Raw genomic sequence first — 41,305 nt, forward strand, 5'->3', positions numbered from 1 at the left:
TTTTCTTGCGTAAACTGTTATTCATAAAATAAGTCTTATTGGTGTAAACTTATTTTAGGACGGGACATTCTTATAAAAAAAAGCAAGAACTTAAAGCGCAAGAGGTTAAAGATAAAGCAATAGAAGAAGCTATTGAAGACATAGAAAATCCAAATTTACCAGAACGATTAAAAAAGCACCCTAATTTTTTTATGAGATGTTTAGGTTGGATTTTATATTCTGTTTGGATGGTAGTTAGTTTAATAGGAGCTTTTTTAGCCTGGTGTATTGCAATGATTGCTGCAGGATGAGAAAATTAACTATATTTTTACTTGTATTTTTTACAGTTGGTTTATCTATTTATACTGCCCAGTTAGTACATATGGTATTGCCTACTGTAGTGAATAATTATGTTAACGACTTTATTATATTACCAATAGTTTTATCATTAGGCTTAATAGCTATTAGAAAATTACGGAATGATGATACTATCACCATCCCGTTATCTTTAATAGTAGCCTTAGCAACAGGTTATGCTATTTATTTTGAATATTTTTTACCAACTTTTTATCCAAGATATACAGCAGATATTATAGATGTATTATTGTATTATGTGAGTGGTATTCTTTTTTTCTTCATACAGAAGAAATTTTAACAGCATCCACCACCAGGAGTACATGTGTTTCCGGATACTTGAATTTCAGATAGTTTTAACTTTGGTTTAGCTACAGGCTCTATACCACATTTATCTTTTGCTAAGCAATCTGTTAATGTAGTAGTAAGTATAAAGTTAGTTCCGTTAAAATCTAAGCCATACTTACCAATTGTATTGCCTTGGTATTCTACCTCAATTTCTAAGTTATCATCCAGTTTTAAAGTTTTTTCAGATAATTCAATAATGTTTACCAGTTTTCCTGGATGTAACCTGTGGTTATAATCATCTGCATTCCAAAGTTGAAAGTTTATAACTTCTTCTTTTCTTACAGTACCACCACAGTCTATAAAATGTTTAGATACTTTTCCTACTTCAGTAACATGAAAATGCTCAGGAACAAGAGATCCGTCTGGTAATTCAAAAGCTATTGTTTTTAAATTTTGTAAATGTTTTTTTATGTCAGATAGTTTCATGGTTTATAAAATTTTAGTTATTATATATTTCATTTCTGTAGCAATTTGAATACTTCTTTCTAAGTATTTCTCTGCTTCTAATTGTGTATTGTCATATAGTTTAGGATCTTCATATGTAATAGCAAATCTTTTATCGCAGCCAGCAACAAAAGGGCAACCTTCATCTGCTTGAGAGCATGTCATGATAGCTATAAAGTTTGAAGACGGATTAAAACAGTGTTCATATCTTTTTGAAAAACCAATAATTGGTAAGCTATTTATATGATTTTTTATGGCAAATACTGTATTGTTTTCGTTTGATAATGCAGTAACCTGAAAACCTTGTTTTTGTAAAAGATCAACTATGGGTTTTGCCATAGCAGTAGCTTCTGTTCCACCAGAATAGGTTCGTATGTTCTTAATATTGAAAAAATCTGCCATGGTTTGCATCCATATTTGACCTAAGTGACTGCGTCTTGAATTATGGGTGCAAATAAAATTCATGTTAATAATCTCTTCTTTAGGTTTTGTTTTCAGGTATTCAATTACATAATTCAATACTTGTTTTCTTTCTTCAGAGATAGTATTGATATCTAGTTGTTTTATAAATTCTTTTAGTTGTGTATTCATATCATCGTAATATTGCGATTAATAATAGTAAATTTTTTTTAACAACAATTTTGGTTTTTATAATTACCGTTAAATAAGTTATTTAATTTCTGTTGAAAATTATTCCATACTTCTACATTGATACAATAACAAACACTAGTGCCTTCTATGGTGCCCTGAATAATTCCAATGTTTTTTAGTTCTTTTAAATGTTGAGAAATGGTAGGCTGTGCCAACCCAATTTCGTTAACTAAATCACCACAAACACAAGTGTTTCTTTTTTGTAATTCTTGTAAAATAGCTATTCTTGCAGGGTGTCCTAAAACTTTTGCAATCATGGCAAGTTCATTTTGCTCCGTACTAAATATTTCTTTTTTTGTTAACCCCATATTTGTTTATTGCAATATTACGATAAATAATTCAAAAAAGGTTTACAATTAATCAGTTTAACAATAAATTAATCGTCATTGTTAATTTCTTTTTGTTCGTTAACCTTTTTAATAATAGCTTTTAAACGTGCTTTGTGTTGCATTTTTTCTTCTCTAAGCTTGTTTTTTTTCTGCTGCATCAACTTAGAGTGTTTTGCTTTATTAACAGTGTTTTTTGCTTTTCCTTTTTTAGGCATTCGTTAATGTTATATGTTTAATTAAATTTTTACTTTTCAAATAGCTTTCTAAATATTTCTATTTGTTTAATAGCTTGTTCATCTAATTTATCAGATGTAAAAAAGGCATGTGTATCACCTAAATATTCCATGCCTAAATATTTAGCACTTTCCATAAAAGGCATTTCAAATCCAGTTCTTCTATCATTTTCAGCAGAATTACTAATCATAGCCATCTTTTTTCCTCTTAATTCTCGTCCTAAGTTTTTATGAATTCTAATTAAGTCAGATAATCGATCAAAAAAGACTTTTAAAATTCCACTCATAGTATACCAATACACAGGTGTTGCAAAGATAATAGTATCATATTTATTAACAATCTCTTCCATTAGTGGTATAAAATCATCTTGGGCATTTTTATATTCATAACTATAATGACCAATCTTTTTGGTGGCTAAATCAATAACATCATAGTTATGATGTTTATTTAATTCGTTAACTACTTTTTGAGTGTTTCCTTTACTTCTTGAACTAGCTTGAATAATAACTGTAGTGTTCATCTGTTTATTTTTGGGTAAAGTTGAAAAGATATTTCAGTTTACGTTATTAAAATTGATTGTTAAAATTGATAAGTCACAAGTAAAAAACAATCAAAAAAAGTATATTTTTTATACATTTATATTATAAATAGAAAAATGACGATGGACATAGAAAAGTACAAGGTTACTCAACCTATAAAACTACAACAAATTCCCACCAAAGAAGTTGTAGAAGATGCGGACAAAAAACTTAAAAAGCTCAGAAAAAAAATTAGTAAACTACAAGATACTATGTATGCAGAAGGTAAGTATGGTATGCTTATTTGTTTACAAGGTATGGATACTGCTGGTAAAGATAGTTTAATTAGAGAGGTTTTTAAAGATGTTAACGCAAGAGGTGTAGTAGTTCATAGTTTTAAAGTGCCAACTGAACTAGAATTAAAGCATGATTTTATGTGGCGTCATTATATTGCACTTCCTGCCAAGGGTAAAATAGGAGTGTTTAATAGAACACATTATGAAAACGTGTTGGTAACTAGAGTACATCCGTCATATATTTTTTCAGAAAATATTCCGTCAGTAACAAGTTTGGATGATTTAGATGATGCTTTTTATCATGATAGAATGGAGCGTATAAATGATTTTGAAAAGCATTGGTCTGCAAACGGAACCATTATTTTAAAGTTCTTTTTAAACATATCTAAAGATGAACAAAAAAACAGATTGTTAAGAAGATTAAACTTACCAGAAAAAAACTGGAAATTTTCTGCTAGCGATTTAAAAGAAAGAAAGTTGTGGGATAAATATCAAGAATGTTATGAAGATTTGTTAAATAGAACATCTACATCTCACGCACCTTGGTACACAATTCCTTCTGATGATAAAGACACTGCTCGGTACATAGTAGCTAAAACAATTTTAGAAACTATGGAACAATATAATTTTAAAGAACCAACTTTAGAAGATGATTTACAAGATCAGTTGCATCAGTTTATAAAAGAGTTGAACAACGAATAAAACAAAAACCAACCCCCAATTTTAGAAACATGGAATTAAACCTAACTAAACCAATCGTATTTTTCGATTTAGAAACTACTGGAATCAACATAGCAACCGATAGAATTGTAGAAATATCTATATTAAAAGTTTTTCCTAACGGCAATAAAGAAAGTAAAACTTGGTTAGTAAATCCAGAGATGCCTATTCCGCCACAAGTAACAGCAGTTCATGGTATTACTGATGACAAAGTAGCCAATGAACCTACTTTTAAAGAATTAGCTCCCAAAGTTAATGAGATGATTAAAGATGCTGATTTGGCAGGCTTTAACTCTAATAGGTTTGATATTCCGTTATTAGCAGAAGAGTTGTTAAGAGCTGGGATTGATTTTGATATGAAACAAAGAAAAGCTGTAGATGTACAGGTAATTTTTCATAAAAAAGAACAAAGAACTTTAAGTGCAGGCTATAAGTTTTACTGCGGAAAGGAATTAGAAGGAGCTCACTCTGCAGAAGCAGATACCATGGCAACCTATGAAATTTTAAAAGCGCAGTTAGACAAATATGATGATATTGAAAATTCAGTAGAAGCATTAAGTCAGTATTCAGCACACACTAAAAGAGCAGATTTTGCAGGTTTTATTTTATTTAATGACAAGCAACAAGAAATTTTTTCGTTTGGTAAATACAAAGGACGAACAGTAGAAGAGGTGCTAACAGAAAATCCAGGATATAATTCATGGATTCAGCAAGCAGATTTTCCGTTGTATACCAAAAAGGTGTTGCGTTTAATTAAAGAAAGAATGTCTGCGCCCAAAGAAGATAATAGAACAGATGAAGAAAAGCTAAAAGCTTTACAACAAAAATTTAATTTACGTTAATGTTTACAGAATATAAAAATTTACCAGATAACTCAAGAGTATGGGTGTATCAAGCAAATAGAGAGCTTACACAAGAAGAAATAGAATATATTAGTGCTAAAGCATTATTATTTATTGATAATTGGACACGTCATGGTGATGATTTAAAAGGATCATTTACTATAAAGTACAACCAATTTTTAGTGTTAGCTGTCGATGAAAGTTTTAATAATGTTTCAGGTTGCTCAATAGATGCTTCCGTACATTTTGTCCAACAATTAGAAAAAGAATTGACGTTGGATTTTACAGATAAAATGAATATTACTTTTAAAGATGGTGATATTATTAATTTAGTAAAATTAGCTGATTTTCAAACGTATGCTCAAGCCAAAAAAATTACAGGAGAAACTATAGTTTTTAATAATATGGTAAATACCAAAGCAGCTTTTGAAAAAGAGTGGGAGGTTCCAGCTAAAAACAGTTGGCACCAACGTTTCTTGGCCTAATAGTTGATTTATTAAAAAAAAATAGAAGAGAGAGAATGCTGAAAAGAATTTTAATCACCATTTTATTATTATTCCCCATTATTAACTCGGCACAAAGTTTAGATCCGTTAAGAGCTAAAGACGCCGAAGCTCAAGAAAAATGGGTGAATTCAATATTAGATTCATTAACTATTGATCAAAAAATAGGTCAGTTGTTTATGATTCAAGCATATTCTAATAAAGATTTTAAACATGAGCAGTACATAGCTGAAATGATTCAGAAGTACCATGTAGGAAATTTAATTTTTATGCAAGGATCACCTTTAGAACAGGTGATGTTAACAAATAAATATCAATCTTTAACACCAAAAGTGCCTTTGTTAATTGGTTTTGATGGTGAATGGGGCTTAGACATGCGTTTAAAGGATTCGTATCGTTTTCCTTGGAATATGACTTTAGGTGCTATTCAAGATGAGGATTTATTAGAAGAGGTTGGTAATAGAATAGGTGAGCATTGTAAACGTGTAGGAATTCACGTGAATTTTGCTCCTGTTGTAGATATTAATACCAATCCTAATAACCCAATTATAGGAAATAGATCTTTTGGGGAGTCTAAAGAAAATGTAGCTCTAAAATCTGTAGCATTTACAAAAGGAATGCAAAAGGCAGGTGTATTAGCCAATGCAAAACATTTTCCTGGGCATGGAGATACAGCAACAGATTCACATCATACATTACCAACTATTAATTTTTCTGAAGAAAGAATAGATACCTTAGAGTTATATCCTTTTAGAAAACAGTTTGATGCTGGTGTTGCTAGTGTTATGACAGCGCATTTAAGTATTCCGAGTTTAGAAAGTAATGATAGATTACCATCTTCTTTATCAAAAAATGTTGTTACCACACTTTTACAAGAAAAATTGGGCTTTTTAGGCCTTGTGTTTACAGATGGTTTAAATATGAAAGGTGCAGCTAATTATTCTTCTCCAGCAGAAATTAACTTGGCAGCTATCATGGCCGGAAATGACGTGTTGCTTATACCTCAAGAAGTTCCGTCAACCATAAAATTAATAAAAGAAGCTTTAGATAAAGGCATTATAACAGAATCGCGAATAAATCATTCTGTAAAAAAAATATTAAAGGCAAAGTATTTGGTTGGATTACATGATTATTTACCCATTGATGAATATCAAGTTATGACTGATATTAATGGAACAAAAGATGAGGTTTTACATAGAAAACTTATTAAAAACTCACTAACTGTTTTAAAAAATACCATTGGTACTTTACCCTTAAGAAATTTAGGTACAAAAAAGATAGCTTACGTAGCTTTGGGAGATGATAAAGGTACTCACTTTGTCAATATGATGAAAAATTACACCGATGTTGATATAGTTTCTGATAAGAATTTATCTGGTTTGCTTAAAAAGTTAAGTAAATATAACATTGTAGTAGTAGGATATCATAAATCGAACAAAAACCCATGGAAATCTTTCAAGTTTTCTAATAAAGATTTGGTTTGGCTTCATGAAATTTCAAGAAATAATAATGTTATTTTAAATGTAATGGCGAGTCCGTATAGTTTGTTACAATTAAAAACATTTAAGAATATAGAAACTTTAATGGTTTCTTATCAGAATAGTAAGTTAGCACAAGAGTTAAGTGCGCAAGCTATTTTTGGTGCATTTCCTATGCAAGGAAAACTTCCAGTTTCTATACAAGACGAATTTGAAGTTGGTGCAGGAATGAAAATTGACGGATTAAAACGTTTACAATATACCATTCCAGAAGAAGTGGGAATGTCTTCAGAAAAAATGAAAGATATAGACCGTTATATCGATACTATTTTAACCAAAAAAATGGCTCCTGGCGGACAAATTTTAGTAGCTAGAAACGGTCACGTGGTTTACAATAAAAGTTTTGGGTATCATACTAATTTAAAAAGAAGAAAAGTTAAGAATTCTGATATTTATGACTTAGCATCTTTAACTAAAATATTAGCATCACTACCTATGGTAATGAAAGCGGAAGAAGATAAAAAGATTTCTATTTACTCAAGTTTACGTGAAATTTTACCTTCATATAAAGACAGTAATAAAGATACTTTAGAAGTTCGTGAAATATTATCTCATTACGCTCGATTAAAATCATGGATTCCTTTTTATAAAAGAACTAAAGATGAAACAACAGGAAAAAACTCTAAAGAATTTTACAGTGCTATAAAAACAAGTAAGTTTAATATTAAGGTAGCTAAAAACTTATATTTAAATGAGATTTATAAAGATTCAATTCATCATTTAGTTAAAGATTCAGAACAGAGTGAACGAATAGGTTATAAATACAGTGATTTAGGATATTATATTATGAAAGAAGTTTTAGAGTATAAATATCATAAACCGTTAAATAAATTGGTAGATGAAACCTTTTATCAATCTTTAGGGTTAAACAGAACCAGTTATTTACCATTAGAAAAATTTAAAAAATATGAAATAGTGCCTACAGAAAAAGATAGTTATTTCAGAAACCAATTAGTACATGGTTATGTTCATGATATGGGTGCTGCAATGTTAGGCGGAGTTGGTGGTCATGCCGGATTGTTTGCTAACGCTAATGATGTAGCTAAAATAATGCAGATGTATCTTCAAGAGGGAACTTATGGAGGTGTTCAATATTTTAAACCAGAAACTGTTCAGAAGTTTAATAAAAGATATTACGCAAATAAAAGAAACCGAAGGGGTTTAGGTTTTGATAAACCTCAAATTAACCCCAGAGAAAAACCAACCTGTGGTTGTGTATCTGATAATAGTTTTGGACATAGCGGTTTTACAGGTACTTATACGTGGGCAGATCCTGATAGTGGAATTGTATATGTTTTTTTATCAAATAGAGTGTATCCAACAATGGATAATAAAGGTTTGGTAAGACAAAATATTAGAACAAAAATTCAAAAAGTTATTCAAGAATCTATCCAGGTTTGGTAGCAGAAAATTTAGTGAAAGTTGCTACTAGAAGTAACGAAATTGAAAAATATAGGTAGGCTGCATTTAAATTAAAAATGTAGCCTATAATAATTGAAACAACTAAGTAGTTCACAAAAACGAACACTAGGTTTACGCTAAACCTAAAAGTATCTAAAAATTCCACTTCATTAATTTTTTTTCGAATTACTTCCCAAAGTATGTATGGGAATAAAGTGTTTATTATAATTAAAAGCTTTAAAAAGCCTAGGCTGTATTGTTTTTTTGGGTTGACTTTGAAAGAACTTTTGGCTATTTGTTGATTAACTTCAGTTACTTTGGTAAAATCAACATTATTTCTAATTAAAGTATTCTCAATTGTTGAATAATTTTCATTGTTAGGAATATGAACAGATAACTTTTGCAAAGCCAAAGAAACTTCCTGTTTAATTTCATTGGCAGACTGATTTGTGTTTTCAGTATTGTAAAATTTATTAGCTAAAATAGGTTTTCCAAAGTTAACAGATGCCGAACTAGGGTAAACAGCGGGGTTTTGATAGGTAATTCCTACAGGAACAATATAAATTTTATGTTGAGGATATTTATCTAAAAAACTAAATACAAAACGCGTAAACCCTTTACTTAAAGGCCTAATGGTTCTTTTTCTTTGATGACTGCCTTCTGGAAAAATCAAAATAGATTTTTTGTAAAGAAATAACTCTTCACAAGCTAAAAATATTTGTTTATTTCTGTCTAATTTACCAATACCATCTCGAATTCGGTAGATAGGCATCATACCTAGTTTTTGAAATATTTTTTTGCTTATCGTGTTAGAAAAAACTGCAGCCTGTACTAAAAAGTAGGTTCTTCTTTTAATATTAGCAGCTATCAATAGAGGGTCTAATAAACCATTTGGGTGATTTGCTGCAAATAAAACAGCCTCATTTTCTGGTATATTTTCTGTACCGTTAACGGTAATCTTTTTAGAATAAAAAAAGAGTCCGCATTTAACAATAACCTTAAACGTATAGTATAAATTAAATTTCATTATTTTGCTGCTTTCTACCCCAAAAAGTTGCTAATAGTATTCCAGAAAAAATATCCCAAACGCCCCAAAAAGCAGCTAATAAAGCCATGCCGCCAAGTCCGTTGAAAAAGTCAAAAATTAATAACAATCCTAAGCCGCTATTTTGGATACCAGTTTCTATAGTTATTGTTTTTCTATCTTGTTTTGTAAGTTTAAAAATACTACTGGTTGTATAGCCAATTACATATGCAAATACATTGTGAAAAATAACTAATAAATAAACAAGGTGAATATAATTTTTAAAAACGCTTATATTGTCATATAAAGCAATTACAATTAAAATTAAAAAGAAGAAAACAGAAAAGGGTCTCAACACTTTATTAATTTTAGTAGCCATTTCTTCATGGTTATGCTTTACAAACATTCCTAAAGCTAAGGGAACTCCTAAAATTAATAATACTAATTTAAACATAGCAAACGGACTCAATGAAACCGTTTTTAAAATTTCATTTGTGGGTTCATATAAACTTCCCCAAAATTGTAAGTTAAACGGGGTTAGAAAAAGGCTTAATAAGGTGGCTAAAGCAGTTAAACTTACGGATAAAGCAGCATTTCCATTAGCCATTTTGCTAAAAAAGTTAGAAACATTACCGCCAGGACAAGCAGCAACCATCATCATACCTAATGCAAAACTAGGATGAGGTTTTATTAGGTAAATAGCGATAAATGTTAAAAATGGAAGAAAAATAAATTGTGATAAAACTCCAACCAATACTATTTTAGGGTTTTTAGCTAATCGTTTAAAATCATCAATTTTTATATCCAAAGCAACACCAAACATAATTATTGCTAAAGCAATGTTTAACATCCATAAAGATTCAGTGTCAAAATTTATTTTAATAGTATCTATATCAATGTTTAAAAGCATATTCAATAATATTAGATCCCATTTTTAGTGCTTTTTCTCTTATTTCTTTAGGGTTATTATGAACTGCTTGATCTTCCCAACCATCATTTAAATCACTTTCATAATCATAAAAAAGAACGAGTCTATTTTCATAAAATATACCAAATCCTTGTGGTGGTTTTTTATCATGTTCATGAATTTTAGGTAACCCGTTTGGAAATTTAAAAGTTTGATTGTAAATAGGATGATTTGCAGGAATTTCTTTTAGTTCTAACGTAGGAAACACTTTTTTTAACTCACGTCTAAAGTAATTATCCATACCATAGTTGTCAGAAACATGTAAAAAACCACCAGATTTAAGATAATTTCTAAGATTTTCAGCTGCATCGTCATCAAAATATACATTACCATGCCCCGTCATAAAAACAATAGGATAGTTAAACAAATCTTCATCGTTAGGTTTAACTGATGGTATAGTATTATCTATTTTTGTGCGAGTATTACTATTGGTAAAAGCTACTAAATTTTTAAGCGCAGTAGGGTTGGCATACCAATCACCACCGCCACCGTAATGTAATACTGCAATTTGTTGTGCACAAAATGAATGTATACAAAACAATATTAGTAGAATGCTTAACTTTTTCATTGGTTAATTGTATAAGATAACAAGCAAGATACTAAATGTAAAATAGGTCAGCAAATAAACTATCTTTACTCATTTACAAAAGAAACACTGTGGGTTGCTACCAATGCAGCAGTCTCTGTTCTTAACCTACTTTTACCTAAGGTTATTGGTATAAAGTTTTTTTGAATACTTTTTTTAATTTCTTCGGAAGAAAAATCACCTTCTGGACCAATTAAAATTACTAAGTTTTTATGTGAAGAAGCAACCTTTTTTAGTGATAGTTTTTCTTCATTTTCACAATGTGCAATACAAGTTGTAGCACCATCAAAATCTTGAAGAATAAAATCAGAAAATTTCACAGCATCATTAAGTTTAGGTAATGTAAACTTTAGTGATTGCTTCATAGCAGATTGAATAATTTTTTCTAACCTGTCTTTTTTTACAACCTTTCTTTCAGAATTCTGACAAATTATAGGTGTAATTTCATCAATACCTATTTCGGTAGCTTTTTCTAAAAACCATTCTAACCGATCATTGCTTTTAGTAGGAGCAATGGCAATATGTAAATGATAATTCCATTCTTTTGCCTTGTAAGTAGCATTGGTTATAACGGCTACACATTTTTTGTCATTAGGTATGCTAATTTCAGCAGTAAATAAATAACCAACACCGTTGGTGATGTGCAATATATCACCTTCTTTTTTTCTTAATACTCTAACAATATGTCTACTTTCATCTTTATCAAAAAGTATTTGTTGTGTATCGGTGTTAATATTTGGGTTGTAAAATAACTGCATACTAAATATCTAACTTATATGTTTTTCTTCTTTTAATAGTTTCAGAACCAAAATTTTTCCAAATTTTTCTAATAGCATCATTATTTGCTAGTTCTGGAGTTCTTATACAATCTTGAATATTTTTATCTTTCAACGTATTAAAAAACAAATCAAAAATAATGGCAGTAACCCCTTTGTTTTGATAGTCAGGATGTACCCCAATTAAGTAAAAGGTTACATTTTTTGGTTTTTTTCGTGCTTTTAATAAATGAAAAATTCCGAAAGGAAACAATTTACCTTTTGCTTTTTGCATTGCTTCCGAAAAGGAAGGCATTATAATGGCAAAGGCAATTATTTTATGATTTTCATCAACAACAAATTTTATAAATTCTGGATTGATAAAATTGATGTATTTCTTTTTAAAATAAGCAACTTGTGCGTCAGAAATAGGAACGAACGTAGATAGTTTGGCATATGATTGACTAAATAATTCAAACATTTCATCAACATAAGGCATAATATCTTTAGACTTGGTAAAGTTTAAAGGTGTTAGGTTGTAACGTTTTTGTATTAAGTTACTCGCCTTGATGTATTTTTCCATATTTTTTCTAGGAAACGGAAATTTACTTTCTACGTATTCTTTTTCTTGAATAAAGCCTAATTGCTCTAAATGATCTTTGTAGTACGGATGATTATACCATGTTATCATGGTACCAATATGGTCAAAGCCTTCGGTTAAAACTCCTGTTTTATCTAAATTACTAAAACCAACGGGACCTTCTACATAACTTAGGTTATGTTCTTTACCAATCTCAATTACTTTATCAATTAATGCTTTGGTAACCTCTACATCATCAATAACATCAAACCAGCCAAATCGCATTTTTTTTATGCCTTGTTTTTCGGTTTCGTATTTATTAATAATTGCAGCAACTCTACCAACTATTTTATTATTTTTTTTGGCTACAAAAAAACGAGCAATGGCATGCTCAAAAACTGGGTTTTTAGTTTTATCAAAACTTTCCATTTCATCTACAATGATTGGGGGTACCCAATAAGGATTGTTTTTATATAATGAAAAAGGAAATGTAACAAACTGTTTCATTTCCTTTTTAGTGTGTATTTCTTGTAACTGTATCATACAGCAAAAATATAATTTCTATTCGTCTTCTTTCTTTTTGGCTGCTCTTTTCTTTTTCTCTTCTTCATATTGCCTTTGAAGCTCTTCTTCTTTAGCTTTTTCTTCTTCTTTTTTAAGCTCTTCTTCCATCTTTTTAATTTCTTTTTCGAGCTTTAAGCGTTCTTTTTCTTTTCGTTTTTCCTCTTTTAATTTTTCTTTTTCTAGTTTTTTTAATGCTTTTTCTTCTTCTTTCTTCTTCTTTTTTGCTGCTTTTTTATCAGCTTTTGTAGTTTGTTTTTTCTCTTTTTCGTCTTTTTTAGTTAGATCGTCTAAAATTGATTTAGGACGCTTTCTACCTCTTGGATCATCATTAATGTCTTCATCATTAATATCGTTACCTTCTTCAATTTCAGGGTCAATTTTGTCTTTCTTCTTAAAGATACCCTTAATTTTATCCAACATACGTCCAAAGAAACCTTTATTGTAGGTTTGAGTTTTTTCTTCCTCAATTTTATTTCCAAACTCATCTAATTCAACAAACTTATCAACATGCCTGTCTATTCTGTAAGAAACACCAATACTTCCATGATATCCTATACTTTCTTCTTGAAAGGTAGAACGTAAGGCCGAATTAATTTGTATGTTTTTATTAAATAGGTAAGCAACTCCTAAACCTAGGTTGCTTTGTGTTTCTTGTTTGTTAAATAAAGCTTGATGTTCTGCAAAACCAGACCATTTTTTATTAAAATTATATGTTCCTGATATAATGTAAGACCATTCAGGTAAATAACCTCCCATGTAGTTGTAATAGATATTGGTAATTACATTAAGTCTGTCAGAAAACTCATTTTGAAGTAATACACCAAGCTTAGGTGTTATTCCACCTCTTTGATGATAATCATTTAAAAAAGAACCAATATTTACTCCTGCATACACAGAAACATGAGGAATCCATCTTTTAAAATCAAACTTATGACGTTTGTTCCAGCTTCTAATTTCTTTACTTCTATCGTTATATTTTGGTACAAATACTAAATATTTAGCAGCTAAAGTAAATTGACCAAAACCAAATTGATTAGTTGTGGATTCGTAAATATTTAAGAAAGCATTTTTATCTTGTTGAATTGCTGTAGTTAAGCTTACTTCAAATTTTTCATCAAGTAAACCAGTTCTAAAATGAATGTTTAATCCTGTTGCTTGTGGGTTGCTAAATGTAGGAATAGCATCTGCCTTTCTATGAAAAAAACTTGTTTCAAATTGATATACCCCGGTTCCAACGCTATATGGACTCTCAGAAAGTCCTGGGCGGTTAGAGTTGATTACCTCTGTATATTGTGCGGAAACAGAGATAGTTGCTAATAATAAGAAAAGAGTTAAAAACTTCTTAATCATCTAATAAAAACTACAATTTTAGGGATTTTACAAACATACAGTAAAAAAATTAATCGTCAATAACTAAGTTTACCAAAGTATTAACGTAGCATTTTGCTTCAAATTGTTATTTTTGGTTGATTTTATTTGAACAAACAAAGTTTATGACTCATATTCACCAGGCAGGGCCTGTTAACTTTTTGAAAACCATTTTAATAATTGTTTTTATTTACTATTTGTTAAAGTTTTTAGCAAAGTTATTTGCTCCGTATTTAATGAAAAAAGCGGTTGAAAAAGTGCAAAAGAAAGCACAAGAGCAAGCAAATCGTCAGCAAAAAAACGATGTTAAAGTAGGAGAGACTGTAATTGATAAAAAACCAAATACTTCACAACAAAGCAATAACTCTGTAGGAGAATACGTTGATTTTGAAGAATTAGACTAACCATGAATTTTAAAAAGTATTTACCATATGTAATTGCAATGTTAATTTTTGTAATTGCATCTATAGTGTATTTTAATCCCATATTGAGCGGTAAAAAAATAAAGCAAAGTGACATTGTTCAGTTTTCTGGAATGTCTAAAGAAATTGTTGATTTTAGAGCAGAAAATAATGAAGAACCCTATTGGCTAGGTAATGCTTTTAGTGGTATGCCTGCATACCAAGTTAGTGCCTATTATCCAAACGATTTGGTTAGGTATTTAGATAAAGCTGTTCGGTTTTTACCAAGACCTGCAGATTATTTGTTCTTATATTTTATTAGCTTTTTTGTATTACTATTAGCATTAAATGTTCATTGGAGAGTTGCAATAGTGGGTAGTTTGGCTTTTGGTTTTTCAACATACTTAATTATTATTTTTGGAGCCGGACATAATGCTAAAGCACATGCCATTGGTTATATGCCACTTGTAATTGCAGGTTTTGTATATATATTTAAACAGCGGTATCTTTTAGGTTTTGTAATTACAGCATTAGCTATGGCGTTAGAGATTTATGCTAACCATCCACAAATGACTTATTACCTTGGTTTCACTTTATTAATTTTAGGTATTGTTGAATTTATTTCTGCATTACAAAAAAAGGTTTTACCAAAGTTTGCCAAACAAGTAGCTGTAATTTTGTTGGCTGTTATTATTGGAGTAGGCGCAAATGCTCCTAGGTTATTAGCCATGAAAGAGTACACTGCTTTTAGTACGCGAGGAAAATCTGAATTAACTATAAATCCTGATGGAAGTCCTAAACAAGCATCAAATGGTTTAGATAAAGAGTACATTACGCAGTATAGTTATGGTATTGCTGAAACATTTAATTTATTTATTCCAAGGTTTATGGGAGGAGGAACTGTAGAAAAGTTAGATGAAAATTCTAATTTTTATCAGTTTTTAGAAACCAATATTGGTAGAAAAGGAGCAAAAGAAAACGCGAATAATGCGTTAACTTACTGGGGAAAACAACCAATTGTTGAAGCACCTGCTTATATTGGAGCTGTACTGATTTTTCTGTTTTTCTTAGGAGCTATTATTGTTAGAGGAAAAATAAAAAAGTGGTTAGTTGCAGCAACTATATTTTCAATTGTGCTAAGTTGGGGTAAAAATTTTGGATTAATTACCAACTTGTTTATAGATTATGTTCCGTTATATAACAAGTTTAGAGCAGTTTCTTCAATTCAAGTAATTGCAGAATTATGCATTCCTCTTTTAGGAATTTTAGGATTGCAAAAAATGATTTCCTCATCAATATCATCAGAAGAAAAAATTGAATCACTAAAAAAAGCATTCATAATTACAGGAGGTATTGCGTTACTATTTATGTTAACAGGAGGCGCATTATTTGCTTTTGAAGGTATTAGAGACGAAAATTATAAACAACTACCTGGTTTGCTAGAGGCGTTAATTGAAGATAGAAAAGCAATGTTGTTTTCGGATAGTTTACGTTCGTTGCTATTAGTTACAGCCTCTTCAGGCGTGTTATGGATGTTACTTCAAAATAAGTTAAAAGAACATTTAGCAATATTACTAATTGGAGGTTTAATTGTTTTTGATTTAGTTTCTGTTGATATAAAATATGTAAATAAAGAAGATTTCGTCAGAGCAAAAAACGTTAGTCAACCATTTAGTTTAACCAAAGCAGATCAACAAATTTTACAAGATACTACTCATTACAGAGTTGCTAATTTTACTACAGATCCAATGCAAGATGGTAGAACATCTTACTATCATAAATCAATAGGAGGTTATCATGCAGCTAAAATGAAACGTTATCAAGAACTTTTTGATTATCAATTAGCCAAGAGTAATTATGAAGTGTTACATATGTTAAATACTAAGTATTTAATTGTGGGAGAAGATAAAGTAGAGGTTAATCCTGATGCAAATGGAAATGCATGGTTTGTAAATAAACTACTACCAGTATCAACTGCTAATGAAGAAATTTTAGCATTGGATACTATTAATACCAAAGAGGTTGCTGTAATTAGAAAAGAACAATTATTAGAAACACCATCATTAAAACAAGATTCTTTAGCAAGTATTTCGCTAAAAAAATATAGCATTAACGAGTTGATTTACGAGAGTAGCACCAATAGTGAGCAGTTTGCTGTTTTTTCTGAAGTTTTTTATAAAAAAGGATGGAATGCCTATGTTGACGGTGAGTTAACACCTCATTATCAAGTTAATTATGTGTTAAGAGGAATGTTTGTTCCTGAAGGTAATCATACCATTGTTTATAAGTTTGAACCAGAAGTAATTACGCAAGGTAAAGCAGTGTCGTTATTTTCATATGCATTGTTACTACTTTTACCAATTGGTTGGATATTTTATCAAAAGAAAAAGTAAAAACAAATTATTTAGATAAACTTTTAATATAAGCAGATGGAGTAACATTCATCTGCTTTTTAAATGCTCTAGTAAAGGCAGATGAACTACCATAACCAATTTCCTCAGCTAAAGCTTGAATAGAATATTTACGATACGTAGTATCTGTATTTAGTTTATCAATAATATAGCTAATTTTCTTTTTGGTGAAGTATTGTTTAAAAGTTTCTTGCTTATGTTTGTTAAAAACAAATGAAATATAAGTAGAGTTTGTTTCAAGCTTTTCAGCAATTTTATTAATAGAAAAATCAGCTTGTAAATACGCATCTTGTTGCTCCATTAAATTAATTGCAGTTAAAATTTCAGCTTCAAAATCTTCATTAATATTATAAGCTACTTTTTCAGTTTTCTCAACTACATTGTTATTTTTTAAATCAAGTATAATTTGATTTGTTTCCTTTTTCTTACTAACAAGGTATAAATACGTTAATAGTAAGATGATGATTATAGAGAATATATAAATCAATTTATTTTTATCGTTAACATTCTCTTGTTTAATAATTTGGGAGTTTAATTTTTTTGCCTCTGCAAAATCGTTGTTATATAAAAGTTGAAATGTTTTTTCTTTGTTTTTTCTAGCTTTTTCAAATGAAGTAATTTCAAGTTTAGAGTACTTGTAAGCACTATCAATTTCATTTAAATTAAAATATTCTTTTGAGAGTATGTTGTATAATGTGATAAGGTTACTTCTCCTACACTTATCTTTTTTATTATGAATTAGTTTTTTAGCAAAATACATGGCAGAATCGCTATTTTTTAACGCATGGTAACAAATTGCTTTGTTCATGTACTCATGATGCTTATAGTCAAAACTATTTGCTGTATTTTTATAATTGTTGATGGAGTTTATAGCACCTTTATAATCTTTTCTGGCCATTAAAACATCAGTCATGGCTATATTGTGTTTAAAAGCAGCACTTTTAGCGGAAGAGTCATAAATTTTAGCAGCATCGTAGCTTTTATGGTAAAAATAAAAAGCAGAATCTAAATAAGAAGCATTGTTTAACTCTTTACCAAGTAAAATATAGGAGTCAGCAAGTGTTTTGGTAATATCAGCCTCTAAACTTAGAGACTCAATACTATTTTTATCGTAATAAATAGAAGAAATATTCTCTTTAAAGGTCTCTTTAGCTATTTCTATAGCTTTTTGAGGCATGTTTAAATGATTTTTAATAACTGCTTTGTTTAAAGAGTTTTGAAGTTGATGTTGAAAATTGATTTTATCTTTTACAGGTTTATCATTTATAGTTTTTTCTATTTGAATAAGATAATGATACGCTTTATCATAATTTTCATGGTTTTTTTCGAGCTCACACAATCTATTTAAAAATAAAATACGATTTTCTAGTAAACAGTTATCATCATTATTTTTTGTTATTAATGAATCAGTAAGTTCTAAATATGCTAAAGCTATTTGTTTTGCTTCTCTATGTTTATGCGCTTTGTAAAGTTGGTGAGATTTTTTTTGAAAAGACTTTAGTTTTACACAAATATCATTAACGTCTGTAGACTTAGAAAAATAAAAGTTTAGAGAGTCAATATTAAGCTTATTCATGTTAGAAGTTGTATACAAAGAGGTTGTTTTTGTATTTTGACGTTGAGAAAAAATAGAAAAACTAAACAAAAGTAAAGTGCTTACAATAAGTTTTTTAAGTACGTTATTCACGTTTGTTTTTTATAAAATGTATAAAACTAAATTATAGAAGCATCAAAAATAGTTATACTTTTTATAAAAACAACTATATAACTTTTTTTTAGTAACTAATCTTGGAATATATTTGAAATGCTATTTTAAAGAGAGAGTAGATAAACTACTACAAAAAGAAAATTAAAGGAAACCTATTTGGTTTCCTTTTTTGTTATTTATATCATAATATTTTTAAGGTGTAATTCTGAAAGTTTACTTTTGATGTTTTGTAATGATAATTCTATTATTGTAATTCAAATTTAGAGTAAGTATGCGCATTGGAATGATTTTAGATAAAACGTTTCCGCCAGATCCAAGGGTAGAAAACGAGGCTGTAGAACTTATTAAAGCAGGAAACGAGGTCTTTCTATTTTGTTTGCATTATACAAATAAAAATGATGAAACGGATGCTAACGGTATTCAAATTAAAAGATATAAGAGTAATACATTAGAATATAAATTTAGTGCATTAACGTACACTGTACCTGTTTACTCTTGGTTGATGAAACAAAAAATCAGCCATTTTATTAAGCATAATAAAATTGAAGCATTACATATTCATGACATGCGAATTGCTCAAGCAACTTTTTGGGCTAATAAAACCTTTAAATTAAAAACTGTTTTAGATTTACATGATAACTTTCCTGAAATCATGAAGTTTTATCCACATTTACAAAAGTTTCCGGGGAAGTATTTAATTTCACCAAAAAAATGGAAACATAAAGAAGAGCAGTTTATTAAAAAAGCAACCAAAGTTATTACCGTATCTAATGAGTTTGTTAATGAAATTATTGAAAGAACTTCTGTAGAAAAAACAAAAGTTGAATTAGTACCTAATACTATCAGAAAATCATTTTATGAAGACTATATATTAGATGAAAAAATTATAGAAAAGTATAAAAATGATTTTGTGGTTTTGTACTTAGGAGATACTAATTTGAGAAGAGGTTTACAAACAGCCATTAGAGCCTCAAAAGTTTTAAAAAATCAAATTACCAATTATAAATTAGTAATTGTAGGGAGTAATACCACAGATATTATACTGAAACAAGAAATAGAAGAAAATAATCTTAATGATTGTGTTATAATGGAAGGTTGGCAAGATGTTAGTTTATTTCAATCATATATAAAAGCAAGTGCTGTTTGTATTTCACCTTTACATAGAAATATTCAGCATGATATTGCTTACGCAAATAAGTTATTTCAATACATGAGTTTTGCAAAACCGTTGTTGGTTAGTAATGCCACTGCTCAGAAAAATTTAATTCAGAAAGTAAAAGCAGGTCTGGTACATACAGAAAAAGATGCTGATGATTTTTGTGCTAAAATTTTAGAGTTGTATCACGATGCCTCTCTAAGGGATAAATTAGGTAACAATGGTCAGCAATTTGTTATGAATGAATTTACTTGGGATAAAACTTCTCAAAATTTAATTAATTTGTATAAAAACTTATAGTTTATTGAAGGTTTTAATAATTACATACTATTGGCCACCAGCAGGAGGTTCTGGTGTTCAGCGTTGGCTTAAATTTGTTAAATATCTACAAGATTTTGGTGTAGAACCTATTGTTTATACTGTAGACAACCCTAATTATGCATTAACAGATGAATCTCTACAAAAAGAAGTACCAGATAATATTCAGGTAATTAAACAACCTATTTTTGAACCTAATACTATTTTTTCTTTCTTTAAAAAGAAAAATAAAAAAACGAGTGCCGGATTTTTAGCTCAAAAACCTGGAGTCATCAATAAAATAATGCATTATGTTAGAGCAAACTATTTTATTCCTGATGCTAGAAAGTTTTGGATTAAGCCATCTGTTAATTATTTATCAACTTATTTAAAAAAGAACCCTGTTTCGGCTATCATAACAACAGGTCCGCCACATAGTTTACATATAATAGGGTATCAGCTTCGAAAACAATTAAACCTGAAATGGTTAGCTGATTTTAGAGATCCATGGACAGATATTGACTATTTTCATCATCTTCCATTATCCAAAAAAGCAAAAGAAAAACATTTTAAATTAGAAAAAACAGTTTTAGAAACTGCAGACATAACTCTTGTAGTTGGGGAAACCATGAAAAGAAATTATCAAAAATATACTGATAATATTCATGTTATTACGAATGGTTTTGACACCAAAATGAGTACTGACGAAAGTACAACTTTAGATACTAAATTTACACTCACCCATATTGGTTTAATGAATGCTGACAGAAACCCTACTATATTATGGAAAGTTTTAGATCAGCTATGCAAAGAAATCAAAGGTTTTTCTGATGATTTAGAAGTAGTTTTGGTAGGAAGTATAGCAGAAGAGGTAAACAACGAATTAAACGGTTATAATAATATTAGCGTGGATAGGGTTGGATATTTGCCTCATAAAGAAGTGCAATTTTATCAAAGAAAATCACAAGTTTTATTATTATCAGTAAACAATGTTCCGAGTGCTAAAGGTATTATTACAGGAAAAATTTTTGAATATCTTCAGGCAAAACGACCTATTTTAGCTATTGGACCAACAGATGGTGATTTGGCAGCTATTTTAAACAAAACACAATCTGGAGTTATCGTTAATTTTGATGATATTGATAATTTAAAAGTCAATATTCAAAAACTTTATGAGCAGTATAAAAATAATACCTTAACTACACAAAGTGTAAATATATCTTCATATCACAGAAAAAAACTAACAGAACAGTTAGCGAACATAATTAAACAAACCGTAAAGTCTTGAAAAAAATAGTAACTATTTTAGGAGCACGACCACAATTTATTAAAGGTGCAGTATTAAGCAGAGAAATTAGTAAGTTCAATGATGTAGAAGAAGTTATTGTTCATACTGGTCAGCATTATGATGCTAATATGAGTGCTGTTTTTTTTGATGAAATGAAAATACCGCAGCCTAAATATAATTTAGCTATTAATGGATTAAATCATGGTGCTATGACTGGGCAAATGTTAGAAAAAATTGAGGCTATTTTAGTAGACGAGAAACCAGATGCTGTGGTTGTTTTTGGAGATACTAATTCTACTTTAGCTGGAGCATTAGCTGCTAAAAAATTACATATCAAAATTGTTCATGTAGAGGCAGGTTTACGGTCGTTTAACATGAAAATGCCTGAAGAAGTAAATAGAATAGTTACAGATAGAATATCTGATTTATTAATTTGTCCTACACAAAAAGCTATAGAAAACCTTCAGTTAGAAGGATTTTCATCTTTTGATGTCGCTATTGAAAATCATGGAGACATCATGAAAGATGCGATGGATTTTTATTCAGTATTAGCTAAAGATAAATCGACTATATTTAAAAAGACAAGTATTAATAAAGATAATTTTTTATTGGCTACCATACACAGGCAAGAAAATACAGACGACAGAAATAAGCTTTCAGATATTTTTAAATCGTTAGATGCTATAAATGAATTCACACAAGTGGTAATGCCTCTTCACCCAAGAACTAAAAAGAAGTTATCAGAATATAATATCGATACAACTATAACTTTAATAGATCCTGTAGGATATTTTGATATGATTATGTTACTTACTCATTGTAAATTGGTAGCTACAGATAGCGGAGGTCTTCAAAAAGAAGCTTTTTTTAATCAGAAACACTGTATCATTGTAAGGGAAGAAACAGAGTGGATTGAATTAGTAAACAATAATTTTGCACAATTAACAGGTCCTAATAGTGATAAAATTCTAGATGCTTTTCATGATTTAAATCAAAAAAAGAGTAATTTTAATACCAACTTGTACGGTGATAATGTTGGAGAAAAAATATACACATCAATTAAACAATTAATTCAATAAACATTTGGGTTTAATATTTAAACAATCATTCAAAAACACCCTAATTATCTATTTAGGGTTTTTAGTAGGCGGACTAAATACCATTTTATTATATCCTAGAATTTTAGAATCTGAATATTACGGGTTAACATCTTATTTACTTAGTTATTCTAATGTAATAATGCCATTAACAGCTTTTGGTATTCAGTATACCATAGTTAAGTTTTTCTCTTCTTACATATCCAAAGAAGATAAAGATCGGTTTTTAACAGTAGCCATATTTTTACCTTTATTAGTTGCATTACCAATTGGTTTTTTATGGGATAATATTCATGATTATATTGTCCAAAAGCTACCTAAAGAAAATTTAATAGTAAAAGATTATACTATTGTAATATACATTGTAGCCGTTTGTTGCGCATATTTTGAAGTATTCTACTCTTGGGCCAAGGTACAACTACAAACAGTATTTGGAAATGTTTTAAAGGAGTTTTGGAATAGGGCAGTGGTTATGATATTATTAGTAGCGGTTTTTGCTAATTGGATAACTAAACCAGAATTCATTTACATTTTAACAGGCACATATATTTTACGTACAGTATTAATGATGTTTTATGCTTTGTACCTATATACGCCTAAATTTAGTTTTAAATTACCACATAATTTTAAAGATGTAATACGATATTCTTTATACATAATATTAGCGGGAAGTGCAGGAGCTATCATTTTAGATATAGATAAAATTATGATCCCGGATAAGGATACTTTTGAAAAAGCAGCATATTATACGGTTGCAGTTTTTATTGGCTCTTTTATTGAAGCTCCGGGAAGAGCAATGACTCAGATTCTTCAACCGTTAACATCACAGTCATTAAATGAAAACGATAGTAAAGAGGTTGAAAGTCTTTACAAAAAAAGTTCAATAAATTTATTATTGGTAGGCGGATTGTTTTTTTTATTAGTTAACTGTAATGTTGCTGAACTTTTTAAAGTAATGCCAGATAAAGGTTATGCTGGTGGAGAGTTAGTTGTTTTGATGATTTCTGCAGTGAAGTTATATACAATGTTTTTAGGTAATAATACAACCATTATTAATAACTCTCAGTTTTACAGAATATCTTTACCAATTGGTGTTGGTATGGCAGGTATGGTGTATTTGTTAAACAGGTATTTTTATTTCCATATTGAAATGGGCACCGATGGATTGGCTTTGTCAACGCTAATATCTGTAGGTATTTTTAATACTTTTAAAATATGGTTTGTTAATAACAAATTTAAAATGCATCCTTTTAGTAATAAATCTTGGCAAATGATGATGATTATTCTTGTTTTGTTTGGAGCGTTCTATTTTTGGGATTTTAATGTGCCAGAAATTACTTACAAAAAGTTTAATATCCACCCATTACTAAACATTATTTTAAAAACACTAATTATTTTGCCAGTATATTTAATTATAGTATTTAAATTAAATATTTCTCCTCAAGTTAACGCGTTGTATAACAGAATTAAAAGATAAATAAAAAAGGTATACTACATGAGTGGTATACCTTTTTAAACTGAATGAAATATTGTTGGGGGGCTATTTCATGTTTCAAATTAACAAATAATAATTAACTATTTAGTTAACTTATGTTTATAATTAAAATAGCCTTTTATGAAACTAATTTTTTTCTAATTCTACTTAACTGTACAGGTGTGATATTTAAGTAATTAGCAATTTGATACTGTGGTAATAAATTTTCTAAATCAGAAAATTCTTCTTTTAACATTAAATATCTTTCAGTAGCGTCAAATAATGATAATTGATCGATTCTTCTTTCAGAGCGCATGTATACTTGTTCTAATATTTTGGCATATACTGTAGATAATTCAGTATTTACTTTTACCAAGTCTATAAAATCATAGTAGTCTCCTTTGTATACTTCACAGTCAGTTAAACATACATATGCTGCATTAGAAGGCTCTCTTCTAATTAATGAACTTAATGGTCCAATAGCTTGATTGCTTCTGTATAATGTTCTAATAACTTCATTTCCGTTATCATTTTTAATAAAGCAAGCACCTATACCGTTTTTTAAAATATAAAAGTTTCTAGTTAGCTTATTATAGTCAACAATTATATCATCTTTAAAATATGTTTCTTTAGTTAATAAAGATTTAAATTGCTCTATGGTTTGGTCTGATACGTTAATACTGTAACTAGTCAAATAGCCTCTAGCTAAATTTTTAGTTTCATCGTTCAATGTCATTGTAGTAGTTGTTTGTGTTTTTTTAATTACTTATAATTGGATATTTTCTAATATGGTTGAAGCATTTCCTCCTTCCATAAATAATAAATCTAATATGGATAAGTTTGATATAAATCCGTATTTATCATCAAACATTTGTACATAAGGAGTCATTGTTATTTCAACTCCTTTTTTGGCAATAGCCAAATTTCTATAATCTTGTTCTGTGTCAATTTTATATTCAACTGTTTTTGCAAATTCCTGACTAATTTGTAGTGCATCAGTAACAAATAAATGTGTGTCTATACAAACGTCTTGTAAAAACTTATATTTAGTATTGAATATTTTTGCTAAATCATCTTCAAAAAACTCAAAAAAAGGTGAGGCTCTGTAAGCAGATTGTAACGATTTAAAATGTTGAGCTTGCCAAGGAAAATCATTCTCAACAATAGTATCTTTTGTTTTTTTTCTTCCCTGTACTGTTTTGTGTTTTACAGGTATATTTAAAGATAATTTTCCGTTTGCCCCATATATATAACAACGGTTTCTATAGGTTTGTTTTTGAAAATTATCATGTATCTCAAAAGTTACAAAATTATTTTGATAAATAGCAGCGTATTGAGCTATTGGTGAAAAATATGTTGGAATAAATACTGCCAATGTTTATGCTTTTTTCTTTTTAGGTTTAAATAGTCCGTATAAAATTAGCGCTATTACTACAATAGAAATCCAGAAATATGATTTAGACTTACCATTAGTAACAGTTGTAAACATTCTATCCCATCTAACAGCTCCCGTTTTAGAGTCAATGCTGAACCATATCATAACAGGTTTTCCAACTACGTGGTCAAATGGTACATATCCCCATGCTCTTGCATCTAAAGAGTTTTGACGATTATCACCCATCATCCAATAATAATCTTGTTTAAAAGTATACGAATTGGCTTTTGCACCATTAATATAAATATCGTTATGATGAATTGTTAAATCATTGTTTTCATATCTTCTTATTATTTGCTCATAAAAAGATATGTTGTCACTGTTTAATTCAATTGTATCTCCTTTTTTAGGTATGTATATAGGGCCAAAATTATCTACAGACCACGGGTATTTTGGATTATGAGGAAACACCTGTTTATCGAAAGCCCCTTTAGGTTTCAAGCTTTTTTCAATGCTTTTCACTATAGGGTTTTTAGCCAAGGCGGCAGCTTCTTTATCTGTTAAATTTAAATAGTACCTACCGTCATTAAACATTCTACCTTCTTGTGCCATATTATACTTGTTAATAGTGGCTCTATCAAAGCTTTTTCCATCAGTATCAACAATATGCATCCATTGTGGTTGCGCACTCTCTGGAAGTTTTGTTCTTTTTCCGTTAATAAAAACATAACCATCTCTTACCTCTAACGTATCACCTGCAATACCAACACATCGCTTAACATAGTTGGTCCTTTTATCAATAGGTTTATAGGTATATTTTCCAGAATTATCATTCCACATCCATTTTAAACTATCAGCAGGCCAGCTAAACACAACAATATCGTTACGCTTAATTTTTTGAATTCCTGGCAACCTCATGTATGGTAATGATAGTTTGTTTAAAAATGAGTTTTCGTAAGTTTCTTCATTGCTATCAGATAAGTATGATTTGATGCCTAGGCCAGGAATAGTATCATGTACCATAGGAGCAGATACAGTTGTCATTGGAACTCTTGCTCCATAATGAAACTTACTTACAAATAAATAATCTCCAATTAATAATGTTTTTTCTAAAGATGAAGTGGGTATGGTATATGGTTGAATGAAGTAGGTGTGAACAACTGTAGCTGCAATTACAGCAAAAGCAATAGAACTTACCCATTCACCAACAGTAGATTGTGGTTTTAAACTTCTATTTTCTTTGTATGTTGGATTAGTTGTGTAATTGATATAGAATAAATAAAACCCTAATGTTAAAAAAGCTAACCAAGTATCTTTAGTAGAGTTAAACCCAAAACTTCTACAAGTTTCAATCCAAACAATTGGAAACATTAATAGATTTACAATAGGAACAAATAACAAAATCACCCACCATTTTGGTCTATTAATTATTTGCATTAATACAATGGCGTTGTATACAGGAACTGCAGCTTCCCAAGCTTTTCTTCCTGCTTTAACATATAATTTCCAAGTACCTAAGAAATGAATTACTTGTACAATTAAAAATAAGATAAACCATCCTGTAAATGACATAATGCAATTGTTTTTTACTTCGCAAAACATTGAAGTTCGCGAATATTAGTATATATTTTTAAATTTAGTTACTGCTGATGTCTTTTTTAACCAATATTTAACACATCATTCATGGTAAAAACACCTGTTTTGTTGTGTAACCATTCTGAAGCAATAACAGCACCTAAAGCAAAGCCTTGTCTGTTATGAGCAGTGTGTTTAATATCTATACTATCAACTTCAGATTCATAAGTGATGGTATGAGTACCAGGAACATCAGGAGTTCTTACTGCTTTTATAGGAATAATATCTTCAGATGATTTTTTGTCCAATTCCCATGCTTTTTTAGCTGTGTTGTCTATAATACCTTCAGCTAATGTGATAGCAGTACCACTTGGTGCATCTAGTTTTTTAGTATGATGAATCTCTTCAATACTAATATTATATTGCGATAAATTGCTCATCATTTTTGCTAACTGCTTATTCAGTTCAAAAAAGATATTTACCCCTAAGCTAAAGTTAGATGCATAAATAAATGCTCCTTTTTTTTCATTACATAAAGAAACAATATCATTGTATTTGTCTAACCAACCAGTAGTACCAGATACAACGGGAATGTTGTGGTTAATACAGTTACTAATGTTGTTGTAGGCTGATGACGGAATGCTAAAATCTATAGCTACATCAGCAGTAGTAATATCGTAAGAATCTTTTCCGGAAGTTTTAATTACGATTTCATGACCTCTTTGTATGGCAATTTTTTCAATTTCTTTACCCATTCTACCATAACCAAGTAAGGCTATTTTCATACTAAAAAGAATATTTTAATGTTAAACCTAATTTTGGGGCATTTTCAAAATTATAATCGGGAATGGCCGTTGGGCTTATAGATAAATCGTCACTTGTGTCAAACTGAATTAAATGTGCAGTAACACTGGCTTCAACAATTTGTAAAACGTATACTAAAACTACCGATAATAGTGATAAGTCTCTATTTTTACGTAATTGCTTTTGGGCGCTTTCTAATCCGGTTTCAGATATTAATTCAACGCCATTTACTGTAAACTCATCAGGTAAACCTGCTATTCTTCTTTTGTAAGCAGTTCTGTATCTATCATAATCATTACTATTTTCAACATAATAGTAAATACTCGCTCCTAAACCTCCGTAAATTAAAGGTAATTGCCACCAATACCTGTTGTTGTAAATTTGACCTGCTCCTGGAAAAACAGCTGAATAAAATGCTGCTTTTGAAGGAGAAAGTGGATTGTATTCTACTTTTTTAATCAGTGATTGTTCTGTTTTTTTTACTCTTATAGAGTCTTTTTGTGCCTTCATTGAAAAAGGCAATAAAAAGAATAAGAACAATAAAATATGAGTAGATTTCAAAATTATTTTAATAATTTTTTTATTCTGTTAAAATCTTCAATAGAATTAAAAGGGATTGAAATTTTTCCCTTACCTCTGTTGTTAACAGAGACATCTACTTTAGTGCTAAAAAACTCAGTGATACCTTCTAAACTGTCTGCAATTGCAGGCGGTAATTGTTTTTTATTACTACTAGCTTTTTCAACTTTTCCTTCTTTTAAGTTTCGAACTAAATCTTCTGTTTGACGAACAGAAAGCTTATCTTTTAATATTTTTTTATAAATAGTAAGCTGATCGCTAAAGTTTTCTACATTTATCAAGGCTCTACCGTGTCCCATTGAAATAAAACCATCTCTCATTCCTGTTTGAATAATAGGGTCTAATTTTAACAGTCGTAAATAATTGGTTACGGTAGATCTTTTTTTACCAACTCTAACACTTAATTGTTCTTGAGTTAGTTTAATTTCATCTATTAAACGTTGGTAAGACAAAGCAACTTCTATAGGATCTAAGTTTTTACGTTGGATGTTCTCAACCAATGCCATCTCTAGCATTTCTTGGTCGTTAGCAATCCTAATGTAAGCTGGTACGGTTTTGTTTCCAATTAATTTAGAAGCTCTGAAACGACGTTCACCTGATACTAATTGAAACTTGTCTTCTGCTAATTTTCTTACAGTAATTGGTTGAATTACACCAAGCTCTCTAATTGAGTTTGCTAATTCTTGTAACGCTTCTTCGTCAAAATAGGTACGTGGCTGAAACGGATTTACTTCTATTAATTTTAAATCTATTTCAATAATATTTCCAACTACTTTATCTGCATTTTTATCTGATGCAGAATTTACTTCAGCAGTTTCTTTTAACAAAGCCGATAATCCTCTTCCTAATGCTTGCTTCTTTGTTGCTTTTGCCATCCGTGTGTATTAGTTCTTATTTATAATTTCTGTTGCTAAGTGAATATAGTTTTCTGCACCCTTACTAGTAGCATCGTAAGAAATAATGCTTTCACCATAACTTGGCGCTTCACTTAAACGAATATTTCTATGTACAATTGTGTCAAAAACCATAGAGCTAAAGTGTTTTCTTACTTCTTCTACTACTTGGTTAGATAAACGTAAACGAGAATCATACATTGTAAGTAATAATCCTTCAATATCTAACTCTTGGTTATGTATTTTTTGAACACTTTTTATAGTATTTAAAAGTTTTCCTAATCCTTCTAAAGCAAAATACTCACATTGAATTGGGATAACTACAGAGTTTGCTGCTACTAAAGAGTTTAGAGTGATTAAACCTAAAGACGGTGCACAATCGATTAAAATGTAATCATAATCGTCTTTAATGCTTTCTAAAGCATTCTTTAGCATGTACTCTCTTTTTTGTTTATCTACTAGCTCAATTTCAATAGCTACCAAATCTATATGTGCAGGTATTAAATCTACGTTAGGAGATTCTGTTTTTACCACAGTATCTTTTGGGTTAACGGTATGCTCTAATACTTGATAAGTTCCTAGCTCTACTGTTTCTACGTCTATTCCTAAACCAGAAGTAGCATTTGCTTGGGGGTCAGCATCTATTAATAAAACTTTTTTTTCAAGAACACCAAGGGCTGCAGCTAAATTTACAGATGTTGTAGTTTTACCTACACCTCCTTTTTGGTTTGCAATGGCAATAATTTTACCCATACTATAAATAATGTATTTTTCAGAGTCGTAAATTTACAATTATTTATGACTTTTAAAAGTGAAAGATGTTAACAAAAATCTTAAGACTTTTAGAAATATTATTTCCTGTAAAAATTACAGGGTTTTTCTTCTATGTAAACAGGTTTTAGTATGTTAATTAACCTGTGTTTAGGTAATAAGTTTGCAATGTTAATATGTAACATGTAATTAATTGCTTAAGGATTGATCAACCTTTTTATGTTAACCGCGTAAGCCGAAAAGTGAAAGAGTAGGCACTAAAAACTTATTAAATAAACTAAATTATGAAAAAATTGTTTTTTTTAATCATGGTATCTATCATGGTTGTAAGCTGTAAAAATGAAGAAGTGGTTGGTATAGAAGATACCACTATTCAAGAGATAATTTCTCAAAAGGAAACTGGAAAAAAAATGTTACATTTTGGTAATGTTGATGAATTAAAGTCATTTATAAATGAAAAAGTTGAAGGTGAAACAGATTTTTTAGATGAAGCTAGAAAGTATTCAGAGCAAGGTGTTTACAATCCTTTATTGTTAGTTTACAATCTAGAAGCAGCTGAAGCTAAAGAGCTAGGAATTGAAGAGAAAGCAGTCCCTACAGTAGCTTCTGATGATGACATGCTATTATTAATGCTAAATGAAAGCGGAGAAATAGGTATAGAAGATAAAATATTCAGAATAGATGGAGATTTTGTTTATACTTACAGTGAAGGTTCAGGAAACCATATTGATGAGTTTAATGAGGCTTATAAAGCAGGCGAAATTAGAATGGAAAGAGGAGATACTTATAAATTTAGCAAAGAACTATCAGTTTACATGCACAATAATGTTAAGGTAGAAGAGGAATCAGCAAGAAATCAAACAAGTTATGGTTATTTTAGTAGTAATTATAGAATGAGAGCTAGACAGTTTAATGGCTTTTGGGGGTTTTATAGTTCTATTGGAGCTAATACAAAAGTTGAAAAGCGTAAAAGAGTTTGGTGGTGGTATAATTGGAATACCGTAAAAACGTATAACCGATTAGAGTATAATGTTGAGTATAAAGCAGAATCAACAATGGGATTCCCAACTTTATATTTAAGTGACTCAGGAGGAGTTTACCCATATGCTAATCAGGCTCAAAAAATTTATGCTTGGTCAGTTGGTTTTCCTTTAGCTCCTGAAATTTATACTCCTTTAGGAGGACAAACAAAGCACTGGGCTCATTGGTATACAACGCCAGTTAATACAGTGAGTATAACATTAAATTATTAATTTAGATATAAATAAAAAAAAACCACGGGACTCCCGTGGTTTTTGAATTATAAATATTTTTTTAGCTATTTAACATTACTGGCATAACTAACATAGTAACTTGCTCTCCATCTTCAGTAGCATCTAAAGGAGTTAAGATACCAGCTCTGTTTGGTAAACTCATTTCTATTAAAACATCATTTGAGCTTAAATTATTTAACATTTCGCTTAAAAAACGAGAGTTAAATCCAATTTGCATGTCGTCTCCTTGGTAATCACAGCTTAAACGTTCATCAGCTTTATTTGCATAATCTAAATCTTCTGCAGAAATATTTAACTCAGTACCAGCCATTTTTAAACGGATTTGATGAGTTGTTTTGCTAGAGAAGATAGATACACGGCGAACTGAATTTAAAAAAGAAGCTCTATCAACAGTAAGTTTGTTAGGGTTTTCTTTAGGAATTACCGCTTCGTAATTAGGGTATTTTCCATCAATTAAACGACAAACTAGCACTACATTATCAAATGTAAATTTTGCGTTTGTATCATTATATTCAATAGTTACATTGTCATCAGCTCCACCTAAAATTCCTTTAAGTAAGTTTAAAGGTTTTTTTGGCATAATAAACTCAGCAGTTTTATCTGCAGTAACATCTGTACGTGTATATTTTACTAATTTGTGAGCATCGGTTGCAACAAAAGTTAAATCTTTTGAGCTAAATTGAAAAAATACGCCACTCATTACAGGTCTTAAATCATCATTTCCTGTAGCAAAAATAGTTTTAGAAATAGCTGTTGCTAAAACATGTGCAGGAACTTCTGTGCTACTTGGTGATGGTAATTCTACAGCTTTAGGAAATTCTTCCCCGTTATAATAAGCCATGTCATATTTACCTTGCTCAGAGCTGATTTCAATAGTGCTTTCTCCTTCAGTTTTAAATGTTAAAGGCTGATCAGGAAAGGTTTTTAAAGTATCTAATAATAAACGAGCATTGATAGCAATTGATCCTGTATCTGTACTTTCCACTTCAATAGTTGAAGTCATGGTAGTTTCTAAGTCAGATGCAGAAGCTCTTAATTCATTTTCTGATAATTCAAACAAAAAATTATCTAAAATTGGTAAAGTGTTGTTGCTATTAATAACGCCACCTAAAACTTGTAATTGTTTTAATAGTTGTGAACTCGATACTATAAATTTCATTCGTTTTTAGCTATAATTAGATTTACAAATATATTGTATTAATATAATTTCTGAAATAAATTTAGTGCTTAATTGTTTTCTGTGCTAATTAAATTGATAGTTTATTTGAATACTGCCGTAAATGCTTGATTTTGGTACACGTATACTTTTAAGTTTTTTAGTATGGTATACAAAAGCATACCCAAAATTAAACTTATTAGCTGTAAATTTAAAACCTAGCTCTAAAAAGAATTGTAACGGATTGATATTGTAGGTAACAGGACTTTTGGTGTTTAAAAAACTTCCCTCAATTGTAGCGTCGTATCCAACCAGCTTTAGAGTAGGTTTTATATAGAAAAAAGATTCTATTTCATTATTAAAACTAGAATTTTCATTGTTTAAATTACTATTAAAAGCTATGGTATTCGCAAAGTTTTCTAGAGGTTTTAGTCCAATTCTTGATATAAATCCTGTTGAAACATCGGTATATACAGTTCCTAATCTTGCGGAATTACTCCAGTTAATATCAAAATAATCATTATTAACATTAAGGTTTTTAGTGTAGTTAAAGTTTATGCCTAATGAAATAGCGTCTTTAATTTGGTAGTCCCATCCAACAGCTTCTTCAAAACCATAAATGTTATGAATTATTTCCATAAGCTCTCTAGCAAATGCATTTTTACCTAAAATACCTGCCTGAAATGTTGTTTTTGTAAAGCTACTATTCTGTTTGAATTTAGCTATGCTAAAGCTTCCAAATAAATGTCCAGCAAAAGGGCGGTCGTGAAGAGAAACACTTTGCACAACAGCTTTAAAAGGAGTGTACATTTCTTGACCAATACTTAGCTCATATATTTTTTTTACAGTTTTTTTTGAATGGTTTTCGCTAAGGTATCTGTAAGTAAAAAACATTCCGTTAGTGTAGTATCGATCAAAATGAGTAGATACGTATAAATCGTTATCGTTTACAAAGCTAAACTCTTTAGTATACTTTTTTTGAGAGTATAGGTTGGCGCTCAATATAATGAGGAATGTTAGTGTTAGTTTTTTCACATAACAAATATATAATAACCTATTTAAATAGCTATTCTTAATCATATTTAGTACTTTAGTGAATCGTTTTTGAATGATATATATGGAAGAAAAACCAATTATTACTGCTGATGATTTTAAAAGTTTAAAAACCAATGAAGAATTGCTTCAGCTTATTTCGGATAAAAAAGTTTCTTTTAAAAAAGTGCAAAAAGAAATTACTTATGAAACTGAATTAAGAAAGCTGCAAATAGAATTGGTTAAACTTCAAAATTGGGTGGTAAAGAATAAAAAAAGAGTTGCTGTAATTTTTGAAGGAAGAGATGCTGCTGGTAAAGGAGGGAATATCCGAAGGTTCATGGAGCACCTAAATCCAAGGTCTTCCAGATTGGTAGCCTTAAATAAACCTACAGAAATAGAAAGAGGTCAGTGGTATTTTCAACGATACATAAAAGAGTTACCAGACCTAGGTGAAATTGTTTTTTTTGACAGAAGTTGGTACAATCGAGCTGTTGTAGAACCTGTAATGGGTTTTTGTTCGCAGCCTGAGTATAAAAAATTTCTGTTACAAGTTCCAGAGTTTGAACATATGTTATATGAAGACGGAATTATAATTATTAAGTTTTGGCTATCTATAACTAAAGAAGAACAATTAAAAAGATTTAATGCAAGGGAAGATAATCCATTAAAAAGATGGAAGTTTAGTCCGGTAGATAAAAAAGGACAAGAACTTTGGGATAAATACACCTTTTATAAAGAAGAAATGTTTACCAATACGCATACAAGTTATTGTCCGTGGACCATTATAAAAACCAATACAAAAAAAACAGCACGTTTAGAAGCTATGCGTTACGTGTTAAGTAGGTTTAATTATGATGGTAAAGAAGAAGCTATGACTAATTTAAATCCAGATCCAAACGTTGTTATGCGTTATTATAGATCGATAATTCAAAATGATTAATCCATGTTAAAAAAAGAATTAACAGAAGAAGATGTTCGTAAATTAAATTCTAAAAAAGGATTAATGGCTATTTTAATGCGTGAGCCTTTAAATATAGAAAGGGCATTACGCTATGCAAATTACCTGGATAAACTTAAAGATTTACAAGTTGAATTAATCCGATTACAAAAATGGGCAATCCAAAATAATGAAAGAATCATTATTTTATTTGAAGGTAGAGATGCTGCAGGTAAAGGTGGCGCAATTAGAAGAATGACCGAGAGAATTAATCCTCGTTTTATGCGAATTGTAGCGTTGCCTAAACCAAGTGAAGAACAAAAAACACAATGGTATTTTCAGCGCTACGTAGAGCAAATGCCAAAGGCAGGTGAGATTGTTTTTTTTGATAGAAGTTGGTACAACCGAGCTGTTGTTGAGCCTGTAAACGGATTTTGTACCGAAGAAGAGTATAAAATTTTTATGAAACAGGTAAATGGTTTTGAAAAAATGATTTTACAATCTGGTATTAGATTGGTTAAAATTTACATGTCTATTTCAAAAAAAGAGCAAGCTAAACGTTTTGAAGATATAAAAAACGATCCTTTAAAACAATGGAAAATGTCACCAGTAGATGAGAATGCTCAAGACTTGTGGGATGAGTACACGGTTTATAAAAAGAAGATGTTTAAAAAAACGAATACAGAGTTATCACCTTGGAAAATTATAAAAGCTAACAGAAAAACAGATGCACGAATAGCTTGTATTGAACATGTGTTAGAAAGAATACCATATGATAAGAATATTGAGGTGTAACATTTTTAAAAGTTTCAAAAAAAGTTTATTAAAAAACCACTGTTTATCAGTGGTTTTTGGTTTTTTGATTAAAAATGTAACATTTTTGGAGTTGTTAATTGATTAACATATGTATATTTGTAGTGTAATTGTAATACAAAAAATTGTTGGGGGACTATTTTGAAAGTTTCAATTACAAAAAGAATAGAAAGTAAAAAAGCGATGCACTTGTGTATCGCTTTTTTGTTGATTTAAAGTTGAGATTTTACTTCTTTAAAAATTAAAAATATTTCACCTGCTATTTGTTGGCTTGTTTTCAGATATTTTTCATGTTGTAGTGCAGAACCGTCATGTTTTTTTGGATCAGAGAAAGGTAAATGAAATCTGGAAATTGCTTCGGGAATTAACGGGCAGTTTTTATCTGCATTATCACAAGTGGTAATAGCTATAAATGGTTCTTTGTTGGTTTCTGTTTCGTAAAGTTTAGAATACCCTAAGGTAGATTTTGTGGTTCCAGGAAATGAAATTAGATATCTCGGGTTTTGATGAGAAAAATCCACAACATTAAATTCAAATCCGGTTTTTTGTAAAGACTTAACAGTGTTTCTGTTAAATGCGGTAACTTCAGTTCCACCAGAAACAGACTTTATGTTTTTTAATTCAAAGTAATGAGTAGCATAGAAACTCCAAACCTGTGCAAATTGACTTCTTCTAGAGTTATGAGTGCATATAAAATTTAGAATAACTTTTTTTTCATTTTTTAAATGTTGAACAATGCTATTCGCTATACTTTGTATTAATTTTTTTCTATCATTTGTTAAATGAATATTCTTTTTAGAAGTTTCAAAAAAAGTTTTAGTATTAATTGTTTGATTTTTTAACATACTTTCATTACGCTTTAAACATCATCATTCTTTACTTTTGTAGTCTAGTATTTAATAAGCAAAATTATAATTTGTTAATAAGTAAGTATTTAATAAAAGGTTAAGAATGTGTTTTGAAATTGGTAATAAAGTAGCTGTGGTTGATGATGTTATAAAGGGAGTTGTTACTGGTTTTAAAAACCAAATGGTTGTTGTTGAGGATGTTTCAGGTATGCAATACTTGTTTTCTGAAAATGAGTTGGTTAAAATAGAGCAAGATCAACATGAATTATCCAAATTTCTAAATATTAACAACAAGTTTTTAAAAGAAAAAGTTGGTCAGCAAAAAAGAAAAAAATCATTATTTAAAAAAACTAAAAATGAAGTAGTGATGGAGGTTGATTTACATGCTGAAAAATTAATGAAGTCAACTAAAGGTTTGGATAATTTTGACATTTTAAATGTTCAGCTAGATACTGCAAAAAGAAAGTTAGAATATTGTATTCAAAAAAGAATATCCAAGCTGGTTTTTATTCATGGAGTAGGTGAAGGTGTTTTAAAATCAGAACTACATACATTATTAAATAGGTACAATGTTTCTTTTTATGATGCCTCTTACAAAGAGTATGGGTTAGGTGCTACGGAAGTGTATGTGTATCAAAATCAATAAATCTATTATTAAGTTGTATTTTTGTGCTCGTTTTTAAATCTATTTTATGAAAACTGTTTATCTTGATAATGCTGCAACTACACCAATGGCAGAGGAAGTAGTTGAGGTGATGCGTAAATCGATGTTAGAAATGTTTGGTAATCCATCATCAACGCATCAATATGGAAGAAAAGCAAAAACAGTTATCGAGACTGCTCGAAAAGAAATAGCGAGTTATTTTAAAGTTTCTTCATCAGAAATAATATTTACTTCAAGTGGAACAGAGTCTAATAATTTTATTTTAAAAAATGCTGTTGAAAATTTAGGTGTAAAACGAATTATTACTTCAAAAATAGAACATCACGCTGTTTTACATGTTGTTGATTTTTTAAAGGAGAAATACAATATTGAAGTTGAATATGTAGCATTGGATAAGTTTGGTTCAATCCTTTTGTCTGATTTAGAGGATAAACTAGCTTCTTCTAAAGAGAAAACTTTAGTTAGCCTAATGATGGTTAATAATGAAATAGGAAATATACTACCTATTAAAGAAGTTGCTTTAATGGTAAAAAAATATAATGGATTTTTTCATTCAGATACCGTTCAGGCAATTGGTTATTTTGATTTAAATTTATCAGAAATCCCTGTAGATTTTATTACCGCAAGTGCGCATAAATTCCATGGACCTAAAGGTGTTGGTTTTGTTTTTGTAAGAAAAGGATTGGTTGTAAAACCAATGCTTTATGGTGGTAGTCAAGAAAAAGGAGCAAGAGCGAGTACAGAAAATGTTCATGGTATAGTTGGAATGCATGAAGCTTTACGTTTATCTATTAAAGATAGAGGTAATAATTTAATGCATGTGCAAAACATAAAAAACTATGTAATAGAACAGCTAAGATCATTGAATTCAGGTATTAGTTTTAATGGAGCTTCAGCTGACATTAAAAATTCTTCGCCAACAATTTTAAGTGTAAAATTGCCTATTAAAAACAATATGTTGCTTTTTAGTTTAGATTTAAAAGGGGTTGCTGCATCTGCAGGAAGTGCATGTCAGAGTGGTTCCAATAAAAAGTCTCATGTTTTAACTCAGGTTTTAGAAAAAGAAGACTTAGAGTTTTCTTCCGTAAGATTGTCTTTTTCAAAATATACAAAAATGATGGATGTTGATTTTTTTATAGAAATTATCAATTCTTTTGTTGTTTAGATTTTTTTATTTGTTTTAAGTATGGTTTAAAGAGGTTTTGGGTGGTTCCCTTACTTTTATATTGAGTTTTTTTTAAGTCTTCTTAGGATGCTTTTATTTTATTTATTTAAAATAGTTTATAATTATTTTATGTAGTTCTTGCATAGTTTGAAACTATAATCATGTTAACACAGTATAATTTTGTATTTTTTCTAAAAAAATAATGTGACTTAAAGAAAAATTTTGTTTCTTACTTACATACATATGCAAAATGAAGTATTATATTTGCATAAAATCAGTCCCCCCTCAATTAGTTACATGAACAAAAATTACATTTTGTTTAATGGGGGAGGAGGTATTTTATATTCTACTTCGCTTTTGATAATAAAATTCATATTCAATTAAATAATTTGTAATGTACATTTAACCCAAGTTAAATGTTTATTTTTTTAGAAAAAATAAAAATTTAGAAATTTACAGTTGTCAATTATTATCAATTACAGTCCATAATTGCACAGTTTTTTTCTAAATGTAATATAAAAAAGCAATAACTCAAGTGTGTCGGTACATACTTGTAATTATCAATTATGGAAAAAAAAGATTATTCTTTTAAGTTTTCTGCTAAGTTTTTTGGCGGAAAATTATTCATTACTTTATTATTTTGTTTCTTATCGTTTAATTTATTTGCTCAAACTACTATTTGGCAAGAAGATTTTACATATGGAAATGGAACGACTAACGGTCAGGGTACTCCCGCTAATGTTTTATGGTTTACTGAGGGTATTATCATATCCAATGGAAACTACAATGGTGGTGTAGATGTTTTTAATAATAGAATTTATGCATCTAATACTTCTAATACAAATGGTAGAGATCAATGGTTTGTGAGTCGCTCTAATCCTATAGAGATTGATGACTATGAAAATATCAGTATTTCAATGTTGGTTTCAAGTAACCTTAACCATGAAAATACTGATGGAGTAACGATTCAATATAATTTAGACGAAACAGGTTGGGTGAATTTCACAACTAATGGTCAATACAACGGTAATATTATTACTCCTACTACATCATCTGTCTCAAATTTAAATGGAAATAGTTTAAGGCTTAGAGTAATTTTTAATAATAACAACATAAATGAAATATACTATGTTGATAATATTCTTGTAGAAGGAACATTAAAAACACCAATTAATCAGTGTGACCCTGTAGCTTCTGGAAATACTAACTCAGACTCAGATAATGTTGCAGATATTTGTGATGCTGATGATGATAATGATGGTATTTTAGATTCAGTAGAAATGGGTAGCTGTAATAGTAGTAGCTCTGTGTTAAATTGGGATGCTATTTATACTGAGGGAGGTACTAATCAAGCCTCTGGAGACGACCCTTATTTAGTAAATGATACACCTGTTGCAGATGGCGTTACAGTTACTTTAAATAGGGAGGTTTCAAATAATATCACACAATATCATTATAGAATTAATGATTTTTTCTCAACAAATTCAACATATAATTTATATCAAAAAGCGGCTAATGGAGGTGAATCTTCTCATAGTTTTTCTTTTAGCGAACCTATTTACAATTTAGCATTTACGTTGTATGATGTAGATAGAGATCCTACAGGAGCGTCAGGGACCGCAAATTCAGGTTTTATTGATGAGGTTGTGATTTTAGCAACTACAGTAGATGGAACTATTCATACGTTAACACCTGCTGAATATACATTAGCAGATCAAACATTATCTTCAACCAATACGTTTACTGCTATTGGGGCTGATAATTCTAATACAAACATGAGTATCAATGGTATTCAGGCTTGGATTACCAACATTGAAATTGTATATAGAAACCTAACAACAGCACCTGTAAACACACAATTTCAGGCATTGTCTATAAGTAATTTTACATTTTGTAAAACAAAAAGAGATTCAGATGGAGATGGTACACCAGATTACTTAGATATTGATTCGGATAATGATGGTTGTTTAGATGCTTTAGAAGGAGGAGATAATATCCAAATAAGTCAAGTTAACTTTTTAACAGGAGAAATTACAGGTTCTGTAGCGGCAAATGGTGTTCCAGATGCTGTTTCGGGAAGTCAATCAGTTGGTACTTCTAGAGATTATAACCAAAGAGATGCCCAATGTGATGATGATAATGATGGAGTTCCAAATCAAGATGATGATTGTGCAGGTTTTGATGATTCAATAGATTCTGATGGCGATTCAGTTCCAAATGCTTGTGATATAGATAGTGATAATGACGGAATAACTGATGTAAATGAAAACGGATCAGAATGTTTTAATACACAAGCACAAGATTTAAATACACCAGCTTATGCTGAAAATACAAATTTAGTTTCCAATTTACCGTTAAATAATTTAGCGAATGGGCTTTTTAATTTTAATGCTACACTTAATGGTTCTGCTGCTTGGCAGAATGGAATTAGAATTGAAGATAATTATGGTCCAGAAGGAAAGTATTTATATGTGCAGCCAAATTCTACAAATCCAACTACAAGTACTGTTATTTACGAATTTGATTTTAATCAAGTAGTTAACGGATTTTCTTTTAAATCATCAGGATTTAATAATGCTGATGCAGTAGAAATAAGAGCTTTCCTAAATAATGTTCCTGTTACGGTTTCGTTATCAGACTTGTCTGATTTCTCAGATCCAACAGGTTGGACAACTTCAACAGTTGGAGATGGTGTCAAGGTTGTTAGCAGTAACACTAATGGCGGAGGTGGTGTTGTAGCTAATAATTATTTTACAACGAACATATCTGGATTAATAGATAGAGTAGAGCTTATAGCTTACAAAAATAATAGTAATGGAGGTGCTGTTACAATGGGATTTTCATTATTTAAATCTTGTACAGATCCTTTAGATACAGATGGAGACGGTACACCAGATTACTTAGATCTTGATTCAGATAATGATGGTTGTAATGATGTTATAGAATCAGGAGGTTTAGATGTGAATTCAGATGGAATCATTGATGGTTCTGGTATCAACGCTAATGGAACAGTTTCTGGTGCCTCTGGAGGTTATAATGGATTAACTGGTAATGAGGTGATTGCTACTACAATCACATATTTAGCTGTTATTAATAATCAAACAGTTGACGCAGGAGATGCTTTAACTATTAATGCAACTTCTGTAGCCAGTAACACTACTGTTTTTTCTGGAGGAACTCCAGATTACACTTCTGGTTCCGATTCTTCTTCCCAGTTAATGTATGAATTTTTAATTGATAGAGGAGATGGAAATGGTTATGTCTTATTACAAGCTAATTCACCAACTTCAATATATACTGATGATCCAATTTCTCAATCAGAAGCAGGTGATTATAGGGTTATCGTTACTCACAATAATAATGTTTGTATCAATGAAATAATAGATTTTACAGTTACTGTAAATTATATACCGATCGACTTAAGTGATGAGACCCAAACGGTTGATGAGAATACGGTTGCTACGGACACACCAGTGTTAAGTGGTACGCCAATCGGAGTTGTTACGTATGCAATTACCGGGGGAACAGATCAAGGATTATTTAGTATTGATCCAGCGACAGGAGAAGTAACTTTACCAGCACA

The 41,305-nt window shown here is 29.9% G+C and carries 39 protein-coding genes; 17 read left to right on the forward strand and 22 right to left on the reverse strand.

Annotation, left to right across the window (positions count from 1 at the left end):
- The first annotated feature begins 286 nt into the window (after positions 1-286).
- Positions 287-634, forward strand: coding sequence for a hypothetical protein (locus ACFQ1U_RS06120; protein WP_386106399.1), 348 nt, complete (start codon positions 287-289; stop codon positions 632-634).
- On the opposite strand, the gene ACFQ1U_RS06125 is transcribed toward ACFQ1U_RS06120, so the two are convergent.
- The 5 genes from ACFQ1U_RS06125 to ACFQ1U_RS06145 form a co-directional block, all read right to left on the reverse strand.
- Entirely contained in the window at positions 631-1,107 is a 477-nt protein-coding gene (locus ACFQ1U_RS06125; protein ID WP_386106401.1) for a DUF6428 family protein, read from the reverse strand. The two genes, ACFQ1U_RS06120 and ACFQ1U_RS06125, sit on opposite strands and share 4 nt — an antisense overlap.
- A gap of 3 nt (positions 1,108-1,110) precedes the next feature.
- The gene (locus ACFQ1U_RS06130; protein ID WP_386106403.1) at positions 1,111-1,716 is read right to left on the reverse strand and encodes an arsenate-mycothiol transferase ArsC; all 606 of its coding nucleotides are present in this window, start codon (positions 1,714-1,716) and stop codon (positions 1,111-1,113) included.
- A 38-nt stretch (positions 1,717-1,754) separates the two neighbouring features.
- Positions 1,755-2,084, reverse strand: coding sequence for an ArsR/SmtB family transcription factor (locus tag ACFQ1U_RS06135; RefSeq protein ID WP_386106405.1), 330 nt, complete (start codon positions 2,082-2,084; stop codon positions 1,755-1,757).
- Positions 2,085-2,152: 68 nt separating this feature from the next.
- Entirely contained in the window at positions 2,153-2,320 is a 168-nt protein-coding gene (locus tag ACFQ1U_RS06140) for a hypothetical protein (RefSeq protein WP_386106407.1), read from the reverse strand.
- 29 nt (positions 2,321-2,349) lie between these two features.
- Complete coding sequence (locus ACFQ1U_RS06145; protein ID WP_386106409.1) at positions 2,350-2,859, reverse strand: flavodoxin family protein; 510 nt, start codon at positions 2,857-2,859, stop codon at positions 2,350-2,352.
- A 141-nt stretch (positions 2,860-3,000) separates the two neighbouring features.
- On the opposite strand from ACFQ1U_RS06145, the gene ACFQ1U_RS06150 reads away from it, so the two are divergent.
- Genes ACFQ1U_RS06150 through ACFQ1U_RS06165 form a run of 4 tightly spaced genes read left to right on the forward strand, consistent with a single transcriptional unit; the run spans position 3,001 to position 8,160 of the window.
- On the forward strand, positions 3,001-3,855 hold the full coding sequence (locus tag ACFQ1U_RS06150) for a PPK2 family polyphosphate kinase (RefSeq protein ID WP_386106475.1): 855 nt from the start codon (positions 3,001-3,003) through the stop codon (positions 3,853-3,855).
- Between the two features lie 29 nt (positions 3,856-3,884).
- A complete protein-coding gene (locus ACFQ1U_RS06155) occupies positions 3,885-4,715 on the forward strand; it encodes an exonuclease domain-containing protein (RefSeq protein ID WP_386106411.1) in 831 nt (276 codons plus the stop codon).
- Positions 4,715-5,200: an ABC transporter ATPase gene (locus ACFQ1U_RS06160; RefSeq protein ID WP_386106413.1), complete on the forward strand. Its 486-nt coding sequence runs from the start codon at positions 4,715-4,717 to the stop codon at positions 5,198-5,200. Before ACFQ1U_RS06155 ends, ACFQ1U_RS06160 begins: the two co-directional genes overlap by 1 nt.
- Before the next feature lie 35 nt (positions 5,201-5,235).
- On the forward strand, positions 5,236-8,160 hold the full coding sequence (locus ACFQ1U_RS06165; RefSeq protein WP_386106415.1) for a glycoside hydrolase family 3 N-terminal domain-containing protein: 2,925 nt from the start codon (positions 5,236-5,238) through the stop codon (positions 8,158-8,160).
- Here ACFQ1U_RS06165 and ACFQ1U_RS06170 read toward each other — a convergent pair.
- The 6 genes from ACFQ1U_RS06170 to ACFQ1U_RS06195 all read right to left on the reverse strand — a co-directional run bounded on the left by ACFQ1U_RS06170 (position 8,144) and on the right by ACFQ1U_RS06195 (position 13,983).
- On the reverse strand, positions 8,144-9,184 hold the full coding sequence (locus ACFQ1U_RS06170; protein WP_386106417.1) for a 1-acyl-sn-glycerol-3-phosphate acyltransferase: 1,041 nt from the start codon (positions 9,182-9,184) through the stop codon (positions 8,144-8,146). The two genes, ACFQ1U_RS06165 and ACFQ1U_RS06170, sit on opposite strands and share 17 nt — an antisense overlap.
- Positions 9,174-10,091, reverse strand: a complete 918-nt coding sequence (locus ACFQ1U_RS06175; RefSeq protein ID WP_386106419.1) for a bile acid:sodium symporter family protein — start codon at positions 10,089-10,091, stop codon at positions 9,174-9,176. Before ACFQ1U_RS06175 ends, ACFQ1U_RS06170 begins: the two co-directional genes overlap by 11 nt.
- A complete protein-coding gene (locus tag ACFQ1U_RS06180; RefSeq protein ID WP_386106421.1) occupies positions 10,075-10,716 on the reverse strand; it encodes a DUF4159 domain-containing protein in 642 nt (213 codons plus the stop codon). Before ACFQ1U_RS06180 ends, ACFQ1U_RS06175 begins: the two co-directional genes overlap by 17 nt.
- 65 nt (positions 10,717-10,781) lie before the next feature.
- Positions 10,782-11,492, reverse strand: coding sequence for a 16S rRNA (uracil(1498)-N(3))-methyltransferase (locus tag ACFQ1U_RS06185; protein ID WP_386106423.1), 711 nt, complete (start codon positions 11,490-11,492; stop codon positions 10,782-10,784).
- A 1-nt stretch (position 11,493) separates the two neighbouring features.
- The gene (locus ACFQ1U_RS06190; RefSeq protein WP_386106425.1) at positions 11,494-12,612 is read right to left on the reverse strand and encodes a GTP cyclohydrolase; all 1,119 of its coding nucleotides are present in this window, start codon (positions 12,610-12,612) and stop codon (positions 11,494-11,496) included.
- 18 nt (positions 12,613-12,630) lie between these two features.
- Positions 12,631-13,983: a transporter gene (locus ACFQ1U_RS06195; protein WP_386106427.1), complete on the reverse strand. Its 1,353-nt coding sequence runs from the start codon at positions 13,981-13,983 to the stop codon at positions 12,631-12,633.
- A gap of 143 nt (positions 13,984-14,126) precedes the next feature.
- On the opposite strand from ACFQ1U_RS06195, the gene ACFQ1U_RS06200 reads away from it, so the two are divergent.
- Both ACFQ1U_RS06200 and ACFQ1U_RS06205 read left to right on the forward strand, forming a co-directional pair.
- Positions 14,127-14,405 (forward strand): DUF4834 family protein, encoded by a 279-nt coding sequence (locus ACFQ1U_RS06200; RefSeq protein WP_386106429.1) that lies wholly within the window; start codon positions 14,127-14,129, stop codon positions 14,403-14,405.
- 2 nt (positions 14,406-14,407) lie between these two features.
- On the forward strand, positions 14,408-16,795 hold the full coding sequence (locus ACFQ1U_RS06205; protein ID WP_386106431.1) for a YfhO family protein: 2,388 nt from the start codon (positions 14,408-14,410) through the stop codon (positions 16,793-16,795).
- 7 nt (positions 16,796-16,802) lie between these two features.
- Here ACFQ1U_RS06205 and ACFQ1U_RS06210 read toward each other — a convergent pair whose 3' ends face one another.
- A complete protein-coding gene (locus ACFQ1U_RS06210; RefSeq protein WP_386106433.1) occupies positions 16,803-18,389 on the reverse strand; it encodes a helix-turn-helix domain-containing protein in 1,587 nt (528 codons plus the stop codon).
- 415 nt (positions 18,390-18,804) lie between these two features.
- Here ACFQ1U_RS06210 and ACFQ1U_RS06215 point away from each other — a divergent pair, with 415 nt between their 5' ends.
- From ACFQ1U_RS06215 to ACFQ1U_RS06230, 4 genes are read left to right on the forward strand one after another with little or no spacing between them, the layout of a single operon-like run.
- Positions 18,805-19,977: a glycosyltransferase family 4 protein gene (locus tag ACFQ1U_RS06215; RefSeq protein WP_386106435.1), complete on the forward strand. Its 1,173-nt coding sequence runs from the start codon at positions 18,805-18,807 to the stop codon at positions 19,975-19,977.
- Between the two features lie 4 nt (positions 19,978-19,981).
- Entirely contained in the window at positions 19,982-21,262 is a 1,281-nt protein-coding gene (locus ACFQ1U_RS06220; protein ID WP_386106437.1) for a glycosyltransferase family 4 protein, read from the forward strand.
- On the forward strand, positions 21,259-22,341 hold the full coding sequence (wecB, locus tag ACFQ1U_RS06225; RefSeq protein WP_386106439.1) for a non-hydrolyzing UDP-N-acetylglucosamine 2-epimerase: 1,083 nt from the start codon (positions 21,259-21,261) through the stop codon (positions 22,339-22,341). Before ACFQ1U_RS06220 ends, wecB begins: the two co-directional genes overlap by 4 nt.
- A gap of 4 nt (positions 22,342-22,345) precedes the next feature.
- Complete coding sequence (locus ACFQ1U_RS06230; protein ID WP_386106441.1) at positions 22,346-23,836, forward strand: lipopolysaccharide biosynthesis protein; 1,491 nt, start codon at positions 22,346-22,348, stop codon at positions 23,834-23,836.
- 136 nt (positions 23,837-23,972) lie between these two features.
- Here ACFQ1U_RS06230 and ACFQ1U_RS06235 read toward each other — a convergent pair whose 3' ends face one another.
- The 7 genes from ACFQ1U_RS06235 to ACFQ1U_RS06265 all read right to left on the reverse strand — a co-directional run bounded on the left by ACFQ1U_RS06235 (position 23,973) and on the right by ACFQ1U_RS06265 (position 29,812).
- Positions 23,973-24,569, reverse strand: coding sequence for a Crp/Fnr family transcriptional regulator (locus ACFQ1U_RS06235; protein WP_386106443.1), 597 nt, complete (start codon positions 24,567-24,569; stop codon positions 23,973-23,975).
- A gap of 30 nt (positions 24,570-24,599) precedes the next feature.
- Positions 24,600-25,208 (reverse strand): WbqC family protein, encoded by a 609-nt coding sequence (locus tag ACFQ1U_RS06240; RefSeq protein ID WP_386106445.1) that lies wholly within the window; start codon positions 25,206-25,208, stop codon positions 24,600-24,602.
- Positions 25,209-25,211: 3 nt separating this feature from the next.
- Entirely contained in the window at positions 25,212-26,780 is a 1,569-nt protein-coding gene (lepB, locus tag ACFQ1U_RS06245; RefSeq protein ID WP_386106447.1) for a signal peptidase I, read from the reverse strand.
- Positions 26,781-26,866: 86 nt separating this feature from the next.
- Positions 26,867-27,568, reverse strand: coding sequence for a 4-hydroxy-tetrahydrodipicolinate reductase (gene dapB, locus ACFQ1U_RS06250; RefSeq protein ID WP_386106449.1), 702 nt, complete (start codon positions 27,566-27,568; stop codon positions 26,867-26,869).
- Position 27,569: 1 nt separating this feature from the next.
- On the reverse strand, positions 27,570-28,097 hold the full coding sequence (locus tag ACFQ1U_RS06255; RefSeq protein WP_386106451.1) for a DUF5683 domain-containing protein: 528 nt from the start codon (positions 28,095-28,097) through the stop codon (positions 27,570-27,572).
- Positions 28,098-28,150: 53 nt separating this feature from the next.
- A complete protein-coding gene (locus ACFQ1U_RS06260) occupies positions 28,151-29,041 on the reverse strand; it encodes a ParB/RepB/Spo0J family partition protein (protein ID WP_386106453.1) in 891 nt (296 codons plus the stop codon).
- 9 nt (positions 29,042-29,050) lie between these two features.
- Positions 29,051-29,812 carry a ParA family protein gene (locus ACFQ1U_RS06265; RefSeq protein ID WP_386106455.1) on the reverse strand — a complete coding sequence of 254 codons (762 nt, stop codon included), beginning with the start codon at positions 29,810-29,812 and terminating at the stop codon, positions 29,051-29,053.
- 302 nt (positions 29,813-30,114) lie between these two features.
- Here ACFQ1U_RS06265 and ACFQ1U_RS06270 point away from each other — a divergent pair, with 302 nt between their 5' ends.
- Complete coding sequence (locus tag ACFQ1U_RS06270) at positions 30,115-31,083, forward strand: hypothetical protein (RefSeq protein WP_386106457.1); 969 nt, start codon at positions 30,115-30,117, stop codon at positions 31,081-31,083.
- 61 nt (positions 31,084-31,144) lie between these two features.
- Here the strand turns inward: ACFQ1U_RS06270 and dnaN are convergent, their stop codons facing one another.
- Both dnaN and ACFQ1U_RS06280 read right to left on the reverse strand, forming a co-directional pair.
- Positions 31,145-32,263, reverse strand: a complete 1,119-nt coding sequence (gene dnaN, locus ACFQ1U_RS06275; RefSeq protein WP_386106459.1) for a DNA polymerase III subunit beta — start codon at positions 32,261-32,263, stop codon at positions 31,145-31,147.
- A gap of 84 nt (positions 32,264-32,347) precedes the next feature.
- A complete protein-coding gene (locus tag ACFQ1U_RS06280) occupies positions 32,348-33,340 on the reverse strand; it encodes a lipid A deacylase LpxR family protein (RefSeq protein ID WP_386106461.1) in 993 nt (330 codons plus the stop codon).
- Positions 33,341-33,377: 37 nt separating this feature from the next.
- On the opposite strand from ACFQ1U_RS06280, the gene ppk2 (ACFQ1U_RS06285) reads away from it, so the two are divergent.
- Both ppk2 (ACFQ1U_RS06285) and ppk2 (ACFQ1U_RS06290) read left to right on the forward strand, forming a co-directional pair.
- Positions 33,378-34,235: a polyphosphate kinase 2 gene (gene ppk2 / locus ACFQ1U_RS06285; RefSeq protein ID WP_386106477.1), complete on the forward strand. Its 858-nt coding sequence runs from the start codon at positions 33,378-33,380 to the stop codon at positions 34,233-34,235.
- A gap of 3 nt (positions 34,236-34,238) precedes the next feature.
- Positions 34,239-35,027 (forward strand): polyphosphate kinase 2, encoded by a 789-nt coding sequence (gene ppk2 / locus ACFQ1U_RS06290; RefSeq protein WP_386106463.1) that lies wholly within the window; start codon positions 34,239-34,241, stop codon positions 35,025-35,027.
- A 230-nt stretch (positions 35,028-35,257) separates the two neighbouring features.
- On the opposite strand, the gene ACFQ1U_RS06295 is transcribed toward ppk2 (ACFQ1U_RS06290), so the two are convergent.
- The gene (locus tag ACFQ1U_RS06295; RefSeq protein WP_386106465.1) at positions 35,258-35,890 is read right to left on the reverse strand and encodes a hypothetical protein; all 633 of its coding nucleotides are present in this window, start codon (positions 35,888-35,890) and stop codon (positions 35,258-35,260) included.
- Positions 35,891-35,996: 106 nt separating this feature from the next.
- Between ACFQ1U_RS06295 and ACFQ1U_RS06300 the strand changes: the two genes are divergently transcribed.
- The 3 genes from ACFQ1U_RS06300 to ACFQ1U_RS06310 form a co-directional block, all read left to right on the forward strand.
- Positions 35,997-36,539, forward strand: a complete 543-nt coding sequence (locus ACFQ1U_RS06300; RefSeq protein ID WP_386106467.1) for a Smr/MutS family protein — start codon at positions 35,997-35,999, stop codon at positions 36,537-36,539.
- Between the two features lie 46 nt (positions 36,540-36,585).
- Positions 36,586-37,722: a cysteine desulfurase family protein gene (locus ACFQ1U_RS06305; protein ID WP_386106469.1), complete on the forward strand. Its 1,137-nt coding sequence runs from the start codon at positions 36,586-36,588 to the stop codon at positions 37,720-37,722.
- Positions 37,723-38,288: 566 nt separating this feature from the next.
- The coding region (locus ACFQ1U_RS06310) for a cadherin repeat domain-containing protein (protein WP_386106471.1) at positions 38,289-41,305 on the forward strand (3,017 nt) is incomplete at its 3' end.

The organism is Tenacibaculum geojense (assembly GCF_042676005.1).
Taxonomy (GTDB): Bacteria; Bacteroidota; Bacteroidia; order Flavobacteriales; family Flavobacteriaceae; genus Polaribacter; species Polaribacter geojense.

Excerpts from the sequence above, each read along its gene's own strand:
- ACFQ1U_RS06255 (WP_386106451.1), bottom strand. The coding sequence starts at position 28,097 with ATGAAGGCACAAAAAGACTCTATAAGAGTAAAAAAAACAGAACAATCA.
- ACFQ1U_RS06270 (WP_386106457.1), top strand. The coding sequence starts at position 30,115 with ATGAAAAAATTGTTTTTTTTAATCATGGTATCTATCATGGTTGTAAGC.
- ACFQ1U_RS06235 (WP_386106443.1), bottom strand. The coding sequence starts at position 24,569 with ATGACATTGAACGATGAAACTAAAAATTTAGCTAGAGGCTATTTGACT.
- ACFQ1U_RS06300 (WP_386106467.1), top strand. The coding sequence starts at position 35,997 with ATGTGTTTTGAAATTGGTAATAAAGTAGCTGTGGTTGATGATGTTATA.
- ACFQ1U_RS06180 (WP_386106421.1), bottom strand. The coding sequence starts at position 10,716 with ATGAAAAAGTTAAGCATTCTACTAATATTGTTTTGTATACATTCATTT.
- ACFQ1U_RS06205 (WP_386106431.1), top strand. The coding sequence starts at position 14,408 with ATGAATTTTAAAAAGTATTTACCATATGTAATTGCAATGTTAATTTTT.
- ACFQ1U_RS06260 (WP_386106453.1), bottom strand. The coding sequence starts at position 29,041 with ATGGCAAAAGCAACAAAGAAGCAAGCATTAGGAAGAGGATTATCGGCT.
- ACFQ1U_RS06135 (WP_386106405.1), bottom strand. The coding sequence starts at position 2,084 with ATGGGGTTAACAAAAAAAGAAATATTTAGTACGGAGCAAAATGAACTT.
- ACFQ1U_RS06170 (WP_386106417.1), bottom strand. The coding sequence starts at position 9,184 with ATGAAATTTAATTTATACTATACGTTTAAGGTTATTGTTAAATGCGGA.
- ppk2 (WP_386106463.1), top strand. The coding sequence starts at position 34,239 with ATGTTAAAAAAAGAATTAACAGAAGAAGATGTTCGTAAATTAAATTCT.
- ACFQ1U_RS06140 (WP_386106407.1), bottom strand. The coding sequence starts at position 2,320 with ATGCCTAAAAAAGGAAAAGCAAAAAACACTGTTAATAAAGCAAAACAC.
- ACFQ1U_RS06195 (WP_386106427.1), bottom strand. The coding sequence starts at position 13,983 with ATGATTAAGAAGTTTTTAACTCTTTTCTTATTATTAGCAACTATCTCT.
- ACFQ1U_RS06130 (WP_386106403.1), bottom strand. The coding sequence starts at position 1,716 with ATGAATACACAACTAAAAGAATTTATAAAACAACTAGATATCAATACT.
- ACFQ1U_RS06190 (WP_386106425.1), bottom strand. The coding sequence starts at position 12,612 with ATGATACAGTTACAAGAAATACACACTAAAAAGGAAATGAAACAGTTT.
- ACFQ1U_RS06185 (WP_386106423.1), bottom strand. The coding sequence starts at position 11,492 with ATGCAGTTATTTTACAACCCAAATATTAACACCGATACACAACAAATA.
- dapB (WP_386106449.1), bottom strand. The coding sequence starts at position 27,568 with ATGAAAATAGCCTTACTTGGTTATGGTAGAATGGGTAAAGAAATTGAA.
- ACFQ1U_RS06155 (WP_386106411.1), top strand. The coding sequence starts at position 3,885 with ATGGAATTAAACCTAACTAAACCAATCGTATTTTTCGATTTAGAAACT.
- ACFQ1U_RS06200 (WP_386106429.1), top strand. The coding sequence starts at position 14,127 with ATGACTCATATTCACCAGGCAGGGCCTGTTAACTTTTTGAAAACCATT.
- ACFQ1U_RS06120 (WP_386106399.1), top strand. The coding sequence starts at position 287 with ATGAGAAAATTAACTATATTTTTACTTGTATTTTTTACAGTTGGTTTA.
- ACFQ1U_RS06125 (WP_386106401.1), bottom strand. The coding sequence starts at position 1,107 with ATGAAACTATCTGACATAAAAAAACATTTACAAAATTTAAAAACAATA.
- ACFQ1U_RS06265 (WP_386106455.1), bottom strand. The coding sequence starts at position 29,812 with ATGGGTAAAATTATTGCCATTGCAAACCAAAAAGGAGGTGTAGGTAAA.
- ACFQ1U_RS06145 (WP_386106409.1), bottom strand. The coding sequence starts at position 2,859 with ATGAACACTACAGTTATTATTCAAGCTAGTTCAAGAAGTAAAGGAAAC.
- ACFQ1U_RS06280 (WP_386106461.1), bottom strand. The coding sequence starts at position 33,340 with ATGATTAAGAATAGCTATTTAAATAGGTTATTATATATTTGTTATGTG.
- dnaN (WP_386106459.1), bottom strand. The coding sequence starts at position 32,263 with ATGAAATTTATAGTATCGAGTTCACAACTATTAAAACAATTACAAGTT.
- ACFQ1U_RS06295 (WP_386106465.1), bottom strand. The coding sequence starts at position 35,890 with ATGTTAAAAAATCAAACAATTAATACTAAAACTTTTTTTGAAACTTCT.
- lepB (WP_386106447.1), bottom strand. The coding sequence starts at position 26,780 with ATGTCATTTACAGGATGGTTTATCTTATTTTTAATTGTACAAGTAATT.
- ACFQ1U_RS06175 (WP_386106419.1), bottom strand. The coding sequence starts at position 10,091 with ATGCTTTTAAACATTGATATAGATACTATTAAAATAAATTTTGACACT.
- ACFQ1U_RS06210 (WP_386106433.1), bottom strand. The coding sequence starts at position 18,389 with ATGAATAAGCTTAATATTGACTCTCTAAACTTTTATTTTTCTAAGTCT.
- ppk2 (WP_386106477.1), top strand. The coding sequence starts at position 33,378 with ATGGAAGAAAAACCAATTATTACTGCTGATGATTTTAAAAGTTTAAAA.
- ACFQ1U_RS06305 (WP_386106469.1), top strand. The coding sequence starts at position 36,586 with ATGAAAACTGTTTATCTTGATAATGCTGCAACTACACCAATGGCAGAG.
- ACFQ1U_RS06160 (WP_386106413.1), top strand. The coding sequence starts at position 4,715 with ATGTTTACAGAATATAAAAATTTACCAGATAACTCAAGAGTATGGGTG.
- ACFQ1U_RS06165 (WP_386106415.1), top strand. The coding sequence starts at position 5,236 with ATGCTGAAAAGAATTTTAATCACCATTTTATTATTATTCCCCATTATT.
- ACFQ1U_RS06150 (WP_386106475.1), top strand. The coding sequence starts at position 3,001 with ATGGACATAGAAAAGTACAAGGTTACTCAACCTATAAAACTACAACAA.
- ACFQ1U_RS06215 (WP_386106435.1), top strand. The coding sequence starts at position 18,805 with ATGATTTTAGATAAAACGTTTCCGCCAGATCCAAGGGTAGAAAACGAG.